Genomic DNA, 50,570 nt, shown 5'->3' on the forward strand with positions numbered 1-50,570 from the left:
AGAAATTAATTTTCCTCTTCTTCTTTTGGGGTAACGATAATAGGTTTGCTTAACGTTTTTCTTCTATCTTCAGCATTTTCCTTACTTTCTGCTTCTCGTTTTCCTCGGGCAAAAGTATTTCTAATAAATTCTTTAAATGTATCGTACTCTTGAGTGTAAACCAATCCAAAACCATTTACATATAAATCTGTATTGAGGTTAAACAAATCTTGATTGGTTGGTCTTTGAAAAGATTTTGCAATAAAACTTCCATCTTTATTGATATTAAAACTCATTTCTAAGTCTCTTGTTAAATCATTTAAATTAGAATTTAGTAAGTTATTATTCAGTACATCATTAGAGTATCTGTTATTCACAAAGTTTCCGGTAATTCTTAACCTATTATTGAAAAAGCTATAACTTCCGCCAATTTCATTTTGCGAGCGTACGTTAATATCCAGATTTTTGATGTTTAAAGATTGAGAAATAATATTATTAATTTTACTAAAGGCAAGCTCTAAACCAGATCCCAATAAATCATTATTGGTAAATCCAATACCACCACCAGAATTTCCGTTAAAACTATTCCTTACCACCAGGTTTATCACTTGTTGGGCTTCGTTATCTTCATTATCTAAATAACCCTGCAAACGCGTTTTAATATCAGTATTATTAGGAAAAGCCAAGTTAAAAGTAATATCAGGGTTTAGTAAAGAACCTTTAAGCATCATCTCAGCTTCAGCCAAAACACGTAAATTTCTTTGATCATCTGGAAGTGTAGTGCCTGCTGCCTGGTACAGAGGTAAAAGACTTGCCCGGGTACTATAAACTGCGTTTAAGTTGATATTTGCATCGCTAGGGTCGCCTGTCCAGCGTATGGTACCACCTTTTCTAATATCAAAAGTTTTATTGATAACGTTATTGGCTGTAAAATCAAATTTACCTTCGTTAATGATATAATCACCAAACATTTCAAAATCGCCTAAACTGGTGATTCTCAATCTTAATTGCCCGTCGCCTTTACCCGAAAGGTTTCCTACCTCGGTTAAAATATTAGCTGTAGATGTTTGTCCTACTTCAAGCTCAAACTCCATGGTTAGACCATTAAAAAAATTCTCTTTTTTAACTTTATTTAGAGAAGTGTCTTTAGCAACATAAGTAATAAAATCATTGTTACCGATGGTAGAGGCGTTGTTTAGCGGAATTGTAAATACGGTGCCCTCTTCATTTTTAGCTTTGATATTGATATTCATAGCATCGGTAGGTCCTTTAAACGTAAAAGTTCCTGTTCCAAAAGCAGTTCCATAATATATGGCATTATCTTTTGAGGTAGTATTAAGCGCCATAAAATTATTGGCTTTAACGCTGATATCTAATAAAGGATTAGATGGATTTTTTAAGTCTACACTACCATTAGCAATGGCTTTGTGATTAAAAGCGTCTACAATTTCTAAATCTTCTAAACGAATAAGGCTATTTTCTATGCTTATATCATCATTAATGGTATAAGATGTTTTTAAATAATTTACGGTAAACCCGGCATTAGCCAGTTTAACATCTCCATTTATTTGTGGGTTACTAAATTTACCTGTGATTTTTAAATCGGATGATATATTCCCTTTTAATTTAGTGATTAAGTTTTTTACAAAGGGCTCAAACAAAATAAGTTCTGTTTGGTCCAAATTCATAATTAAATCTAAGTTGTTTGTTTCGCTCTTAAAATCAACAATACCCGTAATATCTGTAGTTTTTTTGTCGTTTTTCTCTACGCTAGCTTTGATGTTGATGTTATTTTCTTCGTTATCGTAGGCAGAAGCCAAACGTACAAATCCAATTTCTGTTCTGTTATATCTTAAAGAATCTACGGTAATGTCTGCTCCAATATTAGGATTTCCTAGAATGGCTGATAAGTTGGCAGTACCATTCATAACGCCTTTTAGCTCTACTCCGAAGTTTTTAGTAAGCTGACTTAAAGAAGACATCTGTAAGTTTTCTATCACAATTTCTAGTAAATCATCTTCGGAGGCTGATATAGCCCCATTAACAGCTACCAATTGTGTGGTATTTGATAGCTCAAAACCTTCTATAATGGTTTTATTTTCTTCAAATTTAATACTGGCTTTATCTTCAACCTTCCATATTTGATTATCAATAATAATATCAGAAGGTAAGATGCTTACTTTTGCTAAAGTATCGCTACCAAACTCTACCAAGCCGTACAAGTCTAATTGGTTAACTGCATCTTTATCAGATAATTTAACGTTAAAAGTTAAACTGTCACTTTTTAAAGTATTTTGTAAAATGATATTTTGTACATATAAGCCATTTTCAGAAAACTCCACTTTATCTAAAGATAAAATAGCTTCAAAAGATTTTGGATTTGTATTTTGGTCGATGATTAAATTGTTGAAAACCATATTATTGTATTTGATGGTTTTTACATAACCGTTTAAACTAACCAAGTTATTTTTAGAATCAAATTTACCATTGAATACACCTCTTTCGGGGATTTTAATTTGTGGGAAAAAGATGTTTGATACATAATCAAAATTCTTTAAATCTATGTTAAACTCAAAATTCTGATCTTTTGGAGGTACAATTTTAGTTTTTAAAGATGGGATATATTTTTTTACTACCGTTTTAAATGCCGATGGTAAGGTTGCCAAATCATATTGCCCTTTTATAGTAGCATCACCAATATCTGATGTCAGCGCAAGCAATCTATCTTTACCAATTCCTCTGGCTCTTAAATAAACAGAATCTATTACAAAAGAGCTATCTTTTGTAGTGGCTTTAACGTGGCTAAGCTCTAGATTTCCTTGTATATTATCTAGGCTATTGCCTGTAAAATTTGTAGTAAAATCGGCATCAATTTGTACAGTATCTTTATAAAGGTTTAGTTTATGAAGATTAGCTTGTCTTATTTGCGCTTTAAATTTAAACTCTGGAAGGCTGGGGTTTAGGTTAGCTAAACCGTTAAAATCAAGTTTAAGATTTTTATCATTAACTTTTACTTTACCATCAAAAAGTTGCTTATTAATGGTACCATCAACTTTTATATTACTGTAGCGGTAGCCTTTAAAGTCAAAATATTTTACAGAAGCTGCAACTTCTTCATAAATCTTATCAAGCTCAAAATCTCTTCCTTTTACATCAACTGTAAAGCTGGTACGGTTTAAGGTTGATTGGCCTGTTAAATCGCCTATATTAAAATCAAAAGCTTGTAAATTACCGGTATAAGAAGGAATACCAGCTTTATCAATTTTCATGTTGATGTCTGATTTCAATCGGCCTAGCTTAGTTTTAAATTCACCATAAGCAATAAAATCATTCTGGAAACCGGTAAACTGTCCGTTAAAATTGATATTACCAAATTTATCTATAATAGCCGGAATGGCTTTAATTTTGTTGGCTGTAGCTTTTCCAAGGATATAATCAATATCTTTTTTATTGCTGTAAACCTGGTCAAACCTAAGGTCTAGAAAAGTATTATCCCAATCTGGTAAGCCTCGTAAATTAAAATCTCCTTTAATGTAAGTTGCTTGTCCGGCTTTAATAGTTAAATCTCTAGCTTTTAGGTTATTAATTCTACCTTTTATATTTCCAGTTATATCTAAAACCAAATCCATTTTTGCTAATTGAGGAGCAAAATAGGCAATATCTTTGGCTACAATTTTAGCATTTTTAAAGTGTGCATCAACGCTTACTAGGTTATTAAAATCCTGAAAATCTTTAAAGCTTTTAAAACGCATACTATAGTAGTCTGTAAGCGTTGTACTTGGCGTTTGCAGTAGCATATTCTCTAATGTTATGCTATTGGTATCTATAGTTAAAGCACCCGTAAGATTATTGAGTATAAAACCCGTTTTCTCTTTAAATCGAAGTTTATTGATTTGTGCTTTGAAAAGATGGTTTTTAGTATCTAAGTTATTGATATCGGCACTAAAATTCCGTAAGTGGATGTTGTTATAATCAATACCTTCTTTAAAAACAACTTTAGAAAGGTAATTGATATACCTAAAGTCTAGATTTTTGATGATGATATTGTTGAGGTTAAAATTAAAAGGACGCTTTTTTTGGGTGGTATCTACTACGCCAGAATCAAAATAGTTAATGATAAAAGTTAAATTTGTGGTACTATCTTTATAAGATTTTAGGAAAAACTTAGCATTGGTAAGCTCTGCATAGTCTAAATCTATTCTTCTTTCAGAAAAAGGGGCGAAGTAATCTATATCAACTTCTAATTCGGGGGCTAGTAAAAGTGTATCACCTTCTAAATCCTCTACCAATAAGCCTTCTAATACTAAAGATTTGAAAGGTTTTAAATATAAAGAGCCAATTTCTACACGGGTTTTAAGCTCATCAGCTAAAAAAACGGCTGCTTTTTTTGCTGCCCAAGTTTGTACAGGTTTAAATTGCAAAGAAAAAATAAGTGTTCCTATCAGGATGATGATAGTTAATAAAATATAAAGCGATATTTTGAATACTTTTTTAATAATTTTGCTTTTAAACTTTATAAAATAATTTGTGGCAATAATACTCGGAATAGAATCCTCTTGTGATGAAACTTCTGCATCTGTATGTATAGACGGTGCAATAGTGTCTAATATTATAGCAAACCAAACTATTCATCATCAATATGGTGGTGTAGTACCAGAATTAGCTTCCAGAGTACATCAACAAAATATTATTCCGGCTGTTCACCAAGCCATAGTTGCAGCAAAAATAAATAAAAATCAGATAGATGCAGTAGCTTTTACACGCGGTCCTGGTTTATTAGGTTCTTTATTAGTGGGAACCTCTTTTGCCAAGGCTTTTGCTCTAGCAAATGAGATACCATTAATTGAGGTAAACCACATGCAGGCGCATATTTTAGCTCATTTTATCCCTAACCAGAGGGAGGATGAAAAGCTCCCTAAGTTTCCTTTTATTTGCTTAACCGTTTCTGGTGGGCATACCCAAATTGTTTTGGTTAAAGATTATTTTGAGATGGAGATACTAGGAGAAACCACAGATGATGCTGCTGGAGAAGCTTTTGATAAAACAGCTAAAATTCTTGAACTGCCTTATCCGGGTGGTCCTTTGATAGACCAATATGCTCAAACAGGGAATCCGCATGCTTACCAATTTCCAGAACCACAAATACCGGGCTTAAACTTTAGTTTTAGCGGATTAAAAACGTCTATCCTGTATTTTGTAAGAGATCATGTAAAAGAAAACCCCAATTTTGTTCAAGAAAATTTAGCTGATATTTGTGCTTCGGTGCAGCATCGTATTGTGTCTATCTTATTAAACAAGCTTAAAAAAGCAGCTCAGGAATATCAAATTACAGATATTGCTATTGCTGGCGGAGTTTCAGCAAACTCTGGTCTACGTACAGCCTTAACAGCATTAGCACACCAGAAAGGTTGGAATGTTTTTATTCCGAAATTTGAATATTGTACAGACAATGCAGCCATGATTGCCATTGCTGGCTACTATAAATTCTTGAAAGGCGATTTTGTTGGGCAAGATATTGCGCCTTTAGCTCGTATGCCTATCGTATGAGGTATTTTACCCATAAAAGAAAATTAAGCGGACTAGCTATCATTTTAGCTGGATTTCTTCTTTTGATTTTTCAGCATCTTTTTGCTTACACCGGGCACTTTGGTTTTGATGATTTAAATTATGCAGAGCTGGCTCATGCCTTTTTTCAGAAGCAGCCTGTTTGGGGTCATACTTTTACATTTCGCTTTGGTATTGTTATTCCTTTAGGGGTTTTATATTGGCTTTTTGGCGTTTCTGATAGTGTCTCTATCATTTTTCCCATGTTGGTTTCCTTGGGTTTATTGTTGTTAGTTTATGATCATTTAAAAGGAGAAACCTATAAAACTTGGATAGCCACCGCTATTTTACTTTCAAACCCTTGGATAACTTTTTATAGCGACAAAATTGGGGTAGATATTCCGATTACTTTTTTGATACTTCTTGCTATAACCTTTTTATATAAAGCAAGATATAGTATTTATTGGCAAAGAAAACAGGGCTTAAGTGGATTCCTGTTTGCAAGCACTATTTTCTTGGGTTTATTAACCAAAGAAACCATCTGGTTTTTATTTCCGCTGGTTGTTTTTTTCTTTGTTCTTGATGTGATTAGGCTACAGCGACTAAAATTTTGGTTTAGCGCTGTGCTTTCGTTGAGCTTGTTTTTGGTTATTTATTTTTATTGGCAATACTTACAATTTGGTAATTGGTTTTATAGGTTTGAGCTCATTCAAAAATATGATAAAACCAATTTATGCTCTTATGACAGACAACCTATAGAAGTAGTTTTACATCGTATTAGCTATGAGTTATTTCTTTATTTTTTTAAAGAATCGGCTTTTATACTACCCATTTTAGCTGTCCTTTTATGTTTAACCAAGCAAACTTTTACCAACAGCAGAACTAAAGAGAACTTTTGGCTTTTAAGTGCTATCATACTTATTTTAACGGCTAATTTTTGGAGTATCTCTTATCATTCTTACCATCCTTTATGTGTTGATATCAGACATTATTTATTCATCATGCCTGTATCGGCTATAGCCATTGCTCATCATTATAAAAAGTTGTTTAGATTTTGGCCAATTATTTTCCTTTTGGCTACAAGTATGCTGGTTATTATTTTAGACGAATACTGGGATATAAAGACCATCGCCATCTATCAAGCAGTTTGTTTAATGCTGATTTTTGCTTTGATGCTTGTATTTATCAAACATCAAAAATATATTTTCTTAGGTATAGCTTTATTGCCTTTACTGAATGTTTATGTACAGCTTAAATCAGCAAAAGCGTTTAATTATCCAGAGCAAAAATCGATAGCTCAGCAGTTTATTAAGGATAAGAAAAACACTACCGTTTATACTGCAGGAACACACATCAGATTGTTTAAATACCTTTTAGGTTTTCAGTTAAATCATTATAAGCTAATGTCTTATGCAAGCTTTAAAAAGTTGGAAGACGGCTACCATTACTGGAATTACCATGCCGCTTATGCAGCTGGCGAACTGGATTTTGTGCCACCAGAAGTTAATCATTTCTCTGTACAAGAACACCAATTATTAGATACTCGGGATATAAAAATTTGGCGTATCAATAAACAATTTTTAAATGCTGAACCAGAATTTTATGAGGCAAAAAAATCTCCTCTATGGACAGGTTTTATTACAGATACTACGCCTTTAAAATCGAAAGATGAGTTTGGACCTACTTTTAAAACCATGATTAATGCCGATGTGAAAAGTATAAATATCTCTGCTAAATGGAAATTGAAGAAAAAGGATGCAAAAGATGCTACTTTGGTATTTGCTTTAGAAGAGCAAGGTAAAATGATTTTTTGGAAACCCTTTAGCATCCATTCTGATAGGGCAGTGGTAGATAATTGGTATGTTTTATATAAGTCTGTTAGATTTGAAAATTTTAAGATTTCTAAACAGGCAGAACTTAAAGTTTATATTTGGAATAATTTTAAAACAGAATTGGAAATTGCCGAAGCTAGCGTTTCCTTAGTAAGAGCTCTTAAAGATTAAAGATGAAATACCTAATTGTTGGTCTTGGAAATATAGGTCCTGAATATGCTGACAACCGCCATAATATAGGTTTTATGGTGTTGGATGAATTAGCGAAACAAGAGAATGCTAAATTTTCTATGTTAAAGCTAGCTTATTATACAGAAGTTTCTTTTAAAGGGCGTATGCTGCATCTGATAAAGCCAACTACTTATATGAATTTGAGTGGTAAAGCTGTAAGTTATTGGATGAAGGAATTAAAAATCCCGATAGAAAATGTCTTGGTAATTGTTGATGATTTAGCCATTCCTTTTGGAGCTATCAAATTAAAACCAAAGGGCAGCCCAGCCGGACATAATGGTTTAAAAAGTATTGAAGGACTGTTAGGTTCTAACGAGTATAGTCGCATTAAATTTGGTATCAGTGATCATTTTCCAAAAGGTCGTCAGGCTGATTATGTATTAAGCGGTTTCGACCAAGATGAGATACCAGATTTGCCTGCTTTGATAGAGCGTTCTATAGCGATTATCAAAAGCTTTGTAACGGTAGGAGCTGAACTCACCATGACTAATTTTAATAATTTGAAGCTGTCTAAGTAAGCTTTTTATTTTGTGGATTTAAGAAAAACGGGCTATCACCCACAAGGCTTTCCGGCCTCATAGGCGGCCAACCCTAGGCACTTTTTTCTTGAAAAAAAAGTACCCAAAAATTCAAGGCTGATGAATATTTGTTGTTTCATCTAAATAAATCTTCATCCACAATCCTAAGTGGTGTGAATGGTTTTACTTGACGAAGATTTCTACAACACCCGTCGGATTGTTTTCCGCTAGTTCTAGATGAAAGTTTATGCAAAAGATTTATTTGACTCCACTTCCAAATCTTCATAGGCCGTCTCCGTTCTTCGGAGATGTTTGGTTTGTTATTATCGGAAGTTCCTAAATTTCCGCTCTTTAGGTTTCTTTATACTCAGTACTTTTTACTATAAGAAAGGAACAAAGATTCATAAAAAAATAGTCTAAACAGAAGCGCATGAGCAACAATTAGTTTATTCGTTACTAGTTGATTAGGTTGTTAGGCGAAATATCCAATATTTAGGCATCTTTTTACTTTATACTTTTGACTTTTTACTTAAATAAAGCCTATAGCGCATGCGGTTTTACGTCCGAGTTTGCAGAAGCTTTAAAAAACCACAAGCGAGCAAAAATAAGCGCTAATTGTTTTTGAGTGTGGGTAATGGATGTGCGGCAAAGGCTCCTGCGGGATTGTTCAGAACTTTGTTCATTAGTTTTTATTGATTTTGAAAGGTATTCATGAATTTGCTAAAGCTTCATTTTGGTTCCTTTTGGTCCCGCAAAAGGAACGAGCCTAGCCGGCGATAGAGGCGATACTAAACTAGCTAAACACCTCATTTCATCTTGATTTATAGAAATAATTTCTGGTGTCGGGTATATACCTTAATATCAAAACGCGAATTTTAATAAAGTCTCTTTTTCTATAAACTCAATTGAAGCTTATCAAGCTCGTTACTTATAAACTTAATCTCTTCTTTTGATAATTGCACCCTTGCAGCTTTAGCATTTTCTACCGCTTGTTTTGCGTTTCTGGCCCCAACCAAGGCAATAGTAATACCGGGTTGTTCTAAGGTCCAACGTAACACAATTTGAGAAATCAACATATTTCTTTCATCTGCTAAAGGTTTTATCTTATTCAAGAAAGCATCAACTTTAACTAAATTTTCATCTTTAAAAAAATGAATGCCTGCTCTGTGGTCTCCTTCATTAAAAACATGGCCGGGTTTCATTTTTCCGGTAAGTAAGCCTCTTTCTAAAGGGCTATAAGCTAGAATACCTTTATCATGAGCCAAACAATAAGGAACTATTTCTTGCTCTATATCTCTTTTAACCATGCTGTATGGAATTTGATTAGAAGCTAAGCTGATATATTTCTCTGCCTCGGTCATTTGTGCTACATCGTAGTTACAAACACCCGCATACCTTACTTTCCCTGCTTTAATTAACTCTTCCACGGCTTCCATGGTTTCTTGTATTGGCGTTGTAACATCTGGCCAATGAATTTGATAAAGGTCTATATAATCTGTACCTAATCTTTTAAGAGAATCTTCACATTCTTTAATGATACTTTCTTTGGCAGCATATTTATAAATATCTATATCCTTACCAAAATTATTTACACTTTTAAAACCAAAATCTCCTTTGTTATCATCCCAACGCATACCAAATTTGGTGAGTATTTGCACTTTATCTCTGCTTAATTCTTTTAATGCTTTGCCTACCAAAACCTCGCTGTGGCCTTGTCCATAAATAGGAGCGGTGTCTATAGCGCTTACCCCTTCATTATAAGCAGCAAGCATAGCTTTAATCGCTTCTTGGTCATCTGCACCTCCCCACATCCATCCGCCGGCTGCCCAAGCACCAAAAGTAATTACGGGTAATTCTAAGTCGGTATTTCCTAATTTTCTGTATTGCATAATTTTAATATGTTTTTACCATTTTAAGGCCAGTCCTGTATAGTAATTTCTAGTTGCAGCCGGGTTAAAATAGCGATTACCAAAAGCATTAATATCGTTACCTAAACTGTATTTTTCATTTAATAAATTATCAATTCCAAAAGTGATATGCAGTTTAACCCTGTTAAAAGGCACTATGTAATTTAGCTTAGTTTGTATTAAATGAAAACCATCTGCAAAGACAGTTTCTGCATCGTTTAAAGATGTTTTTCCGTTATATTGATGCTGAACAAAAAGATTAAGTCTATCAAAAAGAAAAATATTTAAACCATTAACCCAGTTGAGTTTAGGTATTCCCGTAAGCATATTTCCAGAGAAATTACTATTGCCAATAATATAGTTTCTAAACTCAAATTTTGATAAGGTTATCGCATTATAATAGTCTAAGCTTTTTAATATTCTCCTGTCAGATTTGATGATATTGGCATTCAGTTGAATTTCTGCTCCTAACTGATTAGTACCACCTGCATTTACATAAAATTCTTCATCACTAGCATCAACTCTTCTTACCAAAGCATTTTCTAAACGGTAATAAAAAGTACTTACATCAGCATAAATGCGTTCATCTCTAGTTCTAACCCTAAAACCAACTTCATAATTCCAGCCTTCTTCTGCGTTTAAAGAAGTATTAATAATTCTGTTTGATGGTCTTATTTCATCTTTAGTAGGTGTAGAATAGCCTTTACTTACTAAGGCTCTTAAAGAAAAATGCGGAATAACTAAATAAGATAAAGCAAGTTTAGGCATTAATGTTGGGTCAAAATTTACATTACCTTGTGCTGCTATTTGCGGTGATTGTGGAAGCGTTCTAAAATTAAATCTGTTAAAATTTAAACTTACAGAAGCTTCTGCTTTAAATTGAGGCGAGAACTGAACAGCGACCCGGTTAAATATAAACTCGTTAAAATTTTTAATTTCGTCGGCATCTCGTAAAGTTGTTGGGTTACCAGCCTGATTACCGTAATTAATGAAATCAGTTTTTGTTCTTTGAAACTCGTAACCTAAATTCCATTGTAACTTTATATTACTTGTTTCTTTATTTTTTAGTTCTAAATAGGTTCTTAAGGCATAAGAATTCTCATCTCTATACTCGTAATTGGTAAAGAAAGGGTTTTTAAAATCGGTTATTAAACCCGATATTCCAATATAATGTCTTAAACTATTGGTGATTTTATAATCATGGCTTAAACCTAAAAACACATTTTTATTGTAAATACCCGTATTCAACTCTTCTGCTCTAGCTCTTGCTGCTCTTGGATTTTCTACTAATTGTACTGCTGTTAATCCGCCTGGTGTATCATAATTCATATCGGCATAAAAGCCAGAAAATTTTAAAGTTCCATTTTGGTTATACTTCCACTTTTGCTGGGTTTGTACAAAAAGTCTTCGCATAGCGCTATTGATACGGTAGCCATCTGCTTCTTGATATGCTTGGTTAAAACTATATTCATAATTTTTAACCTGATTTTGCACACCAAAATGTTGTCCAAATAAGCCAAATGAGCCTCTTCTGGCGCTAAATTCTGATGTTTTTTCTGCTGATGAGGAATTAATTAGGACTACACCTCCAGAGTTTGCTCCAAACAAACTCCCATCTGGGCCTTTCAAAATTTCTATTCCCTTAACTGTATTTTGGTCTATTAAATTTAAGTAAGTATTACCTCCAGCATCTGTTAATGGAAAATCATCATAATAAACTTTTACATTTCTTATTCCAAAAGGAGAACGGATTAAACTACCTCTTATAGATAAACGATAACTGCCTGGAGAACGCTCCTCCATTTTAACCCCACTAATACTGTTTAAAGCTGGTAATAAGGTGTTTTGCGTACGTTGCTCTAGCTGTACTTTATTAATAATAGTAGCCGTTGCTGGTAAGCTGATGAGGATTTGCTCGCCCAAATAAGCGTTTATTTTAACTTCATTTAATGTTTTTGTGCTATCTAGTTTTTGTGCTTGTGCAGTACCGCCAATTAAAGTAGCTAGTATTAAAAGATATAGTTTCAAAGCGTTATATTATGGTTTATTTGCTGATATTTTGAAAATAACTCCTGCGGCATCATCTGCAACCAATAAATTTCCATCTTTTAAAAAGCATAAACCAACCGGTCTTCCGTATACTTCTGAGGTTGATGGGTTAGCAATAAAGCCAGTTAAAAAATCTTGTGGTTTGCCTTTTGCTTTGCCATTTTCAAACGGCACAAATATAACTTTATATCCCGAAAATTCTGAACGGTTCCAAGAGCCATGCTGCCCTACAAAAGCTCCATTTTTATATTGCTCAGGAAAGGTATTGCCAGCATTAAAAGCTAATCCTAAAGATGCTGTATGAGCGCCTAAAGCAACTTCGGGTACTATTGCTTTAGCAACAAGTTCTGGTTTAGGGTCATCTTTCCAGCGTGGGTCTGGGTGTTGGCCAAAATAAGCATAAGGCCAGCCATAAAAACCATCTTTTTGTACACTAGTTATGTAATCGGGTACTAAATCATCACCTAAGTTATCACGCTCATTAACAGCAGTCCAAAGAGCAGAAGTGCCAGGTGCCCAATCCATACCAACAGGATTTCTTAAGCCCGTAGCAAATACTTTTTCATCTGTTCCGTCCGGATTGATTTCTAAAATACACGCTCTTCTTACTTCATGTTCCATACCGTTTTCGCCAACATTACTTCCAGAGCCTACAGATACATATATTTTCTTTCCATCTTTACTGGCAATAATATTTCTGGTCCAGTGGTTATTGTAACCTCCGGCAGGAAGACTTAAAATCTTATTTCCCTTATCCGTGATTTTATCTGCTGATGTTTGATACGGGAATCTCATTAAACCATCCGTATTAGCAACATAGAAATAGTTATTTAAAACCAGCATCCCAAAAGGCTGATTTAAATTCTCTAAATAAGCTAGTTTAACATCGGCAACACCATCATCATTGGTGTCTTTTAATAAAGATATTCTATTGGCACTTTTGCCTGTACCAGACTCGGCTACAAAAATATTTCCATCCTCAGCTTGGTAAATCCAACGGGGGTTATCTAATTCGGTAGCAAATTTTGTTACGGTAAATCCTGCTGGTGCTACCGGAAGTTTACCGCTAGGCCAACCTATAACTTTACTGATTTTTGTACTTGGTTGTGTTGCAAAAGGTTGTGGCAATTGCAACGAATTTTGTTGTTGACTTTGCTCTTTGTTGGTTGCACTACAGCCAGCTAAAATCAATGTTAAAAGTGTAAAAAGTGTGTTTTTCATATTTTATTTATTATCGGTAACTCCATTTTAGAACTTTTGTTTCTGAATGGGGATTTTTAACATAAAACAATTGTGCCAAAGTAAATGTATAAGGGGATATAAATCATTAAATTAAATATTATGAAAGTATTGAAATTGAGTTTAGTTGCTGCATTCTTCTTTGTAGCATGTTCTAACAACCCAAAGGGAGACAAAGCCACAACAGCTGATGCTGAAGCAGTAGAAGCTGTAGATGGAGAAACTTTAAATGTTGACCCTACTACTTCTAGTATAACCTGGACAGGGAGTAAAGTTACTGGAAGCCACAACGGAACTATCAATATACAATCTGGAAATGTTGTGCTTAATGAGGGTAAATTAGCAGGAGGCGAATTTGTTATTGATATGACATCCTTAACAAATAAAGATTTAGAAGCAGATGCAGAAAATAAAGCAAAACTTGAAGGGCACTTAAAAGCTGATGATTTTTTTGCAGTTGAGAAATATCCAACAAGCAAATTTGTAATCACGAAAGTGACTTATAAAGAAGACGGAAAAGCAGAAATAGCAGGTAATTTAACCTTAAGAGATGTAACTAAAAATATTTCTTTCATGGCTGATGCACCCGCAGCTACAGAACAAGGTTTTCATGCTATGGCTGATTTTAATATCAATAGAAAAGATTGGGGTGTGATGTACGAGGGAATGAAAGACGATTTAATTGCCGATGAAATTAACCTAAAAGTTCATTTGATGGCAAAAAAATAATCCATAAAAATTCAAAGGAGAGGTCGGGATGATTTTAAAATCTCGACCTTTCTTTTTTTTAAAGTTTTGGTGTAAATTTTAAGCAAACTGGTGCACCAACGTTTACTGTCTCTCCACTATAGGTTAAAAGCCCAGTTTTTGTATCTCTTTTAAAAACAAAAATATCATTACTATCTTGGTTAGCCACCAATAAGAAATTGTTACTAGGATCAATACTAAAATTTCTAGGTGTTTTTCCCTTACAGCTAACGTTATCAATTTTAGTTAAAGTGCCATTATTTTTATCTACTTTAAAAATCACTATTTCATTTGCAGTGCCGCGATTACTTGCATATAAATAATTTCCATCTTGAGATAAATGGATGTCTGCTGCCCCGTTAGTTCCTTTAAAATCAGGCGTATTCATGCTGATTCTTTGTACCTGCTTTAATTCGTGGTTTTGATGGCTGTAAACGCTAACATGAGCCGTAAGTTCTTCTACCAAATAAGCAAAAGTTCCTTTTTTGTTGAATATAAAATGTCTTGGTCCGCCACCCGGAGTTATAGCTATAGAAGGTTGTTTTGCAGGGATTAAAGGCTTATTAGCATCAGCCTGATATTGATAGGCAAAAACTTTATCGGCACCTAAATCCGGGACATAATAATGGCTCCCATCTACCGATGGATAAATACAATGTGCATGAGGTTTATTTTGTCTTCTTTCATTGATACTAGTGCCTTCATGTTGTATAAGCTGATTAACTGGCGCTACTTCTCCATTAGCTTTAACCGGGAAAACGCTAACACTACCACCACCATAATTAGCAGTAAAAACATACTTATCATCGTTTGTTAAAGATATGTAGCAACCTCCAGGGCTAGGACTGGGCTGGAAGTTTTGATAAGAAATTTGCCCTGTTTTATTATTGAATTGGAAATAACTTACTCCAGATGTTTCTTGTTCGCTTACGCTGTAAACTTTAGTGCCTTCTTTATTAATGGTTAAATAAGATGGATTTTTAATGCCTTCCGTAGTATGTTCTAGTTTAAGTTTTCCGGTTTTACTATCAAACTCATAAACAAATATGCCTTGGTTTTGCGTTCTGGTGTAAGTGCCAACCAATAAATGGTAATAGCGCTGTTTTTTATTTTGGGCATTTACCGATAAACTTAAAGCAAAAAATAAAAAGGCAAATAGGTTTAATAAGAGATTTTTCATACTCCTAAAATAGGAAATTCAATCAGAAATGAACCTAAATTTGGGCAGAAAAATGATTTACTACAGTTTGATAGTTTAATAATGTTGAAGTATAGTTTGGAACTTCTGCATTGATAAACAAACATGTTTTTCCTTTAATCAGGTTAATCACTTGTTGGTTTAATTCCTCTGGTACGGCAGGGCAGCCATGACTTCTACCTAATCTGCCGTGTTTATGAATAAAATCGGTACTTACATAATCTGCACCATGCACAACAATGGCTCTTGCCCTAGCTAAATCGTTGATTCCTTTATCCAAACCATCTAGTTTTAGTGATAGGCCATGTTTACCAAAATAAGTTTCATTGGCAATATAAAACCCTAAACTACTTTGGTGAGATTCTGCCTGATTAGAAAACTTGATTGCTTTATCATCACCGCTTCCTCTTCCGTGTGCAACATAGCTATTTAGTAGTAATTTTTGATTTTTAATATCTATAATCCACATCCTTTTTGAGGTGCTGGGCAAATCAAAATCAATAACAGTTAATATATGTTTATCATCATTTAATAAATCAGCCAGTTGCATATTTAAAAAGCCTGTAAAAGCTTTTTCAAAGACGCTTTTTGCTAAACCAGCTTCTTTAAGGTTTATTTTTTGGTAGGTATCCTGTATAAAATTTTTATAGGTTGCCAGAGTGTCTACAACCGTTTTATGGATGGTAGTATCTTGAGATATAACTTGATTGCTTTTTAAAATTGGATTTTTCCAACTGATGTTAGTTAAAGTGAAAATAACTAAAAATAGTATCAAGATAGTAGCAGAATAGATATTGAATCTTTTTTGTATCCCTCTCATAATGAAGATGTTTTTATCGTGATTTATAAATATATACTAATTTAAACTAAAAGTAACCATCTTTATTTTTAAGCTGACTTAAAAATAACTTTCAGCTTACCTTTAAATGACTTTTGCGTATAAATACTGGTAGTTTTTCTTTTTTAAGCCACTTTTTTTACTGTGATACAATCTATATAAAGCCAGTTTATCTAAAAGTGGGATGTTTTTGTTTTCACGTACTTGTTGTTGATGTTGTAAGTCTTTAAAAATGATATTCGCCAACAGATTTTCTTCTTTAAAGGAGATATTAGAATGCCCCAACAAACCAAAAGCATGTAATAATTCGTGTCTTAGTACTTCATGTTTTTTAGGGTAAATTAATGCCGGATGCAGATAAATTGCAGCATTATAAATTTGCTTATTTTTGATGGTAGGTTTCATATAACCCAAAGGGCATTTTTGTTTTAACATCTCAAACCTTGTATGATAGGGATTAGTATCAGCATCAAAATTTATTTTTAAGTTGCCTTGATGTTTAACTAAATCTATATCTACACTTAAATAGGGTTCAATATCTTTTATAATTTCTTGCACTGTTAAAGCATCCTCAACACTATAATTACCCGTTAGCTCTATCTTGATAGCATGTTCCCATTTTGTATAACTATCTTGTTTGTAAAAGGCTGTTTCAGCAAAATAAAGCAATTCTGCATCGCTATACTCATGTCTGAACATGAAAATTGATGTAAATAGGAACAAAATAATGCTGTGTAACAATAGCTTAATATTTTAAACTTATACGTTTAAGTATCAAGATTATTGCATTTTATGCATATTTTGGAATAGTAAACGAGATAATTGTACCTCTACCAACAGCACTTTCTACCTTAAATTTGCCGCCAAACTTGCTCACAATATCATTACAAAAATATAAACCAAGCCCGGTGCCTCTTTCTTGGTGAGTGCCTAAAGTACTTTTATTCTTAATTGTAAATAAGTTTTGGACTTGTACTGGGCTCATCCCAATGCCATGGTCTATAACTTTTATTTCATAATCATCTGTGTTTTCTTCCATTTGGATGATGATTTGCTTGTGTTCATAGGAAAATTTGATGGCATTAAATACTAAATTTCTTAACACAATCATACTCAGCATAGCATCTAGTTTAATAGAAACTTGGGGATTAATCTGGTTTAAGATTCGGATGTTTTTTTCGTTTGCAAAGGGTATTAAAGATTCAATTTTACTATTGATAAAGTTGTATAAATTTTGCTCAGTAATTTTTAAATTAAAACCCTTTAACTGAGATTTTGCCCAAAAAAGTAAGCTGTCAAGTACCTCAGAAGTGTCTTTTACATTTTTAGAAATTTCTGGAATTAAAGTTTTAAAATCATCAGCCTCTAAAATATTATTTTCCAACAATTCTAGAACAGATGATAGGTGAGTCATGGGCTTTCTTAAATCATGAGATATAATGGTAAAGATTTGGTCTTTATGTTTATTGAGTAAAGCAAAGGCCTCTGATTGTTTATTAAGCTCTACTCTACTTAATTCAATCTCATGGTTTTTCTTTGCCAAATCATCATTAATTTTCTTTTGAAGTTGATGATTTTTATAGCTGTTGATTCCAAAAAAAGCAAGAATAATCAATATCACGATAACTAAACTTAATGTGATTCTTTGCGTTTCAATTTTAGATTCTAAAGCCTTTTTTTCTTGTTCTTTAATAAGTTTTTTGACCTGAGTTTTTTTGTCAAAATCTCTGGTAGCCATTAAAACAGTAACCTGCTTTAAGTTTTCTTCTAATTTTAAAGATTTTTCTAATTGTAAGGCCTGTTCTTGTGTTTCAAAGGCTTTTGCATAAAGCCCTTGTTGATAATAAGTTTCTTTTAAATACTGTAATAATATAATTTTTAAAGGTTTTTGATTTAAAGAATCACAAACCAGTAGCGCTTTTTCTCCAGTAAGTTTTGCGTCATTTAGTTTGTTTAGCTTATTTAATAAATTAACCTGTTGCGTAAGCGCAAAGGCTTTATGGTAATTTAAATGTTTTGTAATGGCGATTTTATAAGCAGTATCTAAATATGTTTTTGCTTGTTCGAATGTTTGAGTTTTTACATGCAGTTCACCCAGGTGACTATAATTTAAACTTATGATTTCAAACTCTTGCAACTTTACTTTTTTGGCAAGTTCTAAAGATTTTTCTAGGTAAAATCTTGCTTTTAGTAACTCGTTTTTACTTAAGTAGTTGGCGCCTAAATTTTCATAGGCATAGCATAGTGTTGCTGTATCTTTTGAAGAAGTAGCTATCTTCTCGCTTTTTTTTAAATAATAAATTGCTTTATCATACATTTTTAGCGTAGTAAATAGCTGCCCTAAATTACTAAGAGATGTACCTAAGTCTTGCTGATTTTTTAGTAATTTATTTAAATTATAGGATTCTAAATAATGATTAATGGCTTTTCCATAATCGCCTTGATAATCATAAATTACACCTAAATTTGTATGTATAGCTGCCAGCAGCGAAGAATCTTTTTTACCTAATACCAAGGCTTGCTGGTAATTTATAATAGATTTTTTGGTGCTATCTAAACTTTGATAGCAATATGCGATATTGAATAGTGCATCGGTCAAATAACTATTATTTTTTAGTAATTGAGCTTGTGTTTTGGCTAACTTATAATTGTTAAGTGCACTTTGATACTGATAAGAGTCTAATAAAATATTGCCTTTAATTGTATAACCTTTAAATAAACCATAAGTAAAGTTGTTTTTTTTAGAAAGGTTAAGGATTAAATGAGTAAGTTCTAATTTTTCTATTTGTATTTTTTTATCTGAATAGGTTTCTTTTATTAATTGATGAATAGAGGTAGTATCTTTTCTTAAATCAAAAGCATAATTATGCTTTAATCCTATTATTAAGAATAAAAACGCATACAATAATCTGTGTATCTTACAGGATGTTTGAAAAAAGTTAATAAATGTTTTAAAATTGGTTATATCTCTCATTATAAAAACACAGGCTAATCTACTTGTTTTTAAATTGTAAGAGAAATAGTTGTCTACATTTTTAAGTTCTTTTTTAAAATTTTAACTAAATTATGGCATTATCTCATAAAAAAAGACCCGATGAGTAAATCGGGTCTTAAAATATCAGTATGGGGTTTGTATTTATGATAGTATATTCTTCCAACTAACAAGTTTGGCAATCATATTCTCTAATTCATCAATAGCAACGCGTTCTTGCTCCATGCTATCTCTGTGTCTTATCGTTACCGTATTGTCTTCTAAACTTTGATGATCTACCGTAATACAGAAAGGTGTACCAATAGCATCTTGTCTTCTATAACGTTTACCAATAGAGTCTTTTTCATCATAAGCCATATTGAAATCTAATTTCAAACGGTTCATAATTTCTCTAGCTTTTTCTGGCAAACCATCTTTCTTAGTTAATGGTAACACGGCAGCCTTGTAAGGCGCTAAAGCTGGGTGTAAATGTAAAACACTTCTAGAATCTTGCTTATCAGCAGTACTTAAATCTTGCTCTTCAAAAGAGTTTATCAGCGTAAGCAAAAAGAAACGGTCTAAACCTATCGAAGTTTCTATCACGTAAGGAACGTAGTTTTGATTAATTTCTGGGTCAAAAAACTGCATTTTTTTACCAGAAAACTCTTGGTGTTGACTTAAATCAAAATCTGTTCTGGAGTGTATACCTTCAACTTCTTTAAAACCAAATGGAAATTCAAATTCAATATCTACAGCCGCATTTGCATAATGTGCTAGTTTGCTATGGTCATGGAAACGGTATTTATCAGGGCTAGTTCCCAATGCTAAATGCCATTTTAAACGAGTTTCTTTCCAATGCTTGTACCACTCCATCTCAGTGCCGGGGCGTACAAAAAATTGCATTTCCATTTGTTCAAACTCACGCATACGCATGATAAATTGACGAGCAATAACTTCATTTCTGAAAGCTTTACCAATTTGTGCAATCCCGAAAGGTATTTTCATCCTTCCAGATTTTTGAACATTTAGAAAATTTACGAAAATACCTTGTGCAGTTTCTGGTCTTAAATAAACTTCATCAGAACCATCGGCCATAGCACCCATTTGGGTAGAAAACATCAGGTTAAACTGACGAACATCTGTCCAATTTCTTGTACCAGATACTGGGCAAACAATTTCATGTTCTTCTATTAAAGCTTTTAAGCGTGGTAAATCTTCCGCTTTTAAAGCTTCATCCATATCATGCTGAAGTTTTTCTGCTTTATCAGTTTTACCGTCTTTTTCGTACCTGCTGATTTTATCTTCCAATAATTGGTCGGCTCTGTAACGCTTTTTAGAGTCTTTATTATCAATCATAGGGTCGTTAAAACCATCTACGTGTCCACTGGCTTTCCATATTTTGGGGTGCATAAAAATTGCAGAATCAATACCTACAATATTTTCATTCATTTGCACCATAGCTTTCCACCAGTAGGTTTTGATATTGTTCTTCAACTCAGCACCTAGTTGTCCATAATCATAAACAGCACTAAGTCCGTCATATATTTCACTGCTTTGGAAAACAAAACCGTATTCTTTAGCGTGTGATATTACATTTTTAAAAAGTTCGTCGTTATTTTTTGCCATGATGCTGCAAATATAACATTGCAGTAATTTTTAACTCTATTTTATGATAAATTTTTTTAGCGTATTGATAAAGGCTTGTTTATAAACCTCGCTGAATAATAATATATTAGCAAAACCAATTTTAAACCAACAACATGAAAAAAATATTACTTGCTGTTATGCTCATAGTAAGCCTGCAACAAATAGTTGCTCAAAATTTACTCAGTGGTAAATACAATACAGAAGCTTTAAGGAAGTTACTCATCTCGCAATCTACATGGAAACCATTTCCCAAAATTCAAGAGCGCCAAGAATGGGCTAAAGCAAATCAGGAAACTTTAAAAGATAATCTTGCAAAAGCAGAAACTTATCTCAATTACTCATGGCCATCTATACCTGCTACGGTTTCCTTGTTGGTAGAAAGAACTGGCGATAGGGAAGAGTATCAAAATATAAGTTTCAAAAAAAGAGAAGTTTTATTGACTTTGTTGTTTGCTGAGATTTATGAAAATAAAGGTCGTTTTACTGATCAAATCATTAATGGAATTTGGTCTATCAGCGAAGAATCTTTTTGGGGGATATCGGCTCATTTACCTAGGAAAAAGGAAAACGCTGGCTTGATGGATGTCTCTGAACCTTTTGTTGATTTGTTTGCCGCAGAAACTGCTACACTATTTTCTTGGGTTGATTATTATTTAGCCGAAAAACTTGATAAAGTTTCTCCGCAACTCAGAAAGCGTATTTATTACGAGATTGAAAATAGAGTTTTAGCGCCTTTAATGACTAAAAAACATGGTTTTATGGGCGGTAATGAAGACGGTAGAAGACCTAATAACTGGAATCCATGGATTTGCTCGAACTGGTTAAATACCGTTTTGCTGATTGAAAAAAATGAAGATAAAAGAGCAGAAGCGGTACACAAGATATTAAGTGTTTTAGATAATTTCTTAAATCCATATCCCTTAGATGGCGGTTGTGATGAAGGTCCGGGTTATTGGGGTGCCGCCGCAGCATCTTTGTATGATAATCTGTCTCTTTTAAACCTAGCCACCAATGATGCCTTTAAGTATACTTATCAAGATCAAAAGATCAAAAATATGGCTGCATTTATTTACAAGGCACAAATTAGCGAAACCTATTTCATCAATTTTGCTGATGCAAGTCCGAAACCAGGTATGGATGCTCCTATGATTTATCGTTTTGGGAAAGCTATAAATGATGAAAACATGATGAAGTTTGGTGCCTATTACTACAAGCCAGGAACTAAAGTTTCTAGATTTCACATCTTTAGGAATTTCTTTGAGCTTTTTTTAGATGAGGAATTAAGGAAGGTACCAAAACAACTTCCTCTACCTAAAAGTGTTTGGTTGCCAGAAACGCAGGTAATGTTGGCTCGTGATAAAGCTGGTAGTACTAAAGGACTTACCATAGCTGCAAAAGGTGGGCATAATGATGAAAGTCATAACCATAATGATATTGGCAATTTTATGGTTTATGTTGATGGAAATCCGCTATTAATAGATGTTGGTAGTGGTACTTATACCCGAAGAACATTTTCTGGTGATAGATATGACATTTGGTTTAACTCATCTGATTATCATAATACACCTACTATTAATGGCTGTGTACAAAGCCCCGGGAGAGCTTTTAAAGCTACAGATTTAAATTTCACAGAAAATAAATCAAAAGCTGTTTTTGCCTTAGATATTGCTAAATCTTACCCTAAAGAAGCTGGTTTAATAAGTTGGAAAAGGGCTATTACTCTCAACAAAGGGAAAAATGTGGAAATTAATGATACTTATCAATTAAAAGCAGAAGGTGCTTTTATCAATCATTTAATGACTTGTTATCCGCCAGAAGTAAAATCGCCCGGATTAATCATCATCAAATATGAAAAAGACAGTGTAAAGAAACATTTTGCCATTCAGTATGACGCCTCTTTATTAAACGCCAATATAGAAAAAGTTAAATTAGGTATCCCTGAGGATAAAGGCGTTAAACGTAATTGGGGTGATAATATTTATCGTATTAACTTAACTTTAATAAAACCATCAACAACGGGTAGTCTTAATTTGATGGTAAAAGAAGTTAAGCTGTAAGAATTTTCGCCTAACATGATGGCAAATTGTTAAATTGCGCCATGTCTGTAAAGGTATCTGGTTTATATAAAGTTTACGGTGCTCAAAAAGCAGTTAACGGAATTTCTTTTGAGGCTTTACCTGGAAGGGTATTAGGTTTCCTTGGGCCTAATGGGGCGGGTAAATCAACAACTATGAAAATTTTAACAGGTTATTTACCTCAGACCGCCGGAAATGCTAGTGTTTGTGGTTTTGATGTAAATACCCATACGCTTGATGCTAAAAAGCATATCGGTTATTTACCAGAAAGCAATCCATTATATCCAGAAATGTATGTAAAAGAGTTTCTGGCCTTTATTTCCGATATACATCAAATAAAGAACCCTAAAACACGCATTCAGGAAGTTATACAGCTTACAGGTTTAGGGCCAGAGCAGCATAAGAAAATCGGCCAACTATCAAAAGGGTATAAACAAAGGGTTGGCTTGGCACAAGCTATCATTCATGACCCCCAAGTACTTATTTTAGATGAACCAACATCGGGCCTAGACCCAAACCAACTGATAGAAATTAGAAAGCTGATTAAAGATTTAGGGAAAACCAAAACTGTCATCTTATCAACCCATATTATGCAAGAGGTAGAGGCCGTTTGTGACGATGTCATCATCATCAATAAAGGTGAAATTGTTGCTCATTACCGTTTAGAAACACTATTACAAAAGTATCATACCCAAAATATTGAACCTATATTTGTAGCTTTAACCAAAGAGAATTAATGCTAACGATATTTATAAAAGAACTTAATTCTTATTTCAGCTCATTGGTAGCTTACATCACCATTGTTATTTTTCTTACCGCAATGGGTCTGTTTTTATGGATTTTTCCAGATACCAGCATTTTAGATTACGGCTATGCAGGTTTGGATAGTTTATTCAATATAGCGCCATATTTATTCATGTTTTTGATACCTGCTATAACCATGCGCTCTTTAGCAGAAGAAAAAAAGGAAGGTACATTTGAGTTATTGGCAACCAAACCACTTACAGATTGGCAAATTGTATTAGGCAAATACCTCGCCGCCCTAGCCTTGGTTATCATAGCCATTTTACCTACCGTGATTTATTATTATACCGTTTATCATTTAGGCGCTGTTGAAGGCAATGTAGATGCTGGCGCTGTTATAGGTTCTTACATCGGTTTGATATTATTGGGTGCAGCCTATGTGGCTATAGGTGTTTTTTGTTCATCTATCACTAAAAATCAAATCATAGCTTTTGCTATTGCAGTTTTTTTAAGCTTTTTCGCTTTCAGCGGATTTGATGCTATCAGCCAGCTTTTAGCTCTACAAAAAATAGATGATGTCATTATAAATTTAGGGATTAATCATCATTACCAGGCTATCAGTAGAGGGGTTTTAGATACCCGAGATTTATTGTACTTCTTAAGCTTGATTACCGTTTTTTTGGTACTCACAAAAACTATTTTAGGAGGCAGAAAATGGTAAATCAAAAGAAAAAAGACCTGCTACATTTAGCTTTGGTACTATTTGCAGTTGTTTTGGTGCAAGTTTTTGCTCAGTTTTTCTTTACCAGGATAGACTTTACCAAAGAGAAAAGATTTACCCTATCTACCACTACAGAAGAAATATTACGCAATTTAAAAGAGCCTGTTAAAGTAACGGTTTATTTGGAAGGAGATTTTCCGGCTGGCTTTAAAAGGTTAAGAAGTGCAACGAAAGATTTATTAGGTGATTATAAAGCTTATGCAGGCTCAAACCTTCAATTTGAGTTTATAGACCCTGCGGCAGATAAAAATCAGCAAGAGCAACAAGTGTTTTTTGAAGAGCTGTACAATAAAGGTATAGAACCCACAAACCTTAGCGTTAAGCAAGAAGGTGGTTTAACGCAAAAACTTATATTCCCAGCGGCTATGGTAAGTTTTAAGGATAGAGAAATACCTGTTAAACTTTTACAAACCAGAATAGGCTTAAATCCTGAAGAGGTTTTGAATAATTCTATCCAAAATTTAGAATACGCTTTTACATCAACCATAAAAAAAATTACAGCGGGTGGCAAACCTCGTGTAGCTTTAACAGAAGGGCATGGCGAACTTACTGATTTGCAACTTCAGGATGCTATGCAAGCCTTGTCAGAAGGCTACGAGGTAGGTAGGGTAGATTTAAAAGAAATCACTTGGGAAGGTTTGAAAAAGATAAAACTTCTCATCATCCCTAAGCCTAATGAAGAATTTACAGAGTTAGAGAAATTTAAAATAGACCAATACCTGATGCAAGGCGGTAAAGTTTTTTGGGCTATAGACCAAGTACATGCCGAGCTAGATAGCATGCAGCAAGGTAATGGCGAGCAGCTTGCGTTCCCGAAGAAACTAAATCTTGATGATCAATTATTTAAATACGGCATCCGCATAAACTATGATTTGGTTGGTGATATGAATTGTATGCAAATTCCTCTTAACGTGGGGAATATAGCAGGAGAGGGGCAAATACAAATGGTGCCTTGGTTGTTTTATCCTATTATCATGCCTTTTTCTAGCAACCCAATAGTTAAGAATTTAGAAGGTATCAAAACCGAGTTTATCAACACCATAGATACCATTGCAGTTGATGGTTTAAGACAAGAAGTATTATTAACAACATCTCCTTTTAGCAGAAAATTAAATACACCTACCTTAATTTCTTTAAACATGGTAGAGCAAACACCAGATCCAAAAACTTTCCAAAGCGAGCCCAAACCAGTTTGTGTTTTAGTTGAGGGTAAATTTACATCCACATTTAAAAACAGAATGTTGCCAGATGGTATTCCAGCTTCTGCTTTTATTCCAGAAAGTAAGTTTACCAAAATGGTGGTCTTTAGTGATGGCGATGTACTTAGAAATCAGATAAGTGCTACAGATGGTTCTGTTTTTCCGTTGGGTTACGACCGTTACACCCAACAAACCTTCGGTAACAAAACCTTTTTACTCAATTTAGCAGATTATTTAACCAACGATGCGGAGCTTATTAAGCTTCGTAGCAAAGAAATTAAACTAAGATTATTGGATAAAGCTAAAATTGTAGAAGAGAAATTAACATGGCAGCTTATAAATATGCTGTTTCCTATTGTTTTAATTGTAGTTTTTGGAATTTTTCAACATATTTATAGGAAACGCAGGTATACTGCTTAAAATTTATATTTTTGGTACTTAATAATAGCATTAAATACAACCGATAAGATGAGATTCATTGTTTCTACGTCAACGTTATTAAAACATTTACAAGCAGTAAGTGGCGCATTAAGCAGCAGTGCTGTTTTACCCATATTAGAAAACTTTTTATTTGAGATAAAAGAGGGCAGTTTGGTAATTTCAGCAACAGATTTACAAACGAGTATGATTACTTCTTTAGCTGTAGAGTCTAAAGAAGGTGGTAAAATTGCAGTGCCATCTAAAATATTATTAGATACTTTAAAGACACTTCCAGAGCAGCCAGTTGCTTTCTCTGTAGATGATAAAACTTTTGCTATTGAGATTAGTGCCGGAGACGGTAAGTATAAACTAAGCGGAGAAAACGGTGATGATTTCCCTAAAATCCCTACAGTAGAAAATGCAGCTACCGTTAATTTACCAGCATCTGTTTTAGCAGAAGCTATTAACAAAACCATTTTTGCTGTAAGTAATGATGAATTACGCCCAGCTATGACAGGTGTTTTTTGTCAGTTATCTCCTCAAAATATCACTTTTGTTGCTACTGATGCACATAAATTAGTAAGATACAGAAGAAATGATGCACAAGCAGAAAGTGCAACATCTTTTATCTTACCTAAAAAAGCTTTAAACCTTTTAAAATCATCATTACCGGCAGAAGATGTAAATGTAGCAGTAGAATATAACGCAACTAGTGCTTTCTTCAAATTTGCTAACATCAGCTTAATTTGTAGGTTGATAGATGAGCGTTATCCAGATTACGAGGCGGTAATCCCTCAAAATAACCCTAATAAATTAACCTTAGATAGAAGTTTATTCCTGAACTGTTTAAAAAGGGTAGTTATTTTTGCTAACAAAACTACACATCAAGTAAGATTAAAAATCAGCGGTAGCGAGTTACACATCTCTTCAGAAGATATTGATTTTTCTAACGAAGCTCATGAGCGTATTGGCTGCCAATACGATGGTGAAGATATGGAAATAGGTTTCAATGCTAAGTTTTTAATAGAGATGTTAAATAACTTATCTGGCGAGGAAATTACCATAGAAATGTCTACACCTAACAGAGCAGGTTTACTTTTCCCAAGTATCAAAGATGAAAATGAAGATATTTTAATGTTGGTTATGCCGGTAATGTTAAATAATTACGCATAGTTAAACATCAAATTTTATATGAAGTGGCCTGATATTTATCGGGCCATTTATATTTTAAAATAATCTATAAAAAGCAATACCTTTGTGCGTTATTAAGACTGGTTAATATTGGCGGCAGCCTTATGAAAAATATAGTTCAGATATTTGCATTTTTTAGTATGGTAGTTCTAGGCTGGATTTCTTGTACAGATCCAACCGAGGTTGTACCACAACCTACTTCGGCCACACGTATCATGCTGATTAATGCTTCTCCGGATGTAGGCAGTGTAGATTTTTACCTCAACGGAGAAAAGCTAAACGCCTCGCCTTTAACTTTCAGAGATAATACAACTTATTTAACTGTTTCCAGAAGCGGCACATTCTTGGCAGAAGTAAGGCAAGGGTCGAGAACACTATTTAACCAAAATATATTTTTACAACCAGGTAGAAGTCATTCCTTGTTTTTAAGTGGTGCTGTGGCAGATACTTCCTTATTTTACGTAGCAACTTTAGATAATATAGATACACCAGCACTAAATAAAGCCAAACTTAGATTTATCAATTTAAGTCCAAATGCCCCGGCATTTAATGTTATCAATTCTGATAGTACAGCTTTATTTAACAATGCTACCTACAGAACAGCTTCAAACTTTGTAGAACTAGACGCTCAAACCTATAGTTTAAGAGTTTTAGCTTCCAGCGATAGATCATTATGGCTTAATTTGCCTATTTATAATTTTGAAAACGGCGGTATATATACCCTTTTTGTTAGCAATTTAGTTGATACTGCAAGTAGAACGGGCTTAAGAGCCGATACCATCATAGCTCAATATTAAAATCAAATTTCAGTGGAACTTATTAGACAATTAATAGATTTTATACTTCACATAGACCGCCATTTAAGTGAAATCATCCGAGATTATCAATTTTGGACTTACCTTATCCTATTCCTGATTATTTTTGCGGAAACAGGTTTTGTCGTAACTCCTTTTTTACCTGGCGACTCTTTGTTATTTGCGGCAGGAGCCTTAATAGGCACAGGTAATACAGGTTTAAATATTTATCTATTAGCAGTATTACTTTTTGTAGCAGCTTTCGCCGGAGACTCTTTAAATTACGAACTAGGTAAGCGTTACGGTATAAGGGCATTTAACGGTAAAATACCGTTTCTTAAAAAAGATTATTTGGTAAAAACACAAAACTTCTTTGCTAAACATGGTGGTAAAACCATCATTTACGCAAGGTTTGTACCTATTGTGCGTACATTTGCTCCTTTTGTTGCCGGTATCGGCGAGATGGATTATAAAAAATTTGCTTCTTTTAATGTTATTGGGGCATTTTTATGGATAGCGATTTTCCTGTTTTTAGGATATTTCTTTGGTAATTTGGCATTTATACAAAAGAATTTTAGTTTAGTGATTTTAGCCATCATCATTGTATCTATTATGCCTCCGGTGATAGAAGTTTTAAAAGCAAAATTTAAAACAGAAAATACCTGATTACAGTCAAATACCGAGTTGAAAACGCTAAATTTTTCTCTTAATTTTTGAGCAATTCCATTTATGGCCAATTTAGATGAATATTACCGTTGGTATCCTGTATATACACTTCCAAGAGCAGAGAAGAAAACCGCCGAGAACTTAAAAAAACGTGGTATTCAGGTTTATTTGCCTTTACAAAAAACTTTAAGACAGTGGAGTGATAGAAAGAAATGGATAGAAGAACCTCTTTTTAAATCGTACCTGTTTGTATACCTATCTAACAAAGAATACGACCAAGTAGTACAAACCCATGGTATCGTAAGATTTATATATTTCTCTGGTGAAATTGCCTATATCCCAGATAAGCAAATCCAAATGTTACAAAACTATTTAAACGGGCAGGCAGAGCCCGAAATTACTTTCGATCAGTTAGAAAAAGGACAAAAAGTAAAAATCATTTCTGGAAAACTTAAAGGTTATGAAGCCGAATTGGTCTCATGGAAACAACAACAAAGGGTTATCTTAAGACTTGATGCCTTAGGACAGTCATTAATTTTAAATATTAATGCCTCTGATATCATACCCGCTAACATTTAACTAGTTGTTTTAATTTGACAAAGAGGCTGTCTTTAAAGTACCATTTTATGTCGTCAGGCTGATGGCAATTGAAGCCTGCCTTGAAAATACCAGAACATGTTTCTATAACACTCACATCCGGATCATAAAATGATTAAGACAACCTCTTTTTTATTCTCATGGAAATTATTTGTTGAGCTTCTATAAAGCTGCTTTATTGATTAAAATAAACAAATACTTAACTCAAAATTATTTTTAGTTTATCAAAAAAACAAAGCCGAAAGCGCATCAGTTGCAGACGGTGCTTTAGGTTTTAAACCTAGAAATTTACTGTATTGTGCCACCGTTAAAATGCTTTTTAATTTTGGAAATAAAGTATTTTGTAAACCTGTTAACTTGCTGGCATAAGCAGCCTTATCTGTATTTAACAAAGGCAAAATTTGCGCTTTTTGAGTGGCAAAACTACTTACAGCTTCTAAAACTTTTGGCTTTTGTATGGCAGATAAAGCCAAAGTAGGACCTAACTTTGCCATAATATCTTTTGCTGATGCTGCCAGTATGCCATTAGTAGAGTTTTGGGTACTTTCTGCAGTACTTTTAACTTTGTTTAATAAGCTTTGTGCCGATACTGCATGTACCACCAAAGTGGTTAAAAGGGTAAAAATGATTTTTTTCATGTTGTTGATTTAAAATAATTATTCTTCTGTTGTTTCTTCTAATTCATCAGCTTTAGTTTGACGACCAATTTTAATAACTGGTTTTTCTTGTGTACCCGTAATTTTAACAGGTATACCTATAATACCAAGTGGAGGCAAGCCAATACGCATAGCCATATTCATGTTACCATTTAAACTTACCTGCCCTTCAAAACGAGGTCTAAAACCCGCCATGCGCATTTTGGTACGTTCTATAGTCATGATATTATTTTTAATGCTGCTTTTAATCTCAACTTTATTAACATCGGCATCTTCTAAGCTTTCATAAGAACTTTTTCTGGCAATTTGATTGAGTAATTTAAAACCTTTAAACTTAATATTATTTAAAGTTAAACTACCTTTTCCGGCTAAGCTAGGCATAATAGGGTACATGCTTTCATTAAGTTTCCCGCTAAGTTGGTAATTTAAGGATACATGCCCGTATGCGTTTTTTGCTGCACTTGCCATATCTCTAAACATTTTAACCTCTTTGTATACTTTTTGTATGTCAAAATTTTCAGCCTTTATTTGATAATAAAATTGAGCCCTTTTAGGATTTAGAGGTTTGTAACTGGCATTCATAGTTGTTTTTGCACCAGCAAGCTCAAAACCGGTATCTTTGAGTTCTAAAGTTTGATTTTTACTGATAACTTGCCCTTTAAAGTTGCTGATGTTTAAACCATCATAATTAATTTTCTTTACTGTTGCGTTTAAAGAAAGATCAAGATTTTGCGGTATCATAATCACGCCGGCATTTGCTGGCGCTACAGTACTAGTGCTACCAGCATCGGCAAAAGCCATAAACTGATTAGCATTAATATAAGCACTATAAATATTAAAATTACCTTTTAACGGAGCTTCTTCTTTCAAAGCATAATCAATAATATTATTTAAATAGCCATTAAGATTAATGGTGGTTTCACCGTAAATACCTTTGAAATTATCGAACCTTAACTTGTCTTGGTAAAAACTAAATTTCCCATTTTTGATATAAAAAGGCAGAGGAAATAAATCGGACTGTAATGCTAAATCATCAACAGTAATGTTGCCTTTATTGTTTAAGCGGTGGTATCTTTTAGCTGTTGCATCGCTTTGTAAACCACTTAAATTAAAGTCGGTTTGTATAAAGCCAGAAACATCATAACCTTTAACAGCAAATACTTGATAAATTTTAGATATATCTAAATTACCTTTAGAGGTAATGCTGTATTTAAGATTACTAAAGTTTTGTAATTGAGCTTGTAATTTAAAAGGCTGGTTGGCTATATTAAAAGAAATAGGCAAGATATTTACTTTAATATCTTTATAGGAACCCCTGCTACTGCTTATAGCTGTTTGAATTTCTATTTGCTCAATTGGAAGTGGCGAGTAAGCAGATTTAATTAAGCCATTTTGGAGGCTAAGATTAGCTTTAGTAACAGGGAATTTTCTCTTTTTAGGCTCATAGGTACCTTTAGCTAGTACAGCCATATTTATTTTTCCTTTAAGGATAAGACTATCTAACGGATAAAATGAGGCAACATCGGCTAAATTGAATTTAGCATTTAGCTTTATATCCACCGGGTAAGTTTTAAGGTTAGCAATTTTGGCGTAGCCTTTTATATAGTTAGATAGTACATTTAAGTTTAAATCACTTATGTTCAGATAGGTGTTTTGATATAAACTATCAGCGCAAGCAGCTTCTAAGTTAAACCTAATATTACGGATAGCTTGCGGCAATTGTGCTACTTTAAAATATCCGTTTTGCAGTTTGCTATTCAGTTTAAATGTTGGAATACTACTTACAAGAGTATCAGTTTTTCTAACACCAGTTTTTTTAATGGTGGTAGCATATTTGCCATTGGCTTGTAAGTTAAGCGTTAATAGTCCTTTAACATCATAAGCGGTTATGCCTAAAGCTCGGTCTAACTGCTCTAAATCCATTTTAGCTTTGATATTGGTATGTATCTTGGGTTTGCTTAAGCCATTAACCTTTAAAATACCACTAAAAAAATCATCATTTACATTAAAATAAATAGAATCAATATTCAAATAAAGCAATTCTGGATCTAGTTTTGGTAAGCTTGCATCCATATTTAAAAATAAATTTTTAACAGGAATACTAGCTTTTTGATGGGCTATATATCCATCTCTGATAGCTAAATTCATGTTAAAATCTGGCATTTTATTTTGTTCTGCTATATATTGCCCTTTTAAAGATACAGCAATCTCGCCCAATCCTTTGATATCTGTCTCATCCAACCAACCTAAATAATCGGGAGGTAAAGCAGTAAAAATATCTTTCAATTGGCTTTTTTTAGAGGTGATATCAAAGCTCATATCGTAACCATTCTCTAAAAACTCAAATTTTCCGTTAAATGTTACGGGTAAACGATTTATTAAAATATCGTTTTTCTCAAATACAAAAGCCAGAGAGGAGGTATTGATTTTAGTGATTAAATTAGCGTCAATTTTTTTGTTTTTAAAGTAGTTTTGCCCAGCATAAGTAAAATCTACCGAGTCTATACGAGCCTCTGTATATAAATCAAAAATAGCCTTACTTAAGTCGCCTTTCCCGGTATAGTTAAAACCTTTTGCGCTTATGTGCATAGGTAAAGATTCATCATGATAAGTAAGTTTACTATTTTCTATTTTAATCAATTCTATACCTAAAGATGTTTCACTGCTAGTCTCTGAGCTTGTTTGTTTTTTAGTGCTTTTATAAACATTGTAATTGGCGTTTCCTAGGCTATCTACCAAAACATGTATATCGGCATGGTCTACAAAAAACTTATTGATAACAATTCTTTCTTCTAACAAGGTAGATAAGTTGATCCCTAAAGCCAATTCCTTTGCCTTAAATAAAGTTTCTTTTTCAAAAGGGACAGATCCTTTAAGGTTTACCTCATATAGGGTTACGGTTAAAGCAGGGAAGTGTTTAAAGAAAGATAAATTAATGTCCTCAAAAGCCAACTGGCCATTGATATTGGCATTTGCCCAAGTTTTTACTTTTGTATTGATGGTATCTGAAAACAAGAGAGGAATAATAAAAAGAGTAGCTAAAATAAATGCAATACCAACACCAATTATTTTAAAAATTCTAACGATTTTTGAATGAAGCACAATGAAATGATAATTAATTCATTACAAAATATGATAAAATCCTATATTTAATTAAATTAATTTTTTGTTATGGTTTGATGTTTTACTTCATCCAATAATAAAGCGCAATAAAAAAGATACTCACTAAGATAGATAATATCCAAAACAGACGTTTCTCTTTGCTACTTTGCTCGGTCTTAAAACGATATTTTCTTTTATATCCCAACATAAATTTCTTTTTATTCGTGATGATAAGGTTCTCCTTTAAGTATCGTAAAGGCTCTGTAAACTTGTTCTATAAAGAAAAGGCGTACCATTTGATGTGAAAATGTCATCTTAGAGAGCGATAATTTATCATGTGCTCTTTGGTGTAAGCTGGCATCAAATCCATAAGGCCCACCAACAATAAAAACTAAATTTTGTACACTGGCAATCATTTTTTTATTCATAAAATCTGCAAAGTGCATAGAGCTTAGTTCTTTGCCTTTTTCATCAAGCAAAACTAAATAATCACTATGATTAAGGTATTTAGCAATCATTTCGGCCTCTTTTGCTTTTTGCTGATCTTCACTTAAACTTTTAGTCTTCTTGAGTTCAGGGATTTCTATCAACTCAAATTTGATGTAGTGTTTTAACCTTTTAAGATATTTTTCTATCCCTTCTAGGATGTATTTGTCTTCTGTTTTGCCGACGGTTAAAAGGGTAACTTTCATTTTTAAGTGTTGTTTGTAAAAGCAATTTGCCTTTTCTGTTTTAAGAGCTTAATATGGTAAAATGTTTTAATATCTTGCCTTAAAATTTTATAATCATGTTAACAACTGATATTCTACAAGATTATCAATTACAAATTTCGAGCCTTACGGCACAAATTAAATCCTTAAAAAAAATCATTAATCAGTACGCTTATGGTCGCTTAGCTTTGTTTTTATTGGCCATTTTACTGGTTTATACATTCTTTAATGCGGGCTTAATTGCTGTAGCTGTTATCGCTTTATGTTTGTTTTTAGGTTTTCTGATATTGGTGAAAATTCAACAGAAGAAAACAAACCTGCTGGTTTTTAAAGAAACTAAACTAAAACTCTTACAAAATGAAATAGAAGTGCTTAACGGCGGTAAAAATATATATGATGATGGCCAAACTTTTAGCTCGGCACAGCATGCTTATACAGATGATTTGGATGTTTTTGGCGCACAATCTTTGTTTCATTACATCAACAGATGCGTTTCTACCCAAGCAAAAGCACTTTTGGCTTCTTGGCTACAAGCCCCCGCACAAATAGCCATCATAGAAGCCAGGCAAGAAGCTGTAAAAGAACTTACTAACTTACAAAAAGAGGGCGTTGATTTTAGAACACGTATATTTTTACTTGAGCCAAACTTGCTAAACCAATTATCAAATTTTATAGCTCATGATTTAGCTACTTTACTACAGTTCTTAAACAGTAAATCATTAAAATATGCAGTCAGGATTTTACCTTTTATTAATCTTTCTGTATTAACTGTTGCCTTGCTTTGGGGTGGTATTTGGTGGAGTATCTTAGGTATTGTATTGTTGTTAAACGGTGTTTTTTATGGCTTTTTTAAAAATAAAATAGATATTTTACACCTCAGGGTAGAGAAAGCCGCCAACGCTTTAGACGGCTATGCCCAAAACTTACAATGGATAGAGCGTAAACATTGGAACAATGCTTTAATGAAAAATTTGCTCTCCCAAATACATCAAGAAGTACCTTTAAGCTTGCAACTGATACGCTTGGGTAATATATTAGTAAATCTCAACTACAGATTAAATATGCTGGTTGGTACTTTCCTTAACCTTTTTTTGCAATGGGATTTAAGAGTGCTTTTTAAGCTCCAGAAATGGCAAAACCAATATAAAAGCAGTATTGTTAATGGTTTTGAGGTGATGGTGGAGATAGAAACTTTATTAAGTTTATCAAATTTGGCCCACAATCATCCTCATTGGATATATCCTCAAATATCATCCGTATTTACACTAGAAAGTAAAGCATTAGGACATCCTTTAATTCCTTTCCGTAAACGGGTAAGTAATGATTTTTCTTTAGCTAAGCACCCTACAACAGATGTTATCACCGGCTCTAACATGGCTGGAAAATCCACATTTTTAAGAACAGTAGGGGCTAATATGGTTTTGGCTTTTGCAGGTGCTAAAGTTTGTGCCACAAGTTTCAATACCTCGGTTTTTAATTTAGTAAGCTATATGCGGATTAAAGACTCTCTACAAAATCAAACATCAACATTTAAAGCAGAAATTGATAGGTTAAAAATGATTTTAGATTTTACACAGCAAAAAGAGCAAACTTTTGTATTGATAGATGAAATGCTTCGTGGAACCAATAGTAAAGACAAATATTTAGGCACCAAAGTGTTTATTAAGAAACTGATAGCGCAAAAAACACCTGGTTTTATTGCTACTCACGATTTGCAAATTGCTGATTTAGAACAAGAATATCCACAGCAGCTTAGAAATTTCCATTTTGATATACAGCTTCAAGAAAACGAAATGTATTTTGATTATAAAATAAAAAAAGGTAAATGCGAAACTTTTAATGCTTCGTTACTTTTAAAAGCCATTGGTTTAAATATTGATGATGATATTTCTATAGTAACAAAATAAATAAGATAAAGCTTAGTTTGTATACATAATGTTTAATTTCGAACCATAAATAAAGAAAGAATGAAAACAAAATTAACCTTAGTGGCATTATTAGCCATCGCAATTTTTTACAGTTCATGTAAATCTAAAAAAGTTGTAGCACCAGCAGCACCAGAACCTGTAGCCGAAACACCTGCACCAACGCCTCCACCAGCACCAGTGGTAAAAGATACAGATAGTGATGGTATTCCTGATGATAAGGACCAATGCCCAGAAGAGAAAGGGACAGCAAGTACAAATGGCTGCCCAGAAGTTGTAGAACAAGCCTTTAATTATCAAAATATTCAATTTGAGTTCAACTCATCTGTATTAAAAACATCTTCTTATGAAGTTTTAGATGGTATAGCTAAGATGATGAAAAGTAAACCCGATACTAAATTTCAGTTAAATGGTCATTCATCTGCAGAAGGTACCGAGCAAAGAAACATGATGCTTTCTGTAGACAGAGCAAATGCCGTTAAAGCTTATTTGGTAAATAATGGTATAAAATCTAACAACTTAGTTGTTAAAGGTTTTGGCGAATCTAGTCCATTAGTATCCAATGATACAGAAGCTGGAAGAGCAAAAAATAGAAGGGTAGAAGTAAAGCCTTTGTAAATTAACCAGCCAATAAAGATTTTCCAAAAAGAGGTGTGGGCAAACCATACGCCATTAAAAGAAGCGATATTTATAATTTCGCTTCTTTTTTTTGCTTAAAAAGCTATACACACAGTTATAATAATATCCCTAAAAATTTGCTTTTATCAAATACCCTGCTAAATTTGGTATATTACAATTATAAACCCTTAAAAAAAACCGATTACATGTATGGAATTCTTACAAACTAATTTAATTTATGTTGTACCAATATTAGGACTTATTGGTATTCTCGTGATGATTTCTAAATCCATTTGGGTATCTAAGCAGCCTTCAGGGGATGAAAAAATGACCGAGCTTGCTGGCTACATAGCAGATGGTGCTATGGCATTTTTAAAAGCAGAATGGAGAGTATTAAGCATCTTCGTATTATTTGCAGGTATTCTTTTAGCTTACTCGGGCTCAATACATGAAGTTAACGGAAAAGAAATACATTCTAGCTGGATCATTTCTATAGCCTTTGTTATTGGTGCAGTTTTCTCTGCAACAGCAGGTTATATTGGTATGCGTGTAGCTACAAAAGCAAATGTAAGAACAACACATGCGGCTCGTACTAGCTTAAAACAAGCATTAAAAGTTTCTTTTACTGGTGGTACCGTAATGGGCTTAGGCGTTGCTGGCTTGGCAGTTTTGGGTTTAGGAGGTTTGTTTATCATTTTCCTCTCCATTTTTGCCGATTTAGGTGAACATACCGTAAAAACAGCTATTGAAGTATTAACAGGTTTCTCTTTAGGTGCAGAGTCTATTGCGCTTTTCGCTCGCGTTGGTGGTGGTATTTATACCAAAGCTGCCGATGTAGGTGCAGATTTAGTTGGTAAAGTAGAAGCGGGAATCCCTGAAGACGATGTACGTAACCCTGCTACCATTGCCGATAACGTAGGCGATAACGTAGGTGATGTTGCCGGTATGGGGGCCGATTTATTTGGCTCTTACGTAGCAACTATATTGGCAACCATGGTATTAGGACAAGAAATCGATGCTAAAACTGATAATTTCGGTGGCATGTCGCCTATATTATTACCTATGGTTATTTGTGGTTTAGGTATTATCTTCTCTATCATCGGGACATGGTTTGTAACCATTAAAGACGAAACCTCTAACGTACAAAACGCTTTAAACCTAGGCAATTGGTCATCTATCGTGATAACCGGAATAGCTTCTTATTTTATTGTGATGTGGATGCTACCAGAAACCTTAAATCTTAGAGGTTATGAGTTTTCAAGCATCAATGTATTTTATGCTATTATTGTAGGTTTAGTGGTAGGTACCATCATGAGTATCGTTACCGAGTATTATACCGCTATGGGTAAAGCTCCGGTAGACTCTATCGTACAACAATCTTCAACTGGGCATGCAACCAATATCATCGCAGGCTTATCCGTAGGTATGAAATCAACCGTAATCCCAATTTTGGTATTAGCAGCTGGTATCATGACCTCTTATTACTTCGCTGGTTTATACGGAGTAGCTATTGCAGCAGCAGGTATGATGGCTACAACCGCCATGCAATTAGCTATTGATGCTTTTGGCCCTATTGCGGATAATGCCGGTGGTATAGCAGAAATGAGCCAATTACCTCCAGAAGTACGCGAGCGTACCGATAATTTAGATGCCGTTGGGAATACCACAGCAGCAACCGGAAAAGGTTTTGCTATCGCCTCTGCTGCACTTACCTCACTAGCACTTTTTGCTGCTTTTGTGGGTATAGCTGGTATAAATGCTATCGATATTTACAAAGCACCAGTTTTAGCAGGTTTATTTGTAGGTGGGATGATTCCTTTCATATTCTCAGCCCTATGTATACAAGCCGTAGGAAGAGCCGCTATGGATATGGTACAAGAAGTACGCAGACAATTCCGCGAGATACCAGGTATTATGGAATATAAAGCCAAGCCCGAGTATGAAAAATGCGTTGCTATTTCTACCAAAGCCTCCATCCGCGAAATGATGTTGCCAGGTGCCATAGCCTTAATTACTCCAGTTGTGGTAGGGTTCATTTTTGGTCCAGAAGTATTAGGAGGTTTATTAGCAGGTGTAACCGTATCAGGTGTGTTAATGGGGATTTTCCAATCTAACGCAGGCGGTGCATGGGATAACGCTAAAAAATCTTTCGAGAAAGGTGTTTTAATCAATGGCGAGATGTACTATAAAAAATCAGAACCACACAAAGCTTCAGTAACTGGAGATACCGTAGGCGATCCGTTTAAAGATACCTCTGGCCCATCTATGAACATCTTAATCAAATTAATGTCTATTGTATCTTTGGTAATTGCACCTTACATAGCCATTAACGCTACTATGCCAACAGCACAGGTTAAAGCCAAAACAGAACATTGCCAAACCGCCATGAAAACTGGCGAGGTAAAAGCATGTTGCGCAAAACCTGGTATGGCTGATAGGTTTAAGCATAAGTAATGGTTATCAATAATTTTAGAAAAGAGGATGTTCTTAAAAAGGCATCCTCTTTTTGTTTGGAACAAGATTTTGATGCTTTTGTAATTTTTTCCTTTGAATTTTCCCTTTCGAATTTTCCCTTTTGAATTTTCCATTTTGAATTTTCCATTTTGAATTTTCCATTTTGAATTTTCCATTTTGAATTTTCCATTTTGAATTTTCCCTTTTGAATTAATTATATATCTTTATTGATAAAGTTAAATCTGCCTTTTGATCATAGTGCCGACTGGATAATCAATATTTAACTCTTATTGTGTACTGAATTTAATAGGAAAATATGCGCTTGTAGTATTATTAGTTATAGTTTATAAAAACTATAAGGATGCTAGCCAAAAAATAAATCTTGCTATCAATACTAACAGGTGATTTATTTACCAGACAAAAAAAAATGATTATGACTATTAATTTTACAAAAATATACTGTATTATTACATTTAATAATACCAGCCACGCTTCCCATTTGAACAGCGCACCCGGGCTGGTTTTCGATTTTTATAGGGTTAACTTAATTTCAACACGGGCATGAAATACGATAAGTTACCTATTACAGTTTCTGAACAAATAGAAAAACTTAAAGGACGTAATCTTAAGTTTGATAACGAAACAAAAGCTCAAAATTACCTTACTAACATCAGTTATTACCGTTTAAGAGCATACACATACCCATTTCAAGATAATTCTAAATCCAACCAGCCTTTAATGTTGAAGTTACATTTGAGCAAATTATTGAACTTTATGTTTTTGATCGAAAACTACGTTTACTCATTTTTGATGCAATTGAAAAAATTGAAATAGCATTACGAACTCAAATCATTTATCACTTTGCTCTGAAACATGGTAGTCATTGGCAACTAAAACCCGAGCTTTACAGAGATCCGATGAGATTTGCAAATCATTTAGATAGTTTGCAAAAAGAAATAGACAGAAGTAACGAAACATTTATTGACCACTACAAAAATAAATATACCAACCCCACAGAACCACCAAGTTGGATGAGCTTAGAAGTAAGCAGTATGGGCTTAATCTCAAAAATCTTTCAGAATTTAAAAAAGAGTCCAGAAAAAATTGCCATAACCTCTCATTTTGGACTTAAGGATGTTTCTGTTTTAGAAAATTGGATACTTTGCTTTAGTACATTGAGAAACATTTGTGCTCATCACGGAAGAGTTTGGAACAGAAGACTCATACCAATAAAACTTCCTACTCATCCGACCCATACTTTTTTGAGAAATAAATCAATCTATACAAACAAACTTTATGCAGCATTATCTTGCATTGAATATGTTTTAAAACTGATAAGTCCAGTTTCTACATTTAATAAAAGACTTGAAAACTTAATGAAAACTTGCCCTTTGGCACAAACAAAAGAAATGGGCTTTCCTAAAAATTGGTTAGACGAGGAACTATGGAAATAACTTATGGTAGCTATTAAAAAATAGGATATTAAATAGTGTTTACATCATATACCAAAGTTTTTTAAAGCTAAAATTGCTATTTCTGAATCATTTTACCTTGTTTTTCTATTTTAGAAATAGAGCTTAGGAATTCAATTGATAATCAATTAAGATGGTGCAAGAATGAAGGACCAACACGAGCTGGCAGAGGCTTCTTGTACTTTAAGCCACAAATAAGATCCCTTAAACAAAACATAAGCTAATTGCGCAATCTTAGATACAGATGTAAGTACTAACTGTAAAAGGTAATTAGCAAAATGTTAGCCTCAAAAACTTTGTGAATAGAACTATTTGTAATAACTTTGTAATTACATAAATAATAGTTATGGAAGTTTCAATCATTAAAATAGGAAATTCAAAGGGGCTTAGGTTAACCAAAGCAATTTTAGAAAAGTACAACATCACAGATAAAATAGAATTGATTCTTGAAAAAGGACAAATCATTTTGCGCCCAATTTCTGAACCTCGTAAAGGCTGGGATAAAGCATTTCAAAAGATGCATGAAAATGGTGATGACCAGCTTCTAATAGACGATGTTTTTGAGGATGAAAACTTTGAAGAATGGAAGTGAAACAGTATCAGATAGTTTTGGTTAATCTCGACCCAACTTTGGGTAGTGAAATACAAAAAACACGACCTTGTGTAATTATCTCACCAAATGAAATTAATGACAATCTAAGAACTGTTGTTATTGCACCAATGACTTCTTCAAGCAGAAGATATCCAACCAGAGTAAAAGTAAAACACAATAATCAAGAAGGTTGGGTTGTAATTGATCAAATAAGAACAATAGATAAAATTCGTATCATAAAAAAGTTTGGTTCGCTTACAGAGAATGAAATACTTGAATGTAAACGTGTGATTAGAGAAACGTTTGTTGATTAAAGCATGTCTGCCTACATACAATTTTCCACAATTAAAACAGTAAATTCTTAATCTGTTAAATCTCTCAAAACTTCTCCTATATGATTTTAGGATGAAACTATTTCTCTTTAATTAACAAGAGCGTTATAGTAAGATTGGTCATAAGAACACCTTTTAAATATCCTGCTGTTATTGAAAACAAGGCTTGTCTTTATTAAAGAAAAACCAAATTTTTATTTATTTTCATCCTAATAAATAAAACATCTATATAAAATCCCCCCTCATGAGTATAGTACTAAACCCACAAGTTGATAAATATTTAATAGATGGTTGTATGCGTTGTAAATATGGCGCTACCCCTAAATGTAAAGTCAATAATTGGCGGGAAGAACTTGAGCTACTCAGGCAGATTGTTTTAGAAACTGGCCTTACAGAGGAAATAAAATGGGGAGCTCCGGTTTATACCCATCAAGGTAAAAATGTAATTCTGGTAAATGCCTTAAAAGAATCGGCAAATATTGGCTTTTTTAAAGGCGCTTTATTAAAAGATGAAAATCAAATCTTACAACAACAAGGTAATATACAAGCAGCCAGAATCATCAGGTTTAGAAGCGTTGATGAAATTGAAAGAGTAAAAGCTATCCTAACAACTTATATACAAGAAGCCATCGTTTTAGAAGAAAGCGGACAAAAAGTAGAGCTTAAAAAAAATCCAGAACCTATTCCAGAAGAATTGATAGAGGCTTTTCAAGATGACAAAGCTTTTGAGAGCGCCTTTAACGCATTAACTCCTGGCCGGCAAAGAGCTTATATCATTCATTTCTCGCAACCCAAACAAAGTCAAACCCGTAGCAGCAGGATAGAAAAGTATAAAACTCAAATCTTAAATGGTGTAGGTTTACACGATGAATATAAAAAACGCGTTAACTAAATAACTTTAGCTTAAGCTATTGCCATTTTCGAAACACAGATATTACAAAAACATAAACCATAATACTGCAACTTTGTAAAATAAGTGATTAATAAAGCACATTAGCTATTATTAAAAACAAACATCATATTAAATTTTTTAGATGAAAACGATTTTATATCCAATATGGCTTTGCTTATTCATTTTTTCTAGTGTAAATGCACAAACTAAAAATGGGTACGTACTTGAGGCAAAAGATTTTATATCAAAAAGAGAGCAATTATCTGATGCGCCAATTATAGATGTTAGAACTGCAAAAGAATTTTCTTCGGGTCATTTAAAGGATGCCAAAAATTATGATTTTTCTGCAGGTAATTTTCAACAACAAATATCCACAATAGATAAAACAAAGCCCGTATTTGTTTACTGTTTAAGTGGGGCAAGAAGTGCTTCTGCAGCAGCACAAATGCGAGCTAAGGGTTTTTCAGAGGTTTATGAACTACAAGGTGGCTTAATGAAATGGCGAAGCCAAGGTTTACCAGAAGTTGGCGAAAAAAGTAAAAATCTAGGTTTAAATCTAACTCAGTTTCAAAATCTTTTAAATACAGATAAGTTAGTTTTGGTTGATTTTTATGCAGATTGGTGTGCCCCTTGCAAAAAAATGGAACCTTATCTAAAAGAAATTGCAACAGATATGGAAGCTAAAGTTGTGGTATTACGCATCAATGCTGATGATAGTAAGGAGTTATGTAAACAACTTGGCGTAAGTGCATTGCCTGTTTTGCAACTTTATAAAAATCAAAACATGATATGGAGCAATATGGGTTTTATTGAAAAGGAAGCAGTACTAAAGCAATTAAATTAAAAAAAACTTCATTCAAAATTGCCAATTACCATTTCACAAATCTAATAAGAGGCTAAATATTCATAATTTGCGAGCCATGCTAGAGATTATTTATCAAGATGAGTATTTAGTAGCCATCAATAAACCTCATGGTCTATTGGTACATCAATCGCCAATAGCCAGAAATGCAGAAGAGTTTGCTTTACAATTGTTGAGGGATCAGCTGCAAAAACACGTATGGCCGGTGCACCGTTTAGATAGAAAAACCAGTGGTCTACTTCTTTTCGCTCTAAACAAAGAAACGGATAGATTAATGCAGCAACAGTTTATGGAGAATAAAGTCCAAAAAAAGTATCTGGCTGTATTACGCGGCCATAGCCCTGATGAACTTTTGATTGATTATCCACTGAAAAAAGAAAACGGTACTTTACAGGATGCCATTACCTATTTTAAAACTATAGCCAGAACAGAAATTCCGTTAGCAATAGGTAAACATTCAACTTCTAGATACGCTTTGGTGGAAGCGCAACCACAAACCGGGCGTATGCACCAATTGAGAAGACATTTTGCTCATATTTTCCATCCCATTATTGGCGATAGACCACACGGTTGCAACAAACAAAACAAGTTTTTTAAAGAACATTTTCAAATGGAGAGCATGCTATTACACGCTTCCTATTTACACTTTAAACATCCTATTAGTCAGGAAGATATTCATCTAAAGGCCAACCTACAGCCAGAATTTATAAGAACCTTAAGTTTTTTAAACTTTAACCATCAAGAATTAGAAAAATTATTTGGTGCTCATCTATTTTGCTAAAATTTAATCTATATTAGATAAACAAACAATCCAAAACAGAGATACTTTATGTTTAATAAGAAACCACTAGCTATTTTAATGAAAGAAACGCAGACCGAGGGCGGTTTAAAACGAACCCTTACTGCAAATAATTTAATTTCTTTAGGTATAGGAGCTATTATAGGTGCAGGTATATTTACTTTAACGGGTACAGCAGCAGCGCAACATGCTGGTCCGGCGGTGGTATTATCATTTATCTTGGCTGGCGTTGCCTGCGCTTTTGCAGGCTTATGCTATTCAGAATTTGCATCTATGATTCCTATTGCAGGCTCTGCTTATACCTATGCCTATGCCACCATGGGCGAGTTTATTGCATGGATCATTGGTTGGGATTTAATTTTAGAGTATCTGTTTGGCGCCTCAACGGTAGCCGTAAGTTGGTCGGGCTATATGGTTAGTTTCCTCAAAGATTTTGGTATAAGCATACCTGCTTCTATTGCTCAGGCCCCATATAATTACGATTCTACAACCGGTGTTTTTACTGCTACAGGTGCTGTCATTAATTTTCCTGCTATATTTATTGTAGCTATCATAACCACTTTACTGGTTGTTGGTATCAGCGAATCAGCCAAGTTTAACAACATCATTGTGGTAGTTAAAGTAGCTGTCATCTTATTGTTCATAGGTTTTGGTTTATTTTATATCAATAAAGATAATTTAATTCCTTTTATTCCTGCCTCAGAAGGGCCGGGCGCATTTGGCTTTGATGGTATAGTACGTGGTGCTGGTATTATCTTTTTCGCTTATATTGGTTTTGATGCTGTTTCTACAGCTGCACAGGAAGCAAAAAATCCTCAAAAAGATATGCCTAGAGGTATTTTAGGCTCTTTAATTATTTGTACTATCATTTATATTCTGGTTGGTTTAGTGATGACAGGTATGGTTAATTATAAAGATTTAAATGTACCTGATCCAGTGGCAGTAGCTGTAAATGCAGGTGGCGAAAGTTTATTTTGGTTAAGATTTCCAATTAAAATTGGTGCTATTGCAGGTTTAAGTTCAGTAATATTGGTGATGCTTATGGGGCAACCACGTATATTTTATTCTATGTCTAGAGATGGCTTATTACCTAAATTTTTCGGGAAAGTTCATCCTAAATTCCAAACACCATACATCACCACCATATTAACAGGTTTTTTTGCGATGTTAATGGCAGGTTTTGCGCCTATAAATTTATTAGGAGAACTAGTTTCTATTGGTACTTTATTAGCTTTTGTTATCGTATGTGGTGGTATTTTAGTGTTAAGGTATACCAATCCAGATATTCCTAGACCTTTTAAAACACCTTTATTTCCGGTGGTACCAATTTTAGGTATTTTAGTTTGTTTATACTTAATGCAGGGTTTACCTTGGCATACTTGGGAGCGTTTATTAATATGGATGGCTTTAGGTATTATCATTTATTTTGCTTACAGCAGAAAACATTCATTACTCAGAAATCCGGAAAAAACAAACGAATAATTAAGAAATAGAAAAGAGAATGTCTTAAACAGCGTAATTATTGCGTGAAGCTTAGTCGAAATATTGTTTGATTTACTCAGAAAATGCTTCGACTCTGCTTAACATACAAACGTTAAATTGAGGCATCCTCTTTAATTTTATCAAACCTATTTTGTTATGAACAGCTTTTTCAACTTTAACGAGATTTTATCAGTAACGATGATTTTATTTGCCATCATCGATATATTAGGTTCTATCCCTGTTATTGTACAGCTTAGACAAAAAGCCGGTCATATACAATCTGAAAAAGCTAGTTTAGTTGCTTTAGTTTTGATGATTATCTTTTTATTTGTTGGGGAAGCACTACTCAAAATTATTGGTTTAGATATATCATCTTTTGCAATAGCTGGCTCTTTAGTAATATTTTTTATCGCTATGGAAATGATTTTAGGAATTAACTTCTTTAAAGAAGAAATTCCTGAAACCGTATCTATTGTACCTTTAGCTTTTCCTCTAATTGCAGGTGCTGGTACCATGACTACCTTGCTTTCTCTAAAGTCAGAATATCAAACACAAAATATTGTTGTAGGTATTTTTTTAAATATTTTGTTTGTTTATATCATTTTGAAAAACACGCTACGGTTAGAAAAATTATTTGGTACAACAGGTTTGCATATTTTAAGAAAGGCCTTTGGTATTATTCTATTAGCAATTGCCATAAAACTTTTTAGAAATAATACGGGCTTGTAAAATGCTAAGCAAGAACAGGCAACTCGTACTTTCCAAATAAATTATTTACAGCCTGCTCTCTAAACTCAAAAATTTCACGAGTTTGTTTACCAACTATTACAGCGTTAGCTAAAACACCTATAGGGCCAAACGGAATTCCATACATCAGTTTATCCGTCATTAAAACCCCTCCCTCAATTTCTTCAAAATGGTGTTCGTGATGCCAAAATTTAAATGGACCAAAACGTTGCTCATCAATAAAATATTGATGCTCTTTAACTGCTGTTATTTCAGTCATCCAATCCATTTTAATCCCAAACAATGGAGAAACTTTATAGGTAATGATCATACCTTCATACATCTTTGTTTGTGCTGTATAATCAGATGTGATAATGAAATTCATACCCGGAGGCGTAATTTTTGCCAAATTTAAAGGCGAAGAAAAAAAGTCCCAAGCTTGTGCTAAGCTAATAGGTAATTTCTGACTAAAGTTTAGTGTGTAAGTTTTCATACAAATGTTTAAACAAACATTCGTATCTAAAGTTTGCCTTTGTTATTATTATTGTACCATCTTATTGGCACAAGCAGAACTGGCAAAAGCTTCTGGTTTAGCTTTAAATACAAAACCCATACTTAAGATATAACCCATAGCTTCATGTAAAGCAGCATTAGACTTAAATTGAGGGTTGGTATTAATATCAGCATGAACTTCCAAGTCTACATCATATAAGTCTAGTAAATCACATAAAGTGTAAGCAGTTTCAATAGATTTTTGAACCTCCGTTAGCATTCTTTCTTTAATGCTCATTTTTTGTGTACTTCTTTCTTGATGAATAAACATGAAACCGCCTTTTTGCTCTCTTAAAAATACAATAACAGTAGCAAAATCAGTAATGTTACCTTTTACCTGAGAATCTGTACCGATACAAACTTTTAGTTTGTTACCTGCCTCATATTCTCTTTCAATAACTTTTTCTACTTCTTCAAGGATGGAGGAATGAATCACTTCTCCGCTAAATTTTTTCCAGGTCATATAATTCTTTATTAAAGTTTATTTGACCATGATTTTAATGGTCCATAAAATTAAGTAATTGATTTTCATATTTTTATAAAATTCTTATTATTTAATTGTTAACAAATATTAGTTTATTAACAATACGCTTTTACTAAGGTTTGTGTAATTATAATTTGTGAGATAGGCATCTTTTCATGTTAATTTTTAAAATCTTATTCAGGTACAGCAAGTACGTATCCTTACTTCATCTATTTTAAGTAACAGATACTGGTTTCCTGATATGTTTAAAGGTTTATAGTTATTAATCTTGGCAGTATAAATAACTATAAACCGTATTTTACGACTGGTAAAATGGTAGAAATATAAAAATCAAAAAAGCTTCTACTTGCTATTTTTTTAAAGCCTCATAAACCCTAAACTTTCTTAATTCATGTGGACTGGTACCAACACCTAGAGAGATGCTATTTTTAGGTATTCCAAATTTTTCGTGAGTTCCAATAACAGTAACACCATTACAGGTGGCTCTTACAACATCACCCATGAGTTCTAAACGTAAGGTATACCATTTCCCTGGTTCAAAATTAGCTGGTTTGTTCATCACGGTAGTGATAACACCTGGTTTCCATTCATCATGTTCTAATACCATACCTAATGCCCGCCCAGTATTGTTAGCATTTGCCCAAACAGAAGCTGCATAAGCTCTTGGATTAAGCTGAGGGTTTGTTGCAGAAATTCTACAAGCAGACCATTTACCTTCTTGTGCAAAAAATCTAAACTCTAATTCTATAATGGCATCTTTAAAATTACCTTCATAGGTAAGTACAGGCATGTGACCACTTTCAAAAATGCTTTTTACCGAATTATTTTCTTGCTTCCATTTGGCATGATTAGCCCGTACCCGCCAACCATCAGCCACTTGTTGATATTCCTTAGAATAAACCATGCCGTTGTTAAAATCGTCCTTAAAAAGGAGTTTACCTTTTTTCGCAATAGGAACCTCTTTTTCTTTCTTAACCCTTGCTTGCTCAAACATTTTTTGAGTTTCCCCGATAGTACTTCGCATAGCTGATAAGGCTAGCACACTGCATAGCAGTAATGGTGCAATAAAAATTTTCTTCATTTTATTTTTGATGAATAGGTTTAACAAAGCCACCCGGGGTTGTGGCTACTGATAGCTAAAGTAACCAATAGCATCTGAAATACAGCAAAGAATCAAAGAAAATATTTTAAAACTCAATTTTGATTTTAAAAGAGCTTCTTTAGCCTAAATCATTTAATAGAGAAGAGGCTGTATAACCATACCGATATACAACCTCTCTTTATATTTCTATGATAGCTAGTATATAGATGCTACTTCTTGTCTAGCATTAAAATTTCGCTTACTACAATTTCAGTAGAGTAACGCTTGATACCTTCTTTATCTGTATAAGAATTATTAACCAGTTTTCCGGAAATAGCCACTTCACTACCTTTTTTCAAATACTTTTCTGCAATACCAGCTTGTTTATCCCAAAAAACCAATTGATGCCATTGGGTTTCCTCTACTTTTTCTCCTTTATCGTTTTTATAGGTCTCGTTGGTAGCAATGCTTACACGAGCCAATTTTTTCTTAGTTTTTGACAACTCTTTTACTTCTGGGTTAGCGCCTAAGAATCCAATTAATGTTACGTTGTTTTTTAAAGTACTCATGATCTTAATTTTTAAAATGTTAATGTTTCTTGATGTTTAATGACCAGTTAGCATCATTGCAACCGACGATACAAAGATGTGGAGCATCCAAAAAATTAGCCGGATATTAAACGGATATATCCGTATATATCCGGGTATACACGGATAATTTGATTAAATCAACTTAAGTATTATCTTAGTGTTTAAACTTATAACCTATGAGTAAAAATTGTCTAGACTGTGGTAAGCCTATTATGGGCAGAATTGATAAGAAATTTTGCGATGACCAATGCCGCAGTAATCATAATAACAAGAATAAAAACAAAAACAACAGTTTTATAAAAACGGTAAACGCTATTTTACTGCGTAATAAAAAGATTTTGGAAAAGCTAAATCCCGAAGGAAAAACTAAAACCACCTTAGAAAAATTGCAAAAAGCGGGTTTTAATTTTTCTTACCACACCCATCAACTAACCACCCAAAAAGGCAGCGTATATACCTTTTGTTATGATTATGGTTATCTGCCTTTGGAAAATAACTGGTATTTGTTGGTGAGGAATGTGGAGTAGGAGGTGGAGTATACACACATACTGACTTTAAAGATGAATTTTTATTTTTTCCTTTTGAATTTTTTTTATCATCATTTCAATCTTCATTATAATTTCTAATTAATTATATATCTTTATGGCAGAAGTTTATCTATCCTTATGAGTTTATACCTATTTTATCGATTTCAATTTTTATTAATCATAAGCTTAATCGAAAAATATGCGCTATAGGATAGGGGATATTTACTAGTTATCGGGCAGCCTAAAAGACGACACAGGAAATATATGACAGACTTCAAAACATATTACAATTCAAAATTTCGACAAGACATTAACCAGTTCTTTTCGACAATTCCAGATGATAGTAGGTTTCACGAAGACAAAGACAAAAAACAAATTTTTTCAATTCAACACGAAAGATTGACCACTTCAAAAAATCACTTGGACTTTTTGGACAAAGACGAAAAAGAGTATTTCGGTGTTGCTCTTTTCTTTACAGTTTTGACGGATATGGTTTGCTATACTTATTACAAAGACAACTATGAAAAATTCCAAAGTTTGACTCGCTACCCAAAACTAATTGGAAATTGTTTAAGTTGGTGTCGCTATCATTTGCACCCGAGAGACATTTTTTATGCAATGAATCAAGGAAGAAAACCATCTGAACCACAGCTATTATTTATTGACAAGTTTTCTGATGCAATTGACACAATGAAAAAAGAAACAGTTGGATTTTTCAAAGAACACTTATCGGAAATAAACGGAGAGATATTTTGGGAAAATTGCCTACGAGAGTTTCCATTTAGAAATAATCACATCAAAACTAAAACGGAACAATGAACATAGAAACTAAAGATATTATTCTTGCAGTTCTTGGTCTGCTTGGTTGGACTTGGGGTATTGTTCAGTTTATCCTTACAAGACAAAATCAAAAGCGAGATAAGGCACTTGAAAAAAGATTTGAAGTTTATTCTACATTTATGAATAAGGCAGACGAAATAAGTCAAAATATGCGGACTGACCCTAAAATGATTTATGGCATCACAACAGAATTCTACTCAAAACTTATCAATGGTGACGAACAAGAAATAAATCAAGCATTGATCGATTTTAATTCAGAGCTTATTGATTTTACAAGAAAATCTGTTCAGCCTTTAATGATTTTGAATCAAGAGTTGAACAAATTAAAACTTGTATGTAGTGACAAACTACTACCCAAAATAGAACAATACAAACAAATTGCGAATGATTACAATGATGAATTTCAAATAGTTTTGAATAAAATATCAATAAACAAAGACATAAACTTGACTGCTTCGGAACTTGAAAATATTGGACACAGCAATCGGACAGTTTTAATGGGTCAACTGTGGCAAGAAATGGAAAAAATGATGAGAAATGAAATTGGATATTACAAACAGAAATGAAGGCCGACCCGATAACAGGCGTTTGGCAAAAAAGCGGGTTCAGTACTTAAATGACAACTTGTGCTTCGTATCAAGTTCAGTGCTGGCAGACAGTTTAGTGCTTCGAAATCCGCTTCTTCGCCAAGCGCCAAAACGTTATGG

General features: G+C 33.5%; 44 protein-coding genes. 27 read left to right on the plus strand and 17 right to left on the minus strand.

All coding sequences use genetic code 11. From position 1 onward, the window contains the following. Nucleotides 1-5 precede the first annotated feature (5 nt). Nucleotides 6-4,400 carry a translocation/assembly module TamB domain-containing protein gene (locus tag H510_RS0110660; RefSeq protein WP_245584822.1) on the minus strand — a complete coding sequence of 1,465 codons (4,395 nt, stop codon included), beginning with the start codon at nucleotides 4,398-4,400 and terminating at the stop codon, nucleotides 6-8. A 106-nt stretch (nucleotides 4,401-4,506) separates the two neighbouring features. Between H510_RS0110660 and tsaD the strand changes: the two genes are divergently transcribed. From tsaD to pth, 3 genes are read left to right on the plus strand one after another with little or no spacing between them, the layout of a single operon-like run. Continuing rightward, a complete protein-coding gene (tsaD, locus tag H510_RS0110665; RefSeq protein ID WP_026904319.1) occupies nucleotides 4,507-5,526 on the plus strand; it encodes a tRNA (adenosine(37)-N6)-threonylcarbamoyltransferase complex transferase subunit TsaD in 1,020 nt (339 codons plus the stop codon). Then, nucleotides 5,523-7,526 carry a hypothetical protein gene (locus H510_RS0110670; protein ID WP_026904320.1) on the plus strand — a complete coding sequence of 668 codons (2,004 nt, stop codon included), beginning with the start codon at nucleotides 5,523-5,525 and terminating at the stop codon, nucleotides 7,524-7,526. The genes tsaD and H510_RS0110670 overlap by 4 nt, the downstream gene beginning before the upstream one ends. 2 nt (nucleotides 7,527-7,528) lie before the next feature. After that, a complete protein-coding gene (pth, locus tag H510_RS0110675; RefSeq protein WP_026904321.1) occupies nucleotides 7,529-8,104 on the plus strand; it encodes an aminoacyl-tRNA hydrolase in 576 nt (191 codons plus the stop codon). An 893-nt stretch (nucleotides 8,105-8,997) separates the two neighbouring features. On the opposite strand, the gene H510_RS0110680 is transcribed toward pth, so the two are convergent. The 3 genes from H510_RS0110680 to H510_RS0110690 are packed head-to-tail and all read right to left on the minus strand — an operon-like array spanning nucleotide 8,998 to nucleotide 13,281. Beyond that, a complete protein-coding gene (locus H510_RS0110680; RefSeq protein ID WP_026904322.1) occupies nucleotides 8,998-9,993 on the minus strand; it encodes an aldo/keto reductase in 996 nt (331 codons plus the stop codon). A gap of 15 nt (nucleotides 9,994-10,008) precedes the next feature. After that, nucleotides 10,009-12,039 carry a TonB-dependent receptor gene (locus H510_RS0110685; RefSeq protein ID WP_026904323.1) on the minus strand — a complete coding sequence of 677 codons (2,031 nt, stop codon included), beginning with the start codon at nucleotides 12,037-12,039 and terminating at the stop codon, nucleotides 10,009-10,011. Between the two features lie 9 nt (nucleotides 12,040-12,048). Beyond that, nucleotides 12,049-13,281, minus strand: coding sequence for a PQQ-dependent sugar dehydrogenase (locus H510_RS0110690; protein WP_026904324.1), 1,233 nt, complete (start codon nucleotides 13,279-13,281; stop codon nucleotides 12,049-12,051). Between the two features lie 120 nt (nucleotides 13,282-13,401). Between H510_RS0110690 and H510_RS0110695 the strand changes: the two genes are divergently transcribed. Beyond that, nucleotides 13,402-14,028: a YceI family protein gene (locus tag H510_RS0110695; RefSeq protein ID WP_026904325.1), complete on the plus strand. Its 627-nt coding sequence runs from the start codon at nucleotides 13,402-13,404 to the stop codon at nucleotides 14,026-14,028. A 58-nt stretch (nucleotides 14,029-14,086) separates the two neighbouring features. Here H510_RS0110695 and H510_RS0110700 read toward each other — a convergent pair whose 3' ends face one another. The 5 genes from H510_RS0110700 to H510_RS0110720 form a co-directional block, all read right to left on the minus strand. Further along, nucleotides 14,087-15,226 carry a lactonase family protein gene (locus H510_RS0110700; protein WP_026904326.1) on the minus strand — a complete coding sequence of 380 codons (1,140 nt, stop codon included), beginning with the start codon at nucleotides 15,224-15,226 and terminating at the stop codon, nucleotides 14,087-14,089. A gap of 34 nt (nucleotides 15,227-15,260) precedes the next feature. Then, nucleotides 15,261-16,064 (minus strand): murein L,D-transpeptidase catalytic domain family protein, encoded by an 804-nt coding sequence (locus H510_RS0110705; RefSeq protein ID WP_026904327.1) that lies wholly within the window; start codon nucleotides 16,062-16,064, stop codon nucleotides 15,261-15,263. A gap of 102 nt (nucleotides 16,065-16,166) precedes the next feature. Further along, entirely contained in the window at nucleotides 16,167-16,781 is a 615-nt protein-coding gene (locus H510_RS0110710; RefSeq protein WP_026904328.1) for a hypothetical protein, read from the minus strand. Nucleotides 16,782-16,872: 91 nt separating this feature from the next. Continuing rightward, entirely contained in the window at nucleotides 16,873-19,056 is a 2,184-nt protein-coding gene (locus tag H510_RS0110715; RefSeq protein WP_026904329.1) for a tetratricopeptide repeat-containing sensor histidine kinase, read from the minus strand. 162 nt (nucleotides 19,057-19,218) lie between these two features. Beyond that, nucleotides 19,219-20,679: a glycine--tRNA ligase gene (locus tag H510_RS0110720; RefSeq protein ID WP_026904330.1), complete on the minus strand. Its 1,461-nt coding sequence runs from the start codon at nucleotides 20,677-20,679 to the stop codon at nucleotides 19,219-19,221. A 134-nt stretch (nucleotides 20,680-20,813) separates the two neighbouring features. On the opposite strand from H510_RS0110720, the gene H510_RS0110725 reads away from it, so the two are divergent. From H510_RS0110725 to H510_RS0110760, 8 genes are all read left to right on the plus strand, one after another. Then, nucleotides 20,814-22,757, plus strand: coding sequence for a heparinase II/III domain-containing protein (locus H510_RS0110725; protein ID WP_026904331.1), 1,944 nt, complete (start codon nucleotides 20,814-20,816; stop codon nucleotides 22,755-22,757). A gap of 41 nt (nucleotides 22,758-22,798) precedes the next feature. Then, nucleotides 22,799-23,512 carry an ATP-binding cassette domain-containing protein gene (locus tag H510_RS0110730; RefSeq protein ID WP_026904332.1) on the plus strand — a complete coding sequence of 238 codons (714 nt, stop codon included), beginning with the start codon at nucleotides 22,799-22,801 and terminating at the stop codon, nucleotides 23,510-23,512. Then, nucleotides 23,512-24,240, plus strand: coding sequence for a gliding motility-associated ABC transporter permease subunit GldF (gene gldF, locus H510_RS0110735; RefSeq protein WP_026904333.1), 729 nt, complete (start codon nucleotides 23,512-23,514; stop codon nucleotides 24,238-24,240). Before H510_RS0110730 ends, gldF begins: the two co-directional genes overlap by 1 nt. Next, entirely contained in the window at nucleotides 24,234-25,919 is a 1,686-nt protein-coding gene (gene gldG / locus H510_RS0110740) for a gliding motility-associated ABC transporter substrate-binding protein GldG (RefSeq protein WP_026904334.1), read from the plus strand. Before gldF ends, gldG begins: the two co-directional genes overlap by 7 nt. 48 nt (nucleotides 25,920-25,967) lie before the next feature. Further along, nucleotides 25,968-27,092: a DNA polymerase III subunit beta gene (dnaN, locus tag H510_RS0110745; protein WP_026904335.1), complete on the plus strand. Its 1,125-nt coding sequence runs from the start codon at nucleotides 25,968-25,970 to the stop codon at nucleotides 27,090-27,092. 122 nt (nucleotides 27,093-27,214) lie between these two features. Further along, entirely contained in the window at nucleotides 27,215-27,907 is a 693-nt protein-coding gene (locus H510_RS0110750; protein ID WP_081659261.1) for a DUF4397 domain-containing protein, read from the plus strand. Nucleotides 27,908-27,919: 12 nt separating this feature from the next. Next, nucleotides 27,920-28,570 carry a DedA family protein gene (locus H510_RS0110755; protein ID WP_026904337.1) on the plus strand — a complete coding sequence of 217 codons (651 nt, stop codon included), beginning with the start codon at nucleotides 27,920-27,922 and terminating at the stop codon, nucleotides 28,568-28,570. A 63-nt stretch (nucleotides 28,571-28,633) separates the two neighbouring features. Continuing rightward, on the plus strand, nucleotides 28,634-29,149 hold the full coding sequence (locus H510_RS0110760; RefSeq protein ID WP_026904338.1) for a UpxY family transcription antiterminator: 516 nt from the start codon (nucleotides 28,634-28,636) through the stop codon (nucleotides 29,147-29,149). Between the two features lie 242 nt (nucleotides 29,150-29,391). On the opposite strand, the gene H510_RS0110765 is transcribed toward H510_RS0110760, so the two are convergent. From H510_RS0110765 to rlmH, 3 genes are all read right to left on the minus strand, one after another. Beyond that, nucleotides 29,392-29,805, minus strand: a complete 414-nt coding sequence (locus tag H510_RS0110765) for a hypothetical protein (protein WP_026904339.1) — start codon at nucleotides 29,803-29,805, stop codon at nucleotides 29,392-29,394. An 18-nt stretch (nucleotides 29,806-29,823) separates the two neighbouring features. Then, entirely contained in the window at nucleotides 29,824-32,925 is a 3,102-nt protein-coding gene (locus H510_RS18690) for an AsmA family protein (protein ID WP_051291152.1), read from the minus strand. A 218-nt stretch (nucleotides 32,926-33,143) separates the two neighbouring features. Further along, nucleotides 33,144-33,617 (minus strand): 23S rRNA (pseudouridine(1915)-N(3))-methyltransferase RlmH, encoded by a 474-nt coding sequence (rlmH, locus tag H510_RS0110775; protein WP_026904340.1) that lies wholly within the window; start codon nucleotides 33,615-33,617, stop codon nucleotides 33,144-33,146. 95 nt (nucleotides 33,618-33,712) lie between these two features. Between rlmH and H510_RS0110780 the strand changes: the two genes are divergently transcribed. The 3 genes from H510_RS0110780 to H510_RS0110795 all read left to right on the plus strand — a co-directional run bounded on the left by H510_RS0110780 (nucleotide 33,713) and on the right by H510_RS0110795 (nucleotide 38,632). Continuing rightward, nucleotides 33,713-35,542, plus strand: a complete 1,830-nt coding sequence (locus tag H510_RS0110780) for a MutS-related protein (protein ID WP_026904341.1) — start codon at nucleotides 33,713-33,715, stop codon at nucleotides 35,540-35,542. A 60-nt stretch (nucleotides 35,543-35,602) separates the two neighbouring features. Then, nucleotides 35,603-36,178, plus strand: coding sequence for an OmpA family protein (locus H510_RS0110785; protein WP_026904342.1), 576 nt, complete (start codon nucleotides 35,603-35,605; stop codon nucleotides 36,176-36,178). Nucleotides 36,179-36,388: 210 nt separating this feature from the next. After that, a complete protein-coding gene (locus tag H510_RS0110795) occupies nucleotides 36,389-38,632 on the plus strand; it encodes a sodium-translocating pyrophosphatase (protein WP_026904344.1) in 2,244 nt (747 codons plus the stop codon). On the opposite strand, the gene H510_RS18695 is transcribed toward H510_RS0110795, so the two are convergent. Beyond that, a complete protein-coding gene (locus H510_RS18695; protein ID WP_036692606.1) occupies nucleotides 38,619-38,822 on the minus strand; it encodes a hypothetical protein in 204 nt (67 codons plus the stop codon). The two genes, H510_RS0110795 and H510_RS18695, sit on opposite strands and share 14 nt — an antisense overlap. Before the next feature lie 371 nt (nucleotides 38,823-39,193). Between H510_RS18695 and H510_RS20695 the strand changes: the two genes are divergently transcribed. The 9 genes from H510_RS20695 (at nucleotide 39,194) to H510_RS0110840 (ending at nucleotide 45,792) form a co-directional block, all read left to right on the plus strand. Continuing rightward, the gene (locus tag H510_RS20695; RefSeq protein WP_051291153.1) at nucleotides 39,194-39,466 is read left to right on the plus strand and encodes a hypothetical protein; all 273 of its coding nucleotides are present in this window, start codon (nucleotides 39,194-39,196) and stop codon (nucleotides 39,464-39,466) included. Beyond that, complete coding sequence (locus tag H510_RS19620) at nucleotides 39,397-40,086, plus strand: Abi family protein (protein ID WP_245584823.1); 690 nt, start codon at nucleotides 39,397-39,399, stop codon at nucleotides 40,084-40,086. Before H510_RS20695 ends, H510_RS19620 begins: the two co-directional genes overlap by 70 nt. Nucleotides 40,087-40,450: 364 nt before the next feature. Beyond that, entirely contained in the window at nucleotides 40,451-40,696 is a 246-nt protein-coding gene (locus H510_RS0110810) for an AbrB/MazE/SpoVT family DNA-binding domain-containing protein (RefSeq protein ID WP_026904345.1), read from the plus strand. After that, on the plus strand, nucleotides 40,687-41,010 hold the full coding sequence (locus H510_RS0110815) for a type II toxin-antitoxin system PemK/MazF family toxin (RefSeq protein ID WP_026904346.1): 324 nt from the start codon (nucleotides 40,687-40,689) through the stop codon (nucleotides 41,008-41,010). Before H510_RS0110810 ends, H510_RS0110815 begins: the two co-directional genes overlap by 10 nt. A 262-nt stretch (nucleotides 41,011-41,272) precedes the next feature. Continuing rightward, nucleotides 41,273-41,920: a YdeI/OmpD-associated family protein gene (locus H510_RS0110820; RefSeq protein ID WP_026904347.1), complete on the plus strand. Its 648-nt coding sequence runs from the start codon at nucleotides 41,273-41,275 to the stop codon at nucleotides 41,918-41,920. A gap of 142 nt (nucleotides 41,921-42,062) precedes the next feature. Continuing rightward, a complete protein-coding gene (locus H510_RS0110825) occupies nucleotides 42,063-42,764 on the plus strand; it encodes a thioredoxin domain-containing protein (protein ID WP_026904348.1) in 702 nt (233 codons plus the stop codon). A gap of 76 nt (nucleotides 42,765-42,840) precedes the next feature. Beyond that, nucleotides 42,841-43,563 (plus strand): pseudouridine synthase, encoded by a 723-nt coding sequence (locus tag H510_RS18705; RefSeq protein WP_051291155.1) that lies wholly within the window; start codon nucleotides 42,841-42,843, stop codon nucleotides 43,561-43,563. A gap of 48 nt (nucleotides 43,564-43,611) precedes the next feature. Then, the gene (locus tag H510_RS0110835; RefSeq protein WP_026904349.1) at nucleotides 43,612-45,063 is read left to right on the plus strand and encodes an amino acid permease; all 1,452 of its coding nucleotides are present in this window, start codon (nucleotides 43,612-43,614) and stop codon (nucleotides 45,061-45,063) included. 156 nt (nucleotides 45,064-45,219) lie between these two features. After that, a complete protein-coding gene (locus tag H510_RS0110840; RefSeq protein ID WP_026904350.1) occupies nucleotides 45,220-45,792 on the plus strand; it encodes a MarC family protein in 573 nt (190 codons plus the stop codon). A gap of 4 nt (nucleotides 45,793-45,796) precedes the next feature. Here the strand turns inward: H510_RS0110840 and H510_RS0110845 are convergent, their stop codons facing one another. From H510_RS0110845 to H510_RS0110860, 4 genes are all read right to left on the minus strand, one after another. Further along, complete coding sequence (locus tag H510_RS0110845; RefSeq protein WP_026904351.1) at nucleotides 45,797-46,282, minus strand: SRPBCC family protein; 486 nt, start codon at nucleotides 46,280-46,282, stop codon at nucleotides 45,797-45,799. A gap of 48 nt (nucleotides 46,283-46,330) precedes the next feature. Then, a complete protein-coding gene (locus H510_RS0110850) occupies nucleotides 46,331-46,804 on the minus strand; it encodes a ribonuclease H-like YkuK family protein (RefSeq protein WP_026904352.1) in 474 nt (157 codons plus the stop codon). A gap of 370 nt (nucleotides 46,805-47,174) precedes the next feature. Then, complete coding sequence (locus H510_RS0110855; RefSeq protein WP_026904353.1) at nucleotides 47,175-47,906, minus strand: 3-keto-alpha-glucoside-1,2-lyase-like domain-containing protein; 732 nt, start codon at nucleotides 47,904-47,906, stop codon at nucleotides 47,175-47,177. 230 nt (nucleotides 47,907-48,136) lie between these two features. Further along, nucleotides 48,137-48,475 carry a single-stranded DNA-binding protein gene (locus tag H510_RS0110860; RefSeq protein WP_026904354.1) on the minus strand — a complete coding sequence of 113 codons (339 nt, stop codon included), beginning with the start codon at nucleotides 48,473-48,475 and terminating at the stop codon, nucleotides 48,137-48,139. Nucleotides 48,476-48,672: 197 nt separating this feature from the next. Between H510_RS0110860 and H510_RS0110865 the strand changes: the two genes are divergently transcribed. From H510_RS0110865 to H510_RS0110875, 3 genes are all read left to right on the plus strand, one after another. Further along, nucleotides 48,673-49,023 carry a DUF2116 family Zn-ribbon domain-containing protein gene (locus tag H510_RS0110865; RefSeq protein WP_026904355.1) on the plus strand — a complete coding sequence of 117 codons (351 nt, stop codon included), beginning with the start codon at nucleotides 48,673-48,675 and terminating at the stop codon, nucleotides 49,021-49,023. Nucleotides 49,024-49,287: 264 nt separating this feature from the next. Then, complete coding sequence (locus tag H510_RS0110870; protein WP_026904356.1) at nucleotides 49,288-49,842, plus strand: hypothetical protein; 555 nt, start codon at nucleotides 49,288-49,290, stop codon at nucleotides 49,840-49,842. Further along, nucleotides 49,839-50,429, plus strand: a complete 591-nt coding sequence (locus H510_RS0110875) for a hypothetical protein (protein WP_211226568.1) — start codon at nucleotides 49,839-49,841, stop codon at nucleotides 50,427-50,429. Before H510_RS0110870 ends, H510_RS0110875 begins: the two co-directional genes overlap by 4 nt. Nucleotides 50,430-50,570: the final 141 nt, after the last annotated feature.

Origin of the sequence: Pedobacter glucosidilyticus DSM 23534, from assembly GCF_000425145.1 — a bacterium.
GTDB classification, from domain to species: domain Bacteria; phylum Bacteroidota; class Bacteroidia; order Sphingobacteriales; family Sphingobacteriaceae; genus Pseudopedobacter; species Pseudopedobacter glucosidilyticus.

What these genes read in the sequence shown, in the direction of transcription:
- H510_RS0110710 (WP_026904328.1), bottom strand. Translation starts at nt 16,781, where the DNA reads ATGTTCAGACATGAGTATAGCGATGCAGAATTGCTTTATTTTGCTGAA.
- H510_RS0110875 (WP_211226568.1), top strand. Translation starts at nt 49,839, where the DNA reads ATGAACATAGAAACTAAAGATATTATTCTTGCAGTTCTTGGTCTGCTT.
- H510_RS0110705 (WP_026904327.1), bottom strand. Translation starts at nt 16,064, where the DNA reads ATGAGAGGGATACAAAAAAGATTCAATATCTATTCTGCTACTATCTTG.
- H510_RS0110700 (WP_026904326.1), bottom strand. Translation starts at nt 15,226, where the DNA reads ATGAAAAATCTCTTATTAAACCTATTTGCCTTTTTATTTTTTGCTTTA.
- gldG (WP_026904334.1), top strand. Translation starts at nt 24,234, where the DNA reads ATGGTAAATCAAAAGAAAAAAGACCTGCTACATTTAGCTTTGGTACTA.
- H510_RS0110750 (WP_081659261.1), top strand. Translation starts at nt 27,215, where the DNA reads ATGAAAAATATAGTTCAGATATTTGCATTTTTTAGTATGGTAGTTCTA.
- H510_RS0110715 (WP_026904329.1), bottom strand. Translation starts at nt 19,056, where the DNA reads ATGAGAGATATAACCAATTTTAAAACATTTATTAACTTTTTTCAAACA.
- H510_RS0110730 (WP_026904332.1), top strand. Translation starts at nt 22,799, where the DNA reads ATGTCTGTAAAGGTATCTGGTTTATATAAAGTTTACGGTGCTCAAAAA.
- H510_RS0110850 (WP_026904352.1), bottom strand. Translation starts at nt 46,804, where the DNA reads ATGACCTGGAAAAAATTTAGCGGAGAAGTGATTCATTCCTCCATCCTT.
- H510_RS0110815 (WP_026904346.1), top strand. Translation starts at nt 40,687, where the DNA reads ATGGAAGTGAAACAGTATCAGATAGTTTTGGTTAATCTCGACCCAACT.
- pth (WP_026904321.1), top strand. Translation starts at nt 7,529, where the DNA reads ATGAAATACCTAATTGTTGGTCTTGGAAATATAGGTCCTGAATATGCT.
- H510_RS0110765 (WP_026904339.1), bottom strand. Translation starts at nt 29,805, where the DNA reads ATGAAAAAAATCATTTTTACCCTTTTAACCACTTTGGTGGTACATGCA.
- H510_RS0110695 (WP_026904325.1), top strand. Translation starts at nt 13,402, where the DNA reads ATGAAAGTATTGAAATTGAGTTTAGTTGCTGCATTCTTCTTTGTAGCA.
- H510_RS0110680 (WP_026904322.1), bottom strand. Translation starts at nt 9,993, where the DNA reads ATGCAATACAGAAAATTAGGAAATACCGACTTAGAATTACCCGTAATT.
- H510_RS0110825 (WP_026904348.1), top strand. Translation starts at nt 42,063, where the DNA reads ATGAAAACGATTTTATATCCAATATGGCTTTGCTTATTCATTTTTTCT.
- H510_RS0110855 (WP_026904353.1), bottom strand. Translation starts at nt 47,906, where the DNA reads ATGAAGAAAATTTTTATTGCACCATTACTGCTATGCAGTGTGCTAGCC.
- H510_RS0110780 (WP_026904341.1), top strand. Translation starts at nt 33,713, where the DNA reads ATGTTAACAACTGATATTCTACAAGATTATCAATTACAAATTTCGAGC.
- H510_RS0110720 (WP_026904330.1), bottom strand. Translation starts at nt 20,679, where the DNA reads ATGGCAAAAAATAACGACGAACTTTTTAAAAATGTAATATCACACGCT.
- H510_RS0110795 (WP_026904344.1), top strand. Translation starts at nt 36,389, where the DNA reads ATGGAATTCTTACAAACTAATTTAATTTATGTTGTACCAATATTAGGA.
- gldF (WP_026904333.1), top strand. Translation starts at nt 23,512, where the DNA reads ATGCTAACGATATTTATAAAAGAACTTAATTCTTATTTCAGCTCATTG.
- H510_RS0110690 (WP_026904324.1), bottom strand. Translation starts at nt 13,281, where the DNA reads ATGAAAAACACACTTTTTACACTTTTAACATTGATTTTAGCTGGCTGT.
- H510_RS0110820 (WP_026904347.1), top strand. Translation starts at nt 41,273, where the DNA reads ATGAGTATAGTACTAAACCCACAAGTTGATAAATATTTAATAGATGGT.
- H510_RS0110835 (WP_026904349.1), top strand. Translation starts at nt 43,612, where the DNA reads ATGTTTAATAAGAAACCACTAGCTATTTTAATGAAAGAAACGCAGACC.
- H510_RS0110760 (WP_026904338.1), top strand. Translation starts at nt 28,634, where the DNA reads ATGGCCAATTTAGATGAATATTACCGTTGGTATCCTGTATATACACTT.
- H510_RS18695 (WP_036692606.1), bottom strand. Translation starts at nt 38,822, where the DNA reads ATGGAAAATTCAAAATGGAAAATTCAAAATGGAAAATTCAAAATGGAA.
- H510_RS0110810 (WP_026904345.1), top strand. Translation starts at nt 40,451, where the DNA reads ATGGAAGTTTCAATCATTAAAATAGGAAATTCAAAGGGGCTTAGGTTA.
- dnaN (WP_026904335.1), top strand. Translation starts at nt 25,968, where the DNA reads ATGAGATTCATTGTTTCTACGTCAACGTTATTAAAACATTTACAAGCA.
- H510_RS18705 (WP_051291155.1), top strand. Translation starts at nt 42,841, where the DNA reads ATGCTAGAGATTATTTATCAAGATGAGTATTTAGTAGCCATCAATAAA.
- H510_RS0110865 (WP_026904355.1), top strand. Translation starts at nt 48,673, where the DNA reads ATGAGTAAAAATTGTCTAGACTGTGGTAAGCCTATTATGGGCAGAATT.
- H510_RS0110785 (WP_026904342.1), top strand. Translation starts at nt 35,603, where the DNA reads ATGAAAACAAAATTAACCTTAGTGGCATTATTAGCCATCGCAATTTTT.
- rlmH (WP_026904340.1), bottom strand. Translation starts at nt 33,617, where the DNA reads ATGAAAGTTACCCTTTTAACCGTCGGCAAAACAGAAGACAAATACATC.
- H510_RS20695 (WP_051291153.1), top strand. Translation starts at nt 39,194, where the DNA reads ATGAAATACGATAAGTTACCTATTACAGTTTCTGAACAAATAGAAAAA.
- H510_RS0110840 (WP_026904350.1), top strand. Translation starts at nt 45,220, where the DNA reads ATGAACAGCTTTTTCAACTTTAACGAGATTTTATCAGTAACGATGATT.
- H510_RS0110725 (WP_026904331.1), top strand. Translation starts at nt 20,814, where the DNA reads ATGAAAAAAATATTACTTGCTGTTATGCTCATAGTAAGCCTGCAACAA.
- H510_RS0110860 (WP_026904354.1), bottom strand. Translation starts at nt 48,475, where the DNA reads ATGAGTACTTTAAAAAACAACGTAACATTAATTGGATTCTTAGGCGCT.
- H510_RS0110845 (WP_026904351.1), bottom strand. Translation starts at nt 46,282, where the DNA reads ATGAAAACTTACACACTAAACTTTAGTCAGAAATTACCTATTAGCTTA.
- H510_RS0110670 (WP_026904320.1), top strand. Translation starts at nt 5,523, where the DNA reads ATGAGGTATTTTACCCATAAAAGAAAATTAAGCGGACTAGCTATCATT.
- H510_RS0110870 (WP_026904356.1), top strand. Translation starts at nt 49,288, where the DNA reads ATGACAGACTTCAAAACATATTACAATTCAAAATTTCGACAAGACATT.